Consider the following 45,627-nt stretch of genomic DNA (forward strand, 5'->3'; position numbering starts at 1 on the left):
CGCCTTGACGGCCCCCGACCCCGAGCCGCCCTGGGCCGAACCCTTGCCCCCCGTCGGAGCCTCGAAGGACTCCAACGCCTCCAGCACGTCCTGGACACGGGAGATCTCCGCCTGGATGTCCTCGCGACGCCGCACCAGCACGTCGAGCTCCCGCCGGCCCTCCGCGATCATCTGCTCGGCCTCCTGCTCGGCCTCCGCCTTGACGCGCTCGGCCTCGCGGACCAGCTCGGCCTTCTTGCTGCCGGCCTCCTTCAGGAGCGCCTCCGCCTTCTTCACGGCGGCGATCCGCACCTTGCTCGCCTCGGAATTGGCCTCGGAGATCAGCTCCTTGGCCTTGGCCTCCGCCTCGGCACGCTGCTCCTCGGCGGCCTTGACCAGATGGTCGACGCGCTCACCGGCGGTCTTCATCTGCTCGGCCGTCTCCCGCCGGGCCCGCGTGTGCAGTTCCTCGATCTCGGCCTCGATCCGGGCCCGCAGCTCCTCGCCGCGCTCCCTTATGGCGGTCGCGTCCCGGCGCGCACCGACCAGCAGCTCGTCGGCGTCCGTACGGGCCTTCTCCACCAGCGAGTTGCCCTCGACGGTGGACTCGGCGACCAGCCGCTCGGCCTCCTTGCGGGCCGCGCCCACCATGGTGTCGGCCTGCTCCTCGGCCTGGGTCGCGGCGCGCAGCGCCTCCTCCTGGGCCTTCGCCATCAACTGGTCGGCCTGCTCGGCCGCGTCGGCACGGCGCTTGGCCGCCGCCTCGCGCGCCTCGTCCAGCAGCCGGTCGGCCTCCGCGCGGGCCTCGGAGCGCATCCGCTCGGCGGCCGACTCGCCCTCCGCCTCGACCCGGCGCGCCTCGGCCGCGATCCGCTCGGCGGCCTGCTGCGCCGATCCGACGGTCTCCGACGCCTCCGCGCGCAGCCGCTCGGCCTCGCCGGCCGCCTCGGCGATCAGCTGGTCGGCCTGGGCCGCCGCGTCCGCCCGCCGCTTGTCGGCCGCCCGGCGCGCCTCGTCGAGGACCTGCTCCCGGTCGGCGCGCACCGCGGCGCGCATCTGCTCGACCTCGGTCTCGGCGTCCGCCTTGATCTGCTCGGCCTCGGTGAGCAGCCGGGTGGTCTCCGCGTCGGCCGCCGCCCGCAGTTCGGCCGCCTCCGCGTGCAGCCGCTCCGCCTCGGAGGTCGCCTCACCGATCAGGGCGTCCGCCTGAGCGGCCGCCTCCGAGCGGATCCGGTTGGCGTCGTCGCGGGCGTCGGCACGGGTGCGCGAGGCGTCCTGCTCGGCCGTCGCCACCGCGTCCGACGCCTCGGTGCGCATCCGCTGGGCGTACTCGGCGGTGTCGGCCCGCAGCCGGTCCGCCTCCGTGATGGCCTCCGCCGTGGTGCGCTCGGCGAGCGCCCTCGCGGCGTCCGTCTCCTCCTGCGCCCGCTCCCGCAGCCGGGCCGCGTCCTCGGCGGCACGCTCCCGCTCGGCGTAGGCGTCGGCGCGGACCCGGTCCGCCTCCTCCTGCGCCTCGCCCCGGGTGCGCTCGGCGGCGTGCTCGGCCGCGCTGCGCAGCCCGGCGATCTCCTGCTCGGCCTGCTCCTGGAGGCCGTTGACGGATTCGCGGACCTGCTGGGCGGTCTGCTCGGCCGCCGCGACCATCTCGGTGGCACGGCGGTCGGCCTCCTCGACCAGCCGCTGCGCCTCCGCCTGCGCCTCCTCGACCCGCTTGCGGGCGGACGCCAGCAGCTCCTCGCTCTGCTCCCGGGCCCGCTCGCGCTCCTGGTCGGCCTCGGCGCGCGCCGAGTCGAGCGTCTCCTCCGCGGCCCTGCGGCGCCTGGCGGCCTCCTCCTGGGCGGCGGCGAGCGCCTCGGCCGCCTCGGCACCCACGCGTTCGGCGGCGGCCGCCGCCTCGGTCCGCACCCGGTCCGCGGTCTCCTGCGCCTCGGTCTTGAGCCGCTCGGCCTCCGCCGCCGCGTCGCTGTGCAGACGCACGGCCAGCGCCTCGGCCTCCGCGCGGGAGGCGGACGCGTCGGACGCGGCCTCCGTGCGCAGCCGGTCGGCCTCCCGCTCGGCCTGCTCCTGGAGCGTGCGCAGCCGCTCGGCGGCCTCGGCGCGCAGCCGCTCGGTCTCCTCGGCCGCCTCGCGGCGGATCCGCTCGCCCTCGGCCCGCGCCTCGGCGAGGTTCTCCTCGGCGGCCGCCAGCCGGCTCTCGGCCTCGGTGTGCAGCCGGGCCAGCTCACCGGCGGCCTCCTCCTGCCGTGCCGCGACCGCGCGCTCGGTGTTGGCGCGCAGGTCGGCGGCCGCCGTCTCGGCGGCGGAGCGCACCGACGCGGCCTGCTCCTCGGCCTCGGCGCGCAGCCGGTCGGCCTCCGCGCGGGTGCGCTCCAGGGTCTCCTCGGCCTGCTTGCGCAGGGCGGTGGCCCGCTCGATGGCCTCGGTGCGGACCTTCTCGCTGTCACCGGCGGCCTTGGCGCGCAGCTCGTCGGCGTCCGTACGGGCCTTGGTGAGCAGCTCCTCGGCGGTCCTGGCCGCCTCCTCGATCTGCTGGACGGCCTCGCGCCGCGCCTCGCCCCGGATCCGCTCGCCCTCGGCGACGGCCTCGGCCCGCAGCTGCTCGGCCTCGCCGCGCAGCCTGCGGGCCTCCTCCTGGAGCTCGACCGTCTTGGCGCGATACTCCTTGGTGTCGTCCTTGGCCGCGCCCTTGAGCTGGTCGGCCTGCTCGGCGGCCTCGCCGCGCAGCCGGTCCGCCTCGGCCTCGGCCTCCCGGCGGATGCGCTCGGCCTCCTCGCTCGCGGCCCGGGTGGTGGCCTTGGCGTCCTCGGACGCCTTGGTCAGCACCTCCTCGGCGGTGCGGGCGGCCTTGGCGAGCTGGGCGGCGGAGTCCTCCGCCGCCGCCGTGCGGGCCTTCTCGCCCGCGGCGGCGACCAGCTTCTCGGACTCGGCCCGGGCGTCCGCCAGCGCCGCCTCCGCCTCCGCCTTGAGGGTCTCGGCCTCCTTGGTCGCCTCGGCGACCAGACGGGCGATCTCCGCCTTGGCGGTGCGGGTGCGCTGTTCGTTGACCGACTCGGCCGACGCCAGCTGCCTGGCGGCCGACTCCTTCGCCTCGGAGACGAGCTTCTCCGCCTCGGCCCGGGCCTCGCGGAGCTTCTCCTCGGCCTCCTGGAGGCGGGACCCGGCGGTGCGGCTGAGTTCCGCGGCCTGCTGACGGGCCTGGTCGGACTCGGCGGTCGTCGAGGAACGCAGCTGCTCCGCGTGGGCGGTCGCCTCCTGCGCCTGGCTGGACGCGGCGTTCAGCAGCCGTTCGGCGTCCTTGCGGGCGCGCAGCAGCAGCGCCTCGGCCTCGGCACGGGCGGCCTCCGCCTCGCTGCCGAGCCGCCTGCGGCTCTCCTCCGCGATCCGTGCGGCCTCCGCGCGGGCCGCGGCCAGCGCCTGCTCGGCCTCCGCACGGGACTGCTCGACGAGACGCTGGGCCTGGGACTCGGTGCGGGCGCGCAGCTGTTCGGCCCACGCGACGTTCTCGTTGACGTGCGACTCGACGGTCTGGCGGCGTTCGGCGAGCTCCTGGTCGAGCCGCTGGCGGCGCTGGACCGCCTCGGCGTGCAGCTCCGCCTGGAGCCGGGCCTGGTGCTCGGCGTGCTCCTGGAGGATGCGCTGGGTCTGGGCGCGGGCCTCGCGCAGCTCGCGCTCGGCGTCCGAGCGGAGCTGGTCGGCCTGGATCTGCGCGTTCCGCAGCAACTGCTCGGCCTGGTAACCGAGATCGCCGGTGTCGTAGGAGGGGCGGGAAGCGAGATTGCGGCGTGCCTCGTGGAGCTTGGCACGCAATACCTCGACCTGGTAGCCGAGGTCCTCGGCATGCTGGACGGCCTTCTCCCGCTCGGTCTTCAGCCGGTCCATCTCGGCTTCGAACCGCGAGAGGTGGTCGTCGTCAGCTCGGTGGCTCTCCTGGCGTTCGTAGCCCCGCACTGCGCGGTCCCATCCGTCCCCTGGTCGCAACTGTCTCCAAACGAGCACCGTTCCCCGGCGAACGGCCCCCCGGGGAATGGTGACAGATCGACGACGGAGACGCGGAACGGCCCCGACCCGGCCCCGGCCCGGAACGGCCCACTCTACCGGGCCGGGAAAGGGTCGGTCAGTGCTCCGTCCGGGAGGTGACGAGTTCGGTCAGCACGCCGTGGCAGTCCTTGGGGTGCAGGAAGGTGATCCGCGAGCCCATGGAACCGGTGCGCGGCTCGTCGTAGAGCACGCGGACGCCCTTCTCCCGGATGTCCGCGGAGTCCCCGTCCACGTCCGCGGTGCCGAAGGCGATGTGGTGGACGCCCTCGCCGTTCTTCGCCAGCCACTTGCCCACCGCGGAGTCCTCGCGGGTGGGCTCCAGGAGCTGGAGGTAGGAGGCCCCGCCGTCGGAGGTCTCGTTGATCTTGAGCATGGCCTCGCGGACGCCCTGCTCCTCGTTGACCTCGGAGTGGAACACCTCGAAGCCGTATGTCGCCCGGTAGAACTCGACGGTCTTGTCGAGGTCGAAACAGGCGATCCCGATGTGGTCGATTCGCGTCAGCATCCCCCAAGTGCAGCGCCCGGCGGCCGGTTACGCAACGTGCGCGCGATCACACCCGCGGGCCGGTGACCCGGATGAGCCGCGCTCAGTACATTTGAGTAAACCCTCGTTCACTCCTCAGCTGCGGCTGAAAGGGGATCGTGCACATGTCTGAAACGACCGGTAACACCTCCGTGATCGTCGCGGGCGCCCGTACGCCCATGGGCCGCCTGCTCGGCTCGCTGAAGTCGTTCTCCGGAGCCGACCTCGGCGGCTTCGCGATCAAGGCCGCGCTCGACCGGGCCGGCATCGGCGGCGACCAGGTGCAGTACGTCATCATGGGCCAGGTGCTCCAGGCCGGGGCGGGGCAGATCCCGGCGCGCCAGGCCGCGGTCAAGGGCGGCATCCCGATGAACGTCCCCGCTCTCACCATCAACAAGGTGTGTCTTTCGGGCCTCGACGCCATCGCCCTGGCGGACCAGCTCATCCGCGCCGGCGAATTCGACGTGATCGTCGCCGGCGGCCAGGAGTCCATGACCAACGCGCCGCACCTGCTGCCGAAGTCCCGCGAGGGATACAAGTACGGTGCCATCGAGATGCTCGACTCCATGGCCCACGACGGTCTGACCGACTCCTTCGAGAACGTCGCCATGGGCGAGTCCACCGAGAAGCACAACACCCGCCTCGGCATCCCGCGCGGTGTCCAGGACGAGATCGCCGCCCTCTCCCACCAGCGGGCCGCCGCCGCCCAGAAGAACGGGCTCTTCGAGGCCGAGATCACGCCCGTCGAGATCCCGCAGCGCAAGGGCGACCCGATCCTCTTCTCCAAGGACGAGGGCATCCGCGCGGAGACCACCGCCGAGTCCCTGGGCAAGCTGCGTCCCGCCTTCGCCAAGGACGGCACCATCACCGCGGGCACCTCCTCCCAGATCTCGGACGGCGCGGCGGCCGTCGTCGTCATGAGCAAGGCCAAGGCCGAGGAGCTCGGCCTGGAGTGGATCGCCGAGATCGGCGCGCACGGCAACGTCGCGGGCCCGGACAACTCCCTCCAGTCGCAGCCGTCCAACGCCATCCGGCACGCCCTGACGAAGGAGGGCCTGGAGGTCGGCGACCTCGACCTCATCGAGATCAACGAGGCGTTCGCCGCGGTCGCCCACCAGTCGATGAAGGACCTCGGCGTCACCCCGGAGAAGGTGAACGTGAACGGCGGCGCCATCGCCCTCGGCCACCCCATCGGGATGTCCGGCGCCCGTGTCGTCCTCCACCTGGCGCTGGAGCTCAAGCGCCGCGGCGGAGGCGTCGGCGCGGCCGCGCTGTGCGGGGGCGGCGGGCAGGGCGACGCGCTCATCGTGCGCGTCCCGGCCAAGTAAGTACCGGCTAGTCAAGGAGCGATTGCGTCATGGTGGACGTCCCCCAGCTGGTGGCCCAGGCGAGAGAGGGCAGGCCCCGGGCCGTGGCCCGGCTGATCTCCCTCGTCGAGGGGGCGTCCCCGCAGTTGCGGGAGGTGATGGCGGCGCTGGCGCCGCTCACCGGCGGCGCGTACGTCGTCGGTCTGACGGGGTCGCCCGGCGTCGGCAAGTCCACCTCCACCTCGGCGCTGGTCTCGGCCTACCGCCGGGCGGGCAAGCGGGTCGGCGTGCTCGCCGTCGACCCGTCGTCCCCGTTCTCGGGAGGGGCGCTGCTCGGCGACCGGGTCCGGATGTCGGACCACGCGTCCGACCCGGGCGTCTACATCCGCTCCATGGCCACGCGGGGCCACCTCGGCGGCCTCGCGTGGGCGGCGCCGCAGGCGATCCGCGTCCTGGACGCCGCCGGATGCGACGTGGTCATCGTCGAGACGGTGGGCGTCGGGCAGTCGGAGGTGGAGATCGCCTCCCAGGCCGACACCTCCGTGGTGCTCCTCGCGCCCGGCATGGGCGACGGGATCCAGGCCGCCAAGGCGGGGATCCTGGAGATCGGCGACGTCTACGTCGTCAACAAGGCGGACCGGGACGGCGCGGACGCGACGGCCCGCGAGCTCAACCACATGCTGGGGCTGGGCGAGGCCCGCGGGCCGGGGGACTGGCGTCCGCCGATCGTCAAGACGGTCGCCGCACGGGGCGAGGGCGTGGACGAGGTCGTCCAGGCGCTGGAGAAGCACCGCGCCTGGATGGAGGAGCACGGCGTCCTCGCCGAACGCCGGGTCCGCCGGGCGGCCACGGAGGTCGAGACGATCGCCGTCACCGCCCTGCGCGAACGCATCGGCGACCTGCACGGGGACCGCAGGCTGGGGGCGCTCGCGGGGCGGATCGTGGCGGGGGAGCTGGATCCGTACCGGGCGGCGGACGAACTCGTCTCCGGGCTGACGTCCGCCTGAGAGGGCTTCCGGCCGGGGCCGGGGCGCTTGCACCTCCGGGAGCCTCGCGCCCCGGCGCCCGGGGCCCTCGTGGGTGGGGCGCTTCTCGCGGCGTGGCCTCCGTGCCGGCGCCCTCGTGGGTGGGGCGTCCTGGCGGGGGCGCCGCCCCCTGCCCCCGCGCGTCCATCGCCGGCGGGGACGGGATGTCCTGCGCTTCGATCGCGGGCGGTCGGGGGCTGCTCCCGCACCTCCATCGCCGGCAGGGCTGGGACGGTGCGCGCCCCGCTCGGCGGTGCGCCCGGCTCGTCCCGCCCTCGCACGCCGACGGTGCCGGGCCCGCGGGGTGGGTCAGTCGGTGGTGACGGCGGCCGAGCGGGCGTCGATGCGGAGTTCGCGGTCGTCGTCGAGTTCGACCTCCCAGTGGTCGTCGCCCTCGTCGTCGAAGTCGACCGACGTCACGGTCGCGTCCGGATGCGCCTCGAGGGCCGCCGCGATCGCCTCCCCGGCGTCGATCCGGGCGTCGCGCAGCGCCGTGCGGCCGGCCGCGTCGTCGGAGTCGTCGGAGTCGCCGTCCTTGCCGGTGACGCGCACCGAGCCGTCGGAGGCGGCGACGGTCAGCTCGTGCTCCCGGTCGTCCCTGCCGAGCACGTCGACCTCCCACCGGCCGTCGCCGTCGTCGTCCAGGTCGACGGACTCCACCGCGCCGGGCGTCTTCCCGAGGGCGGCGGCCGCCGCCTGCGCGGCCGTGACGCCGCCGGACGCCGGGGCCCGGTCGTCTTCGCGGCCCTCGCGGTCGTCGCGCGCATCCCGCTCGTCGTCGCGGTCGTCGCGACCGCCGTCCTCGTCCGCCGCCGCCCCCGTGCTCGTCACCCGCGGCGCGTCGTCGTCCGACACGGCCACCGCCGTGTACGTGCCGCCGCCGACCAGGACCGCCGCCGTCAGGGTGGCGATGACCAGCTTGCGCTTCATGAGGATTCCTCCCGGATCGTTCCGTCGTCGTTCCTGGAGACACTGTTGCCCCGGCAGGCTGAAGCGGCCCTGAAGGCGGCTGAAGGGATCTTCAGCCGCGGTTTGCGACCCTGACCTCATGAGGTTGTTGATCGTGGAGGACGAGAAGCGGCTCGCCCTGTCCCTCGCCGCCGGGCTGACCGCCGAGGGTTTCGCCGTGGACGTCGTCCACGACGGGCTGGAGGGACTGCACCGGGCGGCCGCGGGCGTGCACGACCTGGTCGTGCTCGACATCATGCTGCCCGGGATGAACGGCTACCGGGTGTGCGCGGCCCTCCGCGCCGCCGGTCACGACATGCCGATCCTGATGCTGACCGCCAAGGACGGCGAGTACGACGAGGCAGAGGGCCTCGACACCGGCGCCGACGACTATCTGACCAAGCCCTTCTCCTATGTGGTGCTCCTGGCACGGATCCGGGCGCTGCTGCGTCGCAGGGGCCGGGCCGGCGGCTCGCCGGTGCTGGCCGTCGGCGATCTGCGGGTGGACACGGCGGCGCGCCGGGTGCACTGCGGTGAGGCCGAAGTGACGCTGACGGCGAAGGAGTTCGCCGTGCTGGAGCAGCTCGCGCACCGCGCGGGCGAGGTGGTGGGCAAGCCGGAGATCCTGGAACACGTCTGGGACTTCGCCTACGAGGGCGACCCGAACATCGTCGAGGTCTATGTGAGCGCCCTGCGCCGCAAGCTCGGCGCGGGCCGCATCCAGACGGTGCGCGGCGCCGGCTACCGGCTGGTCGAGGCGTCATGAGGTCGGTACGGGCCAGGGCGGCGATCGGCGCCACCGTCGTCGTCGCCGTCGCGCTGATCGCGGCCGGTGCGGCGGTGCTGCTCACCCTGCGTTCCAGCCTCATCGACCGCACGGACCTGGAGGCGGAGGTCGTCGCCCGCGATGTCGCGGCGCAGCTGGCGACCGATGTGCCGCCGGGCCGGCTGGAACTCCCGGACGACGAGAGGCGGCCGGTGCAGGTGGTCGCCGAGGACGGCCGCGTCGTGGCCGTCAGCGAGCAGCTGGAGGCGATCTCGGGGACGTCGAGCACCGAGGTGGTGCCCGGTCCGGCCCCGGGCGGGACCGGCGACGAGGGCGACGATGACGACGACGACCCCGCCCGGGGCGAGGTCTCGGGCGACGAGCCGCGCTTCTCCTCGGGGGCCGCGACGGTCGACGGGGACCGGGCCGACTACCGGTTCGCCTCCGTGGAGGTGACGTCGGGCGAGCGGCAGCAGACCTACACGGTGCACGCCGGGGCGCCCCTGACCACCGAGCAGGACGCGGTGGGCACCGTCCGGGACGCGATGCTCGTCGGCCTGCCGCTCCTGCTGGCCGTCGTCGGCTCGGTGACCTGGCTGGTCACCCGCCGGGCGCTGCGGCCGGTCGAGGGGATCCGGAGCGAGATGGCGGCGATCACGGCATCCGAGGACCTCTCGCGCCGGGTGCCGGAGCCCCCGTCCCGGGACGAGGTCGCCCGGCTGGCCCGTACGACCAACGAGACGCTGGCCGCGCTGGAGGCGTCGGTGGAGCGTCAGCGGCGGTTCGTGGCCGACGCCTCGCACGAGCTGCGCAGCCCGATCGCGTCGCTGCGCACCCAGCTGGAGGTGGGCGCCGCCCATCCCGAGCTGCTGGACGTGCCGGGGGCGGTCGAGGACACCGTACGGCTCCAGCAGCTGGCCGCCGACCTGCTGCTGCTGGCCCGGCTGGACGCGGGGGAGCGGCCGGGCGGAGCCTCGGTGGACATGGGGCGGCTGCTGCGCGAGGAGGTGGCCCAGCGCTCCGGCGACCGGGTCGCGGTCCGCGTCGACGCCGGCGAAGGGCCCGAGGTGAGCGGGGCACGCGGTCAGCTGGCCCGGGTGGTGGGCAATCTGCTCGACAACGCCCAGCGCCACGCTGCGACCGAGGTCACCGCGATCGTGCGGTCCGAGCGCGGCCAGGTCGTGCTGACCGTCGGGGACGACGGCGAGGGCGTGCCGCCTGCGGAGCGGGAGCGCATCTTCGAACGGTTCGTGCGCCTCGACGACGCCCGCACCCGTGACGACGGCGGCGCCGGGCTCGGTCTGGCGATCGCCCGCGACGTGGCCCGCCGGCACGGGGGCACGCTCACCGTGGGCTCCTCGCCCCGGGGCGGAGCCCTCTTCGAGCTGCGTCTGCCGGCGGCGGGCAGGGGCCCGGCGGCACGGTGAGAGCGTGGATGTTTCCGCGGTGTTGCAGTCTTCTGGCCAACTCCGCGGGCGCTCTTCCACCCCGTCCGGACGGTGCCTAAGGTCCGGTGTCGGCCGCCGGGAGCACACACACGCCGGCGGCGCCGTCCGTGCACGCGACCGAGGAGCGACCATGGCCCACCACGCCCTGTCGGAGTCCGCCTACGACCGCAGGCGGCTGCGCCAGTGGTCGCGGGGCGAGGCCCGCGGCGCCGGTCTCCACCGGCGGGAGATGCTGGGGCTGCTGGCCGCGGCCGGGGCGTCCCTCCCGCTCGCGGGAGCCGCGTCCGGCGCCGCGGCCGCGGCCCCCGGCCCGTCCTCCGCGGCGCCGGCCGCCGCCCCCGGGATCGTCAAGCCGCTGCCGCCGGAGCTGTTCACGGTGCGCGGCACCAACGCGGAGACGGTCTTCTCGTCGTTGCGCGGCACGGGGGTGCTCACCCCTGCCGACCGCTTCTTCGTCCGGAACCACACCGTCACCCCTCGGATCGACGCGGCCGGCTGGGAACTGACGGTGTGGGGGAGCGGGCTCGGCGGCGGGCCGGTCCGCTTCTCGTACGACGAGCTGAGGGCCCTGCCGGCCACCACGGCCACGGCCTTCGTCGAGTGCGCGGGCAACGGCCGCAGCTTCTACACCACCCAGCAGGGGCAGCAGGTCAGCGGCACCGCGTGGACGCTGGGCGCGATCGGCGTCGCCCGCTGGCGCGGGGTGCGTCTGGGCGAGGTGCTGCGCCGGGCGGGGGTGACACGGCACGCCGTCGACGTCCTGCCGCGCGGTCTCGACGACGAGGTGGTCAGCGCGGGCGTGAACCTGGGCCGCGTCCGCAGGCCGCTGCCGCTCGCCAAGGCGCTGGACGACGTGCTGCTGGCGTACGAGATGAACGGCGAGCCCCTGCCGCCCGACCACGGCCACCCCGTGCGGCTGATCGTGCCGGGCTGGGTCGGCATCTCCTCGGTGAAGTGGGTCGGCGACATCGAGGTGAGCGACGAGCCGCTCTACACGCCGTGGAACACCGACATGTACCGGCTGTTCGGCCCGGAGCACCCGCCGCAGGGCAGTGCTCCGCTGACCCGGCAGACACTGAAGAGCGCGTTCGAGCTGGATCGGGACGCGACCCTGCCGGCACGGCGGCCGGTGCGGCTCACCGGGCGCTCGTGGTCCGGCGCCGCGCCGGTGCGCGAGGTGGAGATCAGCACGGACGGCGGAGCGCACTGGCGCCGCGCCCGGCTGCACGACGTGCCCCGTCCGGGCAGCTGGGTGCGCTGGTCCGCGACCTGGGTGCCGACGGCGCCGGGGCCCGCGGTGCTGCTGGCACGGGCGACGGACCGGGCCGGGCGGACCCAGCCGGACGTCTCGGTGCACAACACCCAGGGCTATCTCTTCGACGCGGTCGTACGGCACCCGGTGACCGTGGTCTGACCGGGTGCCGGCGGCCGCACCGGTCAGAGCTTGCCGCGCCTGCCCCGCAGGTGCTCGGCGACGGGGGTGAGCGAGGCGCGCAGTTCGGCGAGCGCCTCGGGCGACATCATGTCGATGAAGTGCTTGCGCACGGAGGCGACGTGGTGCGGTGCGACCTTGCGCATGGTGTCGACGCCGTCGTCGGTGAGCACCGCGTACAGGCCACGGCGGTCGGACTCGCAGTTCTCGCGCCGGACGAGTCCGGCGCTCTCCATACGGGTGATCTGGTGGGAGAGGCGGCTCTTCGACTGGAGGGTGGCCGCGGCGAGGTCGCTCATCCGCATGCGCCGCTCGGGCGACTCGGAGAGGTTGACCAGGATCTCGTAGTCGTTGTTGGTCAGGCCGAACGGCTGGAGGTCTTTCTCGAGCTGGTGCATGAGCAGCTTGTTGACTTCCAGGTGCGTGCGCCAGGTGCACTGCTCTTCGTCGGTCAGCCAGCGCGTGGCCGTCTCGGTCTCCATATAGAGATACTATCCTAAGAAGTTGAAATATGGACGAAGTCGGGGAGTGTGACGTCTCCTGCCCCGCGCGCAAGCGTGCGCGCCAGGGGTGCAGGCGTTCGACGTCACACTCCGCAGACTACCGCTCACAGGCCGAAGCGACGCTGGAGGTCGCCGAGCTGGCCGGGAAGACGCGGTGCGGATCCGTGCTGACCGCCGCCCGGCGCCCCCGGGTGCCCGCCGGGAACGCCCGGCCCGCCGCCCACGACGCCGGTCGCCCGCTCCGGCATCAGCACCTCGCTCGACTGCAGCAGCACCGTGCCCGCGCCGACGAACTCGAACTGGTGCTCCTCGCCGGACGCCCCGCCCACGCCGGTGAGCGCGCGCAGTCCGCCCATGACCCCGGACATGTACCCGTGGTCGTAGTGGTGGCACGGCGAGGGGCAGTCCGCCCAGCCCACCAGCGCCTGCGGGTCCACCCGCACGGGAGGCTCCATGAACACCACCGGCCCGTTGGACGCGGCCACGAACGTGCCGGTGCCGATCAGGGTCAGGAAGCCCGGCACGATCGACTGCTTCAGGGCCAGCGTCGGCTGGTAGGCGAGCAGGTTGCCGGCCCGGATGGTGAGGTTTCCGTCGTCGAGGTCGAAGGAGTTCACGTCGAAGGCACGGTCCGCGAGCAGCATCTTGCCGCTGCCCTCGGCGACCACCCAGTCGCTCGCGTGCAGCGGCGAGTGGAAGGAGGTCCGCATCAGGCGGTCGAGCCGCCCGTGGCCGATTCCGTTGAAGTCGATGCGCCCGTAGTAGGCGATCATCTTGCCCTTCTGCAGGAACCACGGACTGCCCTTGAGCTCCACGCAGAAGGTGTACGCGTCGACGTTGTCGTCGCTCGGCAGGGTCGAGGGGTCGTGGATGACGGGCGTGCTCACAGCTTCTCCTCCGACGCCTGGACGTAGACCGCACCGCTGCCGCTCAGCTCCAGCTGGAACGCCTCGCCCGAGCCGCGCCCCACCATGTCACGCCAGCCGAGGGCGGTGGAGAGCTTGTTGCGCACGTCGCCGTGGTGGGCGACGTACGCCTGCGGGTCGACGTGGACGGCCCGCCCCGGGGTCACGGGCAGTTCGATCACCCCGCCGTGGGCCATCACCGCGACCGCGCCGTGGCCCTTCAGCGTCGTGGTGAACAGACCCTGGCCGGTGACCTGTCCGCGCACCATGCCCATGACCCCGCCCTGCGAGCCCATGAACATCGTGCCCTGCGTCAGGGTGCCGTCGAAGGCCAGCAGCCGGTCGGCCTCGACGTAGAGGGTGTCGCCGGAGAGCTGGATCACCTGGATGTGGTGCCCGCCGTGGCCGAACATGACCGTGCCGTTGCCCTCCACGGTCATCAGGGGCGTCGCCTCGTTCGCCACCCGGCGCCCGATCATGGACATCACGCCGCCCTGGCCGCCCTGGACGTTGGGCGTGAACGACACCTCGCCGCGGTAGGCGAGCATCGCGCCCCGCTGGGAGAACATCTTCTGCCCCGGTGCGATCGTGGCCTCGACCACCCGGGAGTTCACCTCTCGGAACGGCATCAGACGTCGCCCCCCACCGTGTTGCGCTCGCTGGGCTGCACGTACACCAGGCCGTCGCCCTCGAAGCGGATCTGGAACGCCTCGCCGCCGCCCTCGCCGAGGAACGTGCGGAAGGTCACGCCCGACTGGAAGTCCTGGCGCAGGCTGCCCTGGTGGGCGATGTACGCGCCGGGGTCGACGGAGAGCGGGTACTGGGGCGTGACCCGCAGCACGACCGCGGGCCCGTCGGACATGATCGCGGCCTGTCCGGTGCCCTCCACCGTCGTGGTGAACAGACCGTTGCCCTGGGACGCGCCCCGCAGGCCCGTGAACGTGGTGCCGGTGCGCAGCCCCCCGTCGGTGCACAGCAGATTGCTGGACTCGACGTACAGGGTGTCGCCGGTGAGCCGTACGACGCTGATCTCGCTCGCCCGGTCGGCGAACCAGCAGGTCCCCTCCCCCTTCACCTCCATCACGGTCATCTGCTCGCCGGTGAGCCGGCGGGTGACCATCCCGCGCAGGCCCTCGCCGCCGCCGGACAGCTTCTTGAAGGTCATCCGGCCGTCGTAGGCGACCATCGAGCCGTTCTTCGCGTTGACGGTGTCGCCGGTCATGTCGACGGCGAGCACCTTGCTTCCCTGGAGTCGGAACGTTGCCACGGACAGGACGGTAACGGGTCGACCCGGCCCCGGACAGGGCCCTTGAGGAGGATCCGGACCCTGACAAAGGCTTGGCAAAGAAGGCTGCCACAATGGGTCCGGCGCTTGTGCACCGATTCACAAGATCGCCTCGCCCCGCCATGCCCACTTCGACGTCGAAGGTGCCTCACGTGGACATCAAGACCGCATCCTCCCTCCACCGCCTCCGCCTGGTCTCGGCGCCCGAGGCCGTGTCGTTCCTCCTGCTGCTCGTCTGCTCGGTGCTCAAGCGCACCACGGACTTCAACGCGGTCCCGGTCATGGGTGCGATCCACGGCTTCCTCTTCGTCGTCTACGTCCTCTTCTGGCTGGACGCCTGGAACCGGACCAAGTGGAGCCTCGGCACCGCCGCCTTCTACTTCGCGATGTCCGTCCTGCCCTTCGGCGGCTTCTTCGCCGAGCGCCGGCTGAAGCGCGAGGCCGCCGACGCCGTCATCGCCTCCCGCGCCCGCGCCGAGGGCACGGTGAACGCATGATCGTCGCGTTCTCCGTCACACCGCTCGGTGTCGGCGAGGACGTCGGCGCCCATGTGGCCGAGGCCGTGCGCGTGGTCCGCGAGTCCGGGCTGCCGAACCGCACCGACGCGATGTTCACCACCCTGGAGGGGGACTGGGAGGAGGTCATGGACGTCGTCCGGCGCGCCGTCGCCGCCGTCGAGGCCCGTGCGCCGCGTGTCTCCCTCGTGCTGAAGGCGGACATCCGTCCCGGCGTCACGGACGGTCTCACCTCCAAGGTGGAGACGGTGGAGCGGTACCTCGGCGGCTGACCCCGCTCCGAAGCTCCCCGAGCCCCCGGCCCTGGGCCGGGGGCTTGCGCGTGCCCGGCAGCGGAGGCGGGGGCACTCCCGGACCGGTCGCCCGGCGCGCCGTCCGCCCCCCCCGGGAGGCCGCCGCCTCCTGTCCGCTTCCGCGTGCCCGGTGCGCAGGTCAGCTCTCGGGGGAGGCGGCAAGGGTGGTCCCGAGCGGGGTGCGCTCGTACAGCACCTGGTGGCCGTAGCGGCGGGAGGTGAGCAGACCCGCCTCCCGCAGCACCGCCAGATGCGCCGACACCGTCGACGGCGCCAGGGACAGCCGCCGGGCCAGCACCGAGGTCCCGGCCGGCTCGTCCAGCGCGCACAGCACATCGGCGCGCACCCGGCCCAGCAGCGCGCCCAGCGCCGCCGGGGTCCGGCCCGTCGGGCGGGTCCACAGCCCGCCGATCCCGCGCACCGGGTAGATCACGGCCGGCTGCCAGGGCGGCTCGTACCCGCTGATCACATCGGGCCAGCAGAACACGCTCGGCATCAGCACCAGGCCGCTGCCGCCGAGGACCCGGGTGTGGTCACCCCGCATGCCGGCGATCGTGAGCGTGGACTCCTCCCAGATCAGCCGCGGGCTCAGCTCGCCCACCAGCCGTTCGAAGCCGCCCTCCGCGAGCCGCCGCGAGTGGTGGGCCACGTCCGCCTCCAGCAGCGCGCGCAGCCGGGGCCACTCCGGTTCGACCAGGGTGTGCCACGCCTGCTCGACGAGGTCCGCCAGCCGCGCGACCGTGCGGGCGGGATCGGCGAGCAGCGCCCGCCCGGCCGGGCTGTCGCGGCGGCCGGGGACGGAGTCCAGCGCCGCCCGGATGTCCGTCAGCGCGACCTCGGGGGGCGTCGCCCGCACCCGGACGATCTCCTCCTCGAACGAGGCCGCTGACCCCTGCGGCACCGGGCAGATGAAGTCCGGGTTGTGGCCGCCCGCCGGCATCAGCATCCACAGCGGGCGCAGATCGAGCGCGGCGGCCGCCTCCCTGATGCGGCGCAGCCACGGCAGGTGGTATCCGTGCCGCTCGGGCCGGTCCAGGGTGCGCACCGCCTCCTGCGTCTCCCACAGCGGGGACACCGCGAACCGGCAGCGCAGCAGGTCCTCTTCGTCGAGCAGCAACTGGAACGGCATCCGCCCTCCGGCGTGGATTCGGCTGGGGACGAAAGTCTAGGGAGCGGCCGCCCGTCTCGGCACCCTGTCCCCATGTCGAGCCCCGTTCACCCGGAGGAGCCGGTCCGCCCCGGCTACCGCGCCGTTTTCCGTGTCCGCGAGTTCCGCGCCGTGTTCGCCGCCCATCTGCTCTCCCTGCTGGGTGTCGTCGTCGCGGAGATCTCGCTCACCGTCCTCGTCTACGGACTCACCGGCTCCCCGCTGCTCGGTGCGCTGACCTTCGCGCTCGGATTCCTCCCCTATGTGGTCGGCGGGACGCTGCTCGCCTCGGTGGCCGACCGTCACCCCGCCCGGCGGGTGCTGGTCGTCTGCGACCTGGTCTGCGGGGGCTGCGCCCTGCTGATGGCGCTCCCCGGCACCCCGGTCGCGGTCCTGCTGGCGCTGCGCTGCGCGCTCGCCGCCGTCGCGCCCGTCTTCACCGGGACGCGGGCCGCGGCCCTCACCGACATCCTCGGCGAGGGCGAGCTCTACGTCCTCGGGCGTTCCCTGTTGCGGATCGTCTCCCAGAGCGCGATGTTCGCCGGTTTCGGTGCGGGCGGCCTGCTGCTCGCCTTCGTGTCACCGCGCCGGGCGATCTGCCTGACCGTGCTGACGTTCCTGTGCTCGGCGCTGCTGCTGCGCTTCGGCACCCGGGCCAGGCCGGCGCGGGCCGGGCAGGCCCCGAGGACCCCGGCCGCGGCCGATTCGCTCGCCGCCGCCCGGCGGCTGCTCGCCGACCGGCGGGTCCGGGCGCTGATGCTGCTCTTCTGGATCCCCGCGCTGTTCGTCGTCGCGCCCGAGGCGCTGGCCGCCCCCTATGCCGACGCGCTCGGCGCGGGCCCCGGTGCCGTCGGGCTGATGATGAGCGCCATGGCCGTCGGCCATGTGGGCGCCGAGCTGTACGCCGGGTCCAGGCTGAGCCCCCGCAGCCGCGACCGGATCGTGCTCCCGCTCGCCGCGCTCGGCACGGTGCCGCTCGCCGGGTACGCGTTCCTCCCCGACCTGGGCTGGGCGCTGCTGCTGCTGGTGCTGAGCGGGGCGAGTGCGGCCTACCTCATCGGGCTCGACCGCTGGTTCGTCGGCGCGGTGCCCGAGGAGCTGCGCGGGCGGGCGATGACCCTGATGACCGCGGGGCTGATGACGGCGCAGGGCGTGGGCATGGCGCTCGCGGGGCTCGCGGCCGAGTTCTGGCCGGTGCACCACGTGGTGGCGGGCTCCGGGGTGCTCGGTGCCCTGTGCTGCCTGGTGCTGGTGGCCCGGGCCCGGCGGCACGGCGTGGGCGCCACGGCACTCGCGGCACCCGTGCCGACCGAGGTGCGAGACGGGGCTGACCACGATGTGACCAATGGGTAAGGTCGTGCCGTGCCGAAGCCGCTCAGTCTCTCCTTCGATCCCATCGCCCGGGCCGACGAGCTCTGGAAGCAGCGCTGGGGTCCCGTGCCCTCGATGGCGGCGATCACCTCGATCATGCGGGCGCACCAGATCCTGCTCTCCGAGGTGGACGCGGTCGTCAAGCCGTACGGCCTGACCTTCGCCCGCTACGAGGCGCTGGTGCTGCTCACCTTCTCCAAGGCGGGTGAGCTGCCGATGTCCAAGATCGGCGAGCGGCTGATGGTGCACCCGACCTCGGTGACCAACACCGTGGACCGGCTGGTCCGCTCCGGGCTGGTCGCCAAGCGTCCCAACCCGAACGACGGGCGCGGCACCCTCGCCTCCATCACGGACAAGGGCCGCGAGGTGGTCGAGGCGGCCACCCGCGACCTGATGGACATGGACTTCGGCCTCGGCACCTACGACTCCGACGAGTGCGCCGAGATCTTCGCGATGCTGCGGCCGCTGCGGGTGGCCGCGCACGACTTCGACGAGGCGTAGGGCCTTCGTCCGGATCGGGGCACGCGCGCCCGCCGCGATCCGGAGGAGGGGCCCCGGCCCCCGGCAACCCCCTCGAAGATCGCCCTGTCGGGCCCGGTTACGCTCGATGCCATGAAAGCGAATGTGCTGACCCGTTACCGGGTGATGGCGTACATCACCGCCGTCTGGCTGCTCGTGTTCACGGGCGCCATCGTCCTGAAGTACGGGTTCGACACCGGCGACACCATGCTGATCTCGCAGATCCACGGTGTGCTGTTCATCGTCTACGTGATCTTCGCCTTCGATCTGGGGTCGAAGGCGAAGTGGCCGTTCGGGAAGCTGCTGTGGGTGCTGGCCGCGGGCTGCATCCCGTTCGCCTCCTTCTTCGTGGAGCCGAAGGTCACCCGCGAGGCCCGCGCCCTGATCGACGGCGGCACCGCGGCACCGGCCCGGGCCGAGGCGTAGCACTCCGGGCTGCACGGGTCCTCCGAAGCGCCGCGGGCACGGCTCGCGGCGCTTTGCCGTCGACAGATAGTAGGACGTCCTAGTAAATTCGAAGCATGGACGCTGACGCCATCGAGGAAGGCCGCCGTCGCTGGCAGGCCCGTTACGACAAGGCCCGCAAGCGGGACGCGGACTTCACCACGCTCTCCGGGGACGAGGTGCAGCCGGTCTACGGCCCGCGCCCCGGGGACCACTACGAGGGCTTCGAGCGCATCGGCTGGCCCGGCGAGTACCCCTTCACCCGGGGTCTGCACGCCACCGGCTACCGGGGCAGGACCTGGACCATCCGCCAGTTCGCCGGCTTCGGCAACGCCGAGCAGACCAACGAGCGCTACAAGATGATCCTCGCCGCCGGCGGCGGCGGACTCTCGGTCGCCTTCGACATGCCCACGCTCATGGGCCGCGACTCGGACGACCCGCGTTCGCTCGGCGAGGTCGGCCACTGCGGTGTCGCCATCGACTCCGCGGCCGACATGGAGGTCCTGTTCAAGGACATCCCTCTCGGCGACGTCACGACGTCCATGACCATCTCGGGTCCGGCCGTCCCGGTCTTCTGCATGTACCTGGTCGCGGCCGAGCGCCAGGGCGTCGACCCCGCCGTGCTCAACGGCACCCTGCAGACCGACATCTTCAAGGAGTACATCGCGCAGAAGGAGTGGCTCTTCCAGCCCGAGCCGCATCTGCGTCTGATCGGCGACCTGATGGAGCACTGCGCGCAGGGCATCCCCGCGTACAAGCCGCTCTCGGTCTCCGGCTACCACATCCGCGAGGCCGGCGCGACGGCCGCGCAGGAGCTCGCGTACACCCTCGCCGACGGCTTCGGCTACGTGGAGCTCGGCCTCTCCCGCGGCCTGGACGTCGACACCTTCGCCCCCGGCCTCTCCTTCTTCTTCGACGCCCACCTCGACTTCTTCGAGGAGATCGCCAAGTTCCGCGCCGCGCGCCGGATCTGGGCGCGCTGGATGAAGGAGGTCTACGGCGCGAAGACCGACAAGGCCCAGTGGCTGCGCTTCCACACCCAGACCGCCGGTGTCTCCCTCACCGCACAGCAGCCCTACAACAACGTGGTGCGCACCGCGGTCGAGGCGCTGTCCGCCGTCCTCGGCGGCACCAACTCCCTCCACACCAACGCCCTGGACGAGACCCTCGCGCTCCCCTCCGAGCAGGCCGCGGAGATCGCCCTGCGCACCCAGCAGGTGCTGATGGAGGAGACGGGCGTCGCCAACGTGGCGGACCCGCTCGGCGGTTCCTGGTACGTGGAGCAGCTGACCGACCGCATCGAGGCGGACGCCGAGAAGATCTTCGACCGGATCAAGGAGCGGGGGCTGCGGGCGCACCCCGACGGCAGGCACCCGATCGGCCCGATCACCTCGGGCATCCTGCGCGGCATCGAGGACGGCTGGTTCACCGGCGAGATCGCCGAGTCCGCCTTCCGCTACCAGCAGGCCCTGGAGAAGGGCGAGAAGAAGGTCGTCGGCGTCAACACGGCCACCGGCTCCGTCACCGGCGACCTGGAGATCCTCCGGGTCAGCCACGAGGTCGAGCGGGAGCAGGTGCGGGTGCTCGGCGACCGCAGGGACGGGCGCGACGAGGCGCGTGTGCGGTCCACCCTGGACGCGATGCTGGCCGCCGCCCGCGACGGCTCCAACATGATCGGGCCGATGCTGGAGGCGGTCCGCGCCGAGGCGACGCTCGGCGAGATCTGCGGCGTCCTGCGCGACGAGTGGGGCGTCTACACGGAGCCCCCGGGCTTCTGACCCCGGCCGATCCGAGCGGCCTCCCGTCCGTGCACCGGCACGGACGGGAGGCCGTTTCCGCGCTGCCGCACCGGTCTCCTCGGCGTCAGCCGGAGAGCGCGCCGAGGCCGGAGAGCAGCAGGAGCGTGAAACGGCGGGCCCACTCCTCGTCCACCGGCTCCGCGCTCACCAGCGTCCGGTGCACCACGGCACCCGCGACGACGTCGAACACCAGGTCCGTGTTGCGGGCCGCGGCCAGGGGGTCGTCCTCGGAGGGCAGCTCGCCGCGTTCCTGGGCGCGCCTGCGCCCGTCCACCACCAGCCGCTTCTGCCGCTCGACGATCGCCGACCGGATCCGCGCGCGCAGCGCGTCGTCGCACGTGGACTCCGCGACGACCCCCATCAGCGCCGTCTTGGTCTCCGGATGCCCGAGCAGTTCGGCGAACTGGAGGACCACGCCCTCCACGTCGGCGGCCAGGCTGCCCCGGTCGGGGAGTTCGAGTGCGTCGAAGAGGACCGCGACCGCGTCGACGACCAGTTCGTTCTTGTTCGCCCAGCGGCGGTACAGCGTGGTCTTGGCGACGCCCGCACGGGCCGCCACATCGGCCATGGTCAGCTTCGACCAGCCCAGTTCCACCAGTGACGCCCGGGTGGCACGGAGGATCGCCTCGTCCGCCTCGGTGCTCCGGGGGCGGCCGGTACGTCCCCTACGTGGTGGTTCGGGGCAGGTTCTGCTGGGCATGCCCGAGACCATACCGGCCGGTAGACGGATCCCTGTGAGGCAGTTCACCGGGTAAATCTCACACGCCGCGCGCCCCGGACAGATACGCTACGACCCGTAGCGAAAGCCCGGCCGCACCGGCCGGACCGAGCGACGACCACAAGGCGCCGAGGTGGGGACCCGGTGCCGTCCCGCCGGATCCTGCGTCCGGCTTTTCACTTGTGCGCGCGGAAGGGGGAGGATGTACGCATGCAGCCAAGGAACATGTCCATGAGCGGCGTCGTCGACCTCGCCGCGGTGAAGGCGGCCGGTGAGGCCAAGGCGAAGGCCGAGCAGGCCCGCGCCGAGTCCGCCCGGCAGGGCGGCGGCGGTGCCGTGTCGCCCGCCAGTCTGGTGATCGACACCGACGAGGCGGGCTTCGAGCGCGATGTCCTGCAGCGCTCCACCGAAGTCCCGGTCGTCATCGACTTCTGGGCCGAGTGGTGCGAGCCGTGCAAGCAGCTCAGCCCGCTGCTCGACCGCCTGGCCCACGAGTACAACGGCCGCTTCGTCCTCGCCAAGATCGACGTGGACGCCAACCAGATGCTGATGCAGCAGTTCGGTGTGCAGGGCATTCCGGCCGTGTTCGCCGTGGTGGCCGGCCAGGCGCTCCCGCTCTTCCAGGGTGCCGCCCCCGAGGCGCAGATCCGCCAGACCCTCGACCAGCTGGTCCAGGTGGCCGAGGAGCGTTTCGGGCTGACCGGGCTCACGGTCGACGCGGACGGCGCACCGCCGGAGGCCGCCGCCCCGGTCGCGGGCCCGCACGACGGCCTGCTGGGCGCGGCCATGGACGCGCTGGACGCCGGTGACTTCGGCGGCGCGGTCCAGGCCTACCGGAACGTCCTCGCGGACGATCCGGGCAACACGGAGGCCAGGCTCGGCCTCGCCCAGGCCGAACTGCTGGGCCGGGTGGCGGGCATGGACGCGCAGGTGGTGCGCAAGGCCGCCGCGGACGGCCCGGCGGACGTCCCGGCGCAGATCGCCGCCGCGGACCTGGACCTCGTCGGAGGCCACGTCGAGGACGCCTTCGGCCGGCTGGTGGAGACCGTCCGGCGGACGGCCGGCGACGACCGGGACGCGGCGCGGGTGCGGCTGCTCGAACTCTTCGAGGTCGTCGGCCCCGACGACCCGCGGGTGACGGCCGCACGCCAGGCGCTGGCGAGAGTGCTCTTCTGAGACACCGCCCGTCCGGACCGCGGACACCCTGTTGGCGTCACGTTGACAGCGCTTCTGACAACGGCGTCCCGTACGGGTGGTTCTGACGGTTTTACGGCGGTGGCACCGGCTCGGTGTCACCGCCGTTTTGGCGACACGGTGACAAATCGCGCGGTTGCTTTACCAAAACTTGGCAATCGGGGTGCCTGTTACTGCGAGTACTCCAACTCGGCGCATCTGTCCGGTTATCGCCACCTTTTCTCCTTTGTGGTTCGTCACAAAGCGGCACCCTCTGTGCACGCTCGGCGTCAGCCAGTCGTGGCGTGGTTATCAGGCCGTTACTAGCGAGTAACGAACCCCCTTGTGCCGGGGCGGGTAATGGACAACGATCGGCGACGCTCGGTCCAATACCGCACCAGCCCGGCTCCCAGTCGTGCCGCGGTCCGTTGGGTCCCCACCGGGCCGGTCGGCGGCAGTGGCGCCGGCCGCGGACAGGGGGGTTCCTGCCGAACGGCAGGGCCTGTCCGACCGGTTGCGCGAGAGTGCGGCCAGTGGTTGTCGCTCGGGGGTGATCGCCGGTGTCTCGGACGCGTTGCGGCCGATGTGTACGGGCGCTCTCCTTCCCGAGGACGTAGCACTTCTCCCATCCCAGGACGGGCCGACGGTCCGGACCGGAGATGTACGTCCGAGAAGGAGGAAAGTCATGGAGTCTGTGGCTCGTGGCGGAACCAGATGGAAGCGGTTCGCCCTTGTCATGGTGCCGAGTGTGGCCGCAACGGCCGCGATAGGCATCGGTCTGGCCCAGGGCGCGCTCGCCGCGTCGTTCAGCATTTCCGGCCAGGAGTTCAAGGTCAAGGCGGACAGCCTGGCCGGTACCAACTTCGTGCAGTACGGCAGCGTCGCGTCCGGCAAGACCCTGGACGGCAAGGACTTCGCCGCTCCGGTGGCCGTGTCCGGGTTCAAGAGCGCGACCATCACGAACATGTGCCAGTCGGTCGTCACGCCCGACGTCCCGTTCATCGGCAGCGTCAGCCTTGAGCTGCGTGCCGGTACGGACCCGAAGAAGCCGGTCGAGGCGTCCAACCTCTACCTGGACGTCTCCGAACTCAAGGCCGACGCCGAGTTCGGCAACATCGACATCGGTGTGGCCGCCGGCTCGCTGGCCAAGAAGGACGGCGACCCGGGCATCCAGCCCGGTACCAGGGCCAACCCGTACGGCTTCGGCCAGCGCGCCGACACGGCCAAGCTGACCGGCGTCGAGCAGAAGGCGTGGGCGACCACGGCCGGGACGTTCAAGCTCAGCGGCCTGAAGCTGAAGCTGCACAAGGGCGTCAAGGAGTGCTTTTAAGGGCTGACGCCCCTGGGAACGGGCGGGTGGGCCCCCGTGGTTCCGCCCGCCCGTCCCATTTCACATCGCACCACCAGCATCAGGGAGCTTTTTCCATGAGCGCCGAGACTTCAGCAGCACAGGGGCGGGACGAGCACTTCCTCCGCGTATTCCGGCGGGGCTTCCGCACCTGGCGGGGGCAGCGGCCGTTCTGGGCGGGTCTGTTCACCATGCTGGGCGGGCTGCCGATCGCGTACCTGCCGTACGCGGACCTCCGCCTCGGCAACATCACCCTCGCGATGGCCACCACGGCCGGCGCCGGGTCCCTCATCATCGGTGTCCTCCTGGTGACGCTCGGCCTCACCATGTGGTTCCAGGCCCCCGTCCGGGTCTTCTCGGGCATCGCCGCGATCGTGCTGGCCCTGATCTCCATCCCGGTGGCCAACATCGGCGGCTTTCTGATCGGTTTCCTGTGCGCTCTGCTGGGCGGGGCCCTCGCCATCTCCTGGGCACCGGGTACGCCCGCCTCCGAAGCGGCCGCGCACGCGGCCAAGGCGGACCTGATGGACGACCCGCACCCCCTGGACGACCCGCACCGCATGGACGAGCCGACCGTGCCGGCGCCGCGTGCCGACGAGGTGTACGACCCGAACGTGACCGAAACGACTGCCCACGCCGACGGCGGGAGGAACAGTGCGGGGTGACGAACTGCAGCCGAGCGCGGCTGACGGCGACGAGGTCCGCGAGAGAACAGGACCGCGCCACGCCGCTCCCCGGAAGTCGCTGCTGACCAAGCTTCACCTGCCCGCGACGAAGGCCATGGCCCTGGCCGCGATGCCGACCGCCGTGTTCGTGGGCATGGGACTCACTCCCAAACTGGCCCTGGCCGACGACAAGGAGATCCCCTTCGCCCCCGGTCCGTGCGTGACCCGCTCGGACGAGCCGGTGGAGGAGGAGTCGCCGAAGCCCGCCGGGAGCGCGAAGCCGACGCCGTCCCCGACCCCGTCGGACACCGCCGACCCCGAGCCCTCGCCGAGCGGGACGCCCGGCACCGGCACCGGCGCCGACGAGCCGAAGCCCGCCGAGAGCCCCGCCGCGGACACCGCCGAACAGCAGAAGGCACCGGAGCCCGAGCCGTCCCCGAGCGAGACCAGGAACCCGCTGGACCCGCTGGGCATCGGCGACGCCCTCAAGGACCTGCTGGACGGCACCGTGAAGGAGCCCGAGGCGACCCCGACGCCGTCGGCGAGCACCACGCCCGCCGACGAGCCGTCCCAGCCCGCCGAGCAGCCCGCCGAGCAGCCCTCGGAGAAGCCGACCGCGAAGCCCGAGGAGCCGACGGACGCGGCCAAGCAGGCGATCAAGGACGCCGCCGACCAGGCCGGCGCCGAGGTCGAGGAACTGGACGAGGACGCCAAGGGCCTGGAGCCCAAGAAGGACGAGGACATACCGGAGGGCGCGAAGCCCCGCTTCCCCTGCCCCACCGCCGATCCCGAGGCGCTCGCGGCCGCCGACCTGGAGCCGGGCATCCCGCTGCTCCCGGACGACCCGTGGACGCTCAAGAGCTCGATGCTCACCCTCACCGGGCTCGACTACCACGGCATCGTCGAGGTGAAGACGGGCAGCGGGAAGATCAAGAAGGCCCTGAAGTTCACCGCCGACGGCGTGGACATCAAGGACCTGCACCAGATCGTCAAGGGCCCCGACGGCACCACCATGCACGTGGAGGCACGTGCCGGGTCCACCTCGACCATCAGGAACGGCACGGTCACGATGTACACGGAGGAGCTGAAGGGGAACCTCTTCGGCATCATCCCGATCACCTTCAGCCCGGACACCCCGCCGCCGCTGAACGTCCCGTTCGCGATGTTCACGAACGTCACGGTGACCCAGGCCGGGCAGTTCGGCGGCACGCTGACGGTTCCGGGCCTGCACAACTACATCGAGAGGGGCCCGGGCGTCGGCTGAACCGCCGACCGACCCCGAGCCGTTCGCACCGGGACCACCGGGAGCCGCGAGAAAGGGCCGTGGGCCGCACCCGTTCAGGGGGGTGCGGCCCACGGCCTCGTCCGTGCCCGGGGAGCGTTCGCGGCGCCCGGGCGGGATCCGACCGAGGGACGCGCGACGGCACCCGCCCCGGGCGCGGTGCGCGGCCGGGGCGGGTGCCGTGATCGGACGTCGGGGCCGTCGGGCCCGTCAGGCCTTCTCGCCGCCGAGGTGGTGGACCCGGACCATGTTGGTGGTACCGGGGACGCCCGGAGGGGAGCCGGCCGTGATGATCATGGTGTCGCCCTCGTTGTAGCGCTGGAGCTTCAGCAGCTCCGCGTCGACCAGGTCGACCATCGCGTCGGTGTTGTCGACGTGGGGGACCACGAAGGACTCCACGCCCCAGCTCAGCGCGAGCTGGCTGCGCGTGGCGGCGTCCGTGGTGAAGGCCAGGATCGGCTGCTGGGCGCGGTAGCGCGACAGCCGGCGGGCCGTGTCGCCGGACTTGGTGAAGGCGATCAGCGCCTTGCCGTCGAGGAAGTCGGCGATCTCCGCGGCCGCGCGGGCGACCGAACCGCCCTGGGTGCGCGGCTTCTTGCCCGGGACCAGCGGCTGCAGGCCCTTGGCGAGCAGCTCCTCCTCGGCCGCGACGACGATCTTCGACATCGTCTTGACCGTCTCGATCGGGTACGCGCCGACCGAGGACTCCGCGGAGAGCATGACCGCGTCCGCGCCGTCCAGGATCGCGTTGGCGACGTCGGACGCCTCGGCGCGCGTGGGGCGGGAGTTGGTGATCATCGACTCCATCATCTGGGTGGCGACGATCACCGGCTTGGCATTGCGGCGGCACATCTCGATGAGGCGCTTCTGCACCATCGGGACCTTCTCCAGCGGGTACTCGACCGCCAGGTCGCCGCGGGCCACCATCACGCCGTCGAAGGCCATCACGACGGCCTCCATGTTCTCGACGGCCTGCGGCTTCTCCACCTTGGCGACGACGGGGACCCGGCGGCCCACCTCGTCCATCACCTTGTGCACGTCCTTGACGTCGTCGGCGTCACGGACGAAGGAGAGGGCCACCAGGTCGCAGCCCATGCGGAGCGCGAAGCGGAGGTCCTCGACGTCCTTCTCGGACAGTGCGGGGACGTTGACCGCCGCACCGGGCAGGTTGATGCCCTTGTGGTCGGAGATGACACCGCCCTCGACCACGATGGTCCTGACCCGCGGGCCCTCGACCTCGACGACCCGCAGCTCGACGTTGCCGTCGTTGATGAGGATCTGGTCGCCCTTGGAGACGTCCCCGGGAAGGCCCTTGTACGTCGTCCCGCAGATCGACTTGTCGCCGGGCACGTCCTCGGTCGTGATGACGAACTCGTCGCCGCGGACCAGCTCGACCGGTCCTTCGGCGAAGGTCTCGAGACGGATCTTGGGGCCCTGGAGGTCGGCCAGGACGCCCACGGCGCGGCCGGTGTCCTCGGACGCCTGGCGCACGCGGTGGTACCGCTCCTCGTGCTCCGAGTGGGATCCGTGGCTCATGTTGAATCGGGCCACGTTCATGCCGGCCTCGATGAGCGCTTTCAGCTGCTCGTACGAGTCGACGGCGGGGCCCAGTGTGCAAACGATTTTGGAACGGCGCATAAGGCGGATCCTATCGGTTTGTTTCCCTGCGGAATATTCCGTCTGGTGGAATGTACAAATGGGCGCCCGCCCGCTCAGGCGTACACCGTCAGGCGTTCACCCTTTTCACCAATTCATGGGTCTGGCGGGCGATCTCCAGTTCCTCGTCGGTGGGCACGACGGCCACCGCGACCCTGGCGTGCCCGGGCGAGATCAGCCGGGCCTCACCGGACCGCACGGCGTTGCGTTCCGCGTCGACGGCGAGCCCCAGCTGTTCGAGACCGGCGATCGCCGCCTCCCGCACCGGCGCCGCGTTCTCGCCGACCCCCGCCGTGAACGCCACCGCGTCGACCCGGCCGAGGACCGCGTAGTACGCCCCGATGTATTTCCGCAACCGGTGGACGTAGATGTCGAAGGCCAGCCTCGCCCGCTCGTCGCCCTCGTCGATCCGCCGGCGGATCTCCCGCATGTCGTTGTCCCCGCACAGCCCCACCAGCCCGCTCCGCTTGTTCAGCAGTTCGTCGATCTCGTCGGCCGACATGCCCGCGACCCGCTTGAGGTGGAAGGTGACGGCCGGATCGATGTCGCCGGAGCGGGTACCCATCACCAGCCCCTCCAAGGGGGTGAGGCCCATGGAGGTCTCCACGCACCGCCCGCCCGACACCGCGGACGCGGACGCCCCGTTGCCGAGGTGCAGCACGATGACGTTCACCTCGGACGGGTCCTTGCCGAGCAGCCGGGCCGTCGCCCGCGACACGTAGGCGTGCGAGGTGCCGTGGAATCCGTAGCGGCGGATGCGGTGCGCGTCGGCGGTCTCCACGTCGATGGCGTAGCGGGCCGCCGCCTCCGGCATCGTGGTGTGGAAGGCGGTGTCGAAGACGGCGACCTGCGGGAGCTCCGGACGCAGCGCCTGTGCCGTCCGGATGCCCGTGAGGTTCGCCGGATTGTGCAGCGGCGCGACCGGCACCAGCCGCTCGATCTCGGTCAGCACCTCCTGCGTGATCACCGTCGGCTCGGTGAAGCGCAGCCCGCCGTGCACCACCCGGTGGCCGATCGCGGCCAGTTCGGGGGAGTCCAGGCCGAGCCCGTCACGGGCCAGCTCGTCGGCCACCGCCTTCAGCGCGGCGTCGTGGTCGGCGATCGGCCCGGTCCGCTCGCGCGGCCCGGCCGCGCCGGCGTCCCCGCCGGCGAGCGGCGTGTGGACCAGACGCGACGTCGACTCGCCGATCCGCTCGACCAGCCCGGTCGCCAGCCGCGTCGCGTCGCGCATGTCCAGCAGCTGGTACTTCAGCGACGACGAACCGGAGTTGAGGACGAGGACGCGGGTGGCCGTCATACGGAGAACTCCTGAGCCTTGGACGGGTCCTGGGACTGGATCGCGGTGATGGCGACGGTGTTGACGATGTCGCCCACGAGAGCTCCGCGGGACAGATCGTTCACCGGCTTGCGCAGGCCCTGCAGCACCGGGCCGACGGCCACCGCGCCCGCCGAACGCTGCACGGCCTTGTACGTGTTGTTGCCCGTGTTGAGGTCGGGGAAGATCAGCACCGTGGCCCGGCCGGCGACCTCCGAGCCGGGCAGCTTGGTCGCCGCCACCGACGGGTCGACGGCCGCGTCGTACTGGATCGGGCCCTCGATCAGCAGGTCCGGCCGGGACGCCCGGACCAGCTTGGTGGCCTCGCGCACCTTGTCGACGTCCGCACCGGAGCCGGAGGTGCCGGTGGAGTACGACAGCATCGCGATGCGCGGCTCGACGCCGAAGCGGGCCGCGGTCGCCGCCGACTGGATCGCGATGTCCGCGAGCTGCTCGGCGTTCGGGTCCGGGTTGACCGCGCAGTCCCCGTAGACCAGCACCCGGTCGGCCAGGCACATGAAGAAGACGGACGACACGATCGCCGCCGCGCCCGCGCCGCCCTGCTCGCCGGGAGGCGCGCCCATCGACCCGGTCTTGATGATCTCGAACGCGGGCCGGATGGTCGCGGCCGTGGAGTGGACCGCCCCCGACACCATGCCGTCGGCCAGGCCCTGGGCCACCATCAGCGTGCCGAAGTAGTTGACGTCCGTCACCACGTCGTGGGCCAGCTCCACGGAGACGCCCTTGTGGGCGCGGAGCGTCGCGTACCGCTCGGCGAAGTCCTGGCGCAGCTCGGAGGAGGCGGGGTCGATCAGCTGCGCCGACGACAGGTCCACGCCGAGGTCCGCCGCCTTCTTGCGGATCAGGTCCACGTCCCCGAGGAGGGTCAGGTCGCACACGTCGCGGCGGATGAGCACGTCGGCGGCGCGCAGCACGCGCTCCTCGGTGCCCTCCGGCAGGACCACCCGGCGCCGCTCGGCACGGGCCTGCTCCAGCAGCTCGTGCTCGAACATCATCGGCGTCACCCGGCCGCTGCGGGCCACCGCGAGCCGGTCCAGCAGGTCGGCGGTGTCCACATGGCGCTCGAACAGGCCCAGTGCCGTCTCCGCCTTGCGGGGGGTGGCGGCGTTCAGCTTGCCTTCCAGGCCGAAGAGTTCGGCGGCGGTGGGGAAGCTGTTGCCCTCGACCGAGATCACCGGCGTGCCCGGGGCGAGCCGGGCGGCGAGGGTGAGGATCTCCCGGCTCGGCCGCTCGTTCAGGGTGAGCAGCACCCCCGCGATGGGCGGTGTGCCCGCGGAGTGCGCGGCGAGCGAGCCGACGACCAGGTCGGCCCGGTCGCCCGGGGTGACCACCATGCAGCCGGGCGTCAGCGCCGGCAGGAAGTTCGGGAGCATCGCGCCGCCGAAGACGAAGTCCAGCGCGTCGCGCGCGAGGCCCGAGTCGTCGCCGAGCAGCACCGTGCCGCCGAGGGCGTGGGTGATCTGGGCGACCGTGGGCGCGGCGAGCGCGGGCTCGTCGGGCAGCACGTAGCAGGGGACCGGGAGGCGGGCGGAGAGGCGCTCGGCGATGCGGTCGCGCTCCTCGGGCGCCACCCGGTTGGCGACCATCGCGAGGACGTTGCAGCCGAGGGCCTCGTACGCGCGGTGGGCGTTGCGCGTCTCGGCCCGCACGGACTCCGCCGTCTGCCCCCGCCCGCCGACCACGGCGATCAGCGAGGCGCCGAACTCGTTCGCCAGCCGGGCGTTGAGCGCCAGTTCGTCGGGGAGCTGGGTGGCGGCGTAGTCGGTGCCCAGGACCAGCACGACCTCGTACTCCCGTGCCACCGGCAGGAAGCGTTCGACGAGCCGGGACACCAGCTCGTCGGTGCCCCGTTCGGCCTGGAGGGTGGCCGCCTCGTGGTAGTCCATGCCGTACACGGCCGACGGGTCCTGGGAGAGGCGGTAGCGGGCCCGGAGCAGCTCGAAGAGACGGTCGGGTCCCTCGTGGACGAGCGGCCGGAAGACGCCCACCCGGTCCACCTGCCGGGTCAGCAGTTCCATGACCCCCAGCTCGACCACCTGCCGGCCGTCGCCGCGGTCGATCCCGGTCACGTACACGCTCCGCGTCACGCGTGCTCTCCCGTCCCTGTGTCGTCGTCCGTCGTGTTCCGACGGTGCCCGCCACCGCCGGACGGCGGGGCCGGACGCGCGGAAACCGCCCCGGGGCGGCCTCGCCCTCTTGACAATACCCTCGCGTGTAGATAGGGCGCCCGCCGGGCAGAAGCGCACCCGGGCCGCCCCGGGAGCTTCGCCGGCCGGTCCGGGGAAAGGGCCCCGGATCAGCCGGAGGGGCGGCGCACCGCGGGCCCGTGGGACAATCGGACCGGCTCACACGTTCGGCGAGGAGCAGGAGAGACAGCACGATGCGCATCGGCATTCTCACCGCAGGCGGCGACTGCCCGGGGCTGAACGCAGTGATCCGCTCGGTCGTGCACCGCGCCCTGACCGGGCACGGCGACGAGGTCATCGGCTTCGAGGACGGGTTCCGCGGTCTGCTCGACGGCCACTACCGGCCCCTCGACCTCAACGCGGTGGGCGGCATCCTCGCCCGCGGCGGCACCATCCTCGGCTCCACCCGCCTGGAGCGCGACCGGCTGCGCGAAGCGGCCGAGAACGCGCCGGAGTTGGCGAAGCGCTACGGCATCGACGCGCTCATCCCGATCGGCGGCGAGGGCACGCTCACCGCGTCCCGGATGCTCGCCGACGCCGGGATGCCCGTGGTCGGCGTCCCCAAGACGATCGACAACGACATCTTCGCCACCGACCGCACCTTCGGCTTCGACACCGCCGTGATGGTGGCCACCGAGGCCATCGACCGGCTGAAGACCACCGCCGAGTCGCACCAGCGGGTGATGGTCGTCGAGGTCATGGGGCGGCACGCCGGCTGGATCGCCCTGGAGTCCGGCATGGCCGGCGGCGCCCACGGCATCTGCCTGCCCGAGCGGCCCTTCCAGGTCGACGACCTGGTCAAGATGGTCGAGGAGCGGTTCGCCCGGGGCAAGAAGTTCGCCGTCGTCTGCGTCGCCGAGGGCGCGCACCCCGCCGAGGGCTCGATGGCCTACGAGAAGGGCGAGATCGACCAGTTCGGCCACGAGCGCTTCCAGGGCATCGGCAACCGGCTCGCCGCCGAGCTGGAGAGGCGGCTGGGCAAGGAGGCCAAGCCCGTCATCCTCGGCCATGTGCAGCGCGGTGGCACGCCGACCGCGTACGACCGCGTCCTCGCCACCCGCTTCGGCTGGTACGCCGTCGAGGCCGCGCACCGGGGCGAGTTCGGCATGATGACCGCGCTGCGCGGCACCCGGATCGTCATGGTGCCGCTCGCCGAGGCGGTGACCCGGCTGAAGACCGTGCCCGCGGACCGGATGTCCGAGGCGGAGTCCGTCTTCTGACGGCCCCCGGGGCGTGCGCCCCGCGCTCCGCCCGCCCGCGGGTCCCGTGCATCCGGCGCGGGGGCGCGGCCCTCAGTCGCGGGCCAGGGCCCAGAAGTGGTCGAGGATGCGGTCCAGGAAGTCCCGCCCCGACGCGCCCGTGTCCTCCGACGCGTCCCCCCAGCTCAGCGACGCCACCGTCCGGGACTGGTAGTCGGAGTGCAGCCGCTGGAGCACGGCCTCCAGCCGGCCGCGTTCCATCGGCAGCATCCGGGCGACCGGGCGGACGTACGCCTGCCACCGCGCACCGACCGCGCCGCGCAGCAGTTCGGCCAGGTCCTGGTCCCGGCCGGTCACCGCCAGCAGATCGCGGGGCGACAGCGCCAGCGCCTCGGCGAGGGCGGCGGTCTGCCGCTCGTTGCCGCGCCAGCGGCGCGCCTCCTCCATCCGCGCGTACGCCCCGGCGTCCAGGCCCACCCTGCGCGCCAGGTCCTGGGACGTCCAGCCGCGGGCGATGCGGTGCTCGCGCAAGGTGGTCGCGCCGGTGAGGAGTTCGGCGGGCGAGCACCACAGCACGCCCGCCAGGGCCGTCAGTTCACGGGTGCCGGGTTTCGCGGTGCCCCGCTCCCAGGCCACCACCGTGTCGGGTGTGGCCGCGAGGCCGTACTGGGCGCGCAGACCGTAGGCGACATGACCGGGAGCCATGCCCAGGGCCTCGCGGAGACGGCGCGCGGCGAGGGAGTCGAAGGGCGGGGAAGGGGGCTGGTGCACGCGCACACCGTACGGTCGGGCCACCGGCGCCGACTACGGTGCGTTCGCCTCAAGCTCCACCTCGTAGAAAGGTCCGACGCGGGCGCCGGGTGTTCCGGCTACCCGGGGGTAGGGCCGTGTCCGGCGGTCCGCCGCGCCGGGTGCGGCGTCAGCGGCGGGAGCTCAGCCAGCGGTACTGGAGCTCCGGCCGGCCGACCTGCCCGTACTGCGGCACCCGGTCCGCCCGTCCCGCGGTGACCAGATGCTCGAGGTAGCGCCTGGCCGTGATGCGCGAGATGCCGACCGCCGCGGCGGCCTCCGTCGCGGTCAGCCCGGCGGACGACTCGCGCAGCGTCCGCGTGACCGCCTCCAGCGTGGGCCCGCTCAGTCCCTTGGGCAGCGTCGTCCCCGTGCGCGGGGCGCGCAGCGCCCCGAGCGCACGGTCGACCTCGTCCTGGCCGCTGGCCTCTCCCGCCGCCGCCCGGAACTCGGCGTAGCGGTCGAGCCGGTCACGGAGCGTGGCGAAGGTGAAGGGCTTCAGCACGTACTGCACCACGCCGAGGGAGACGCCCTCCCGGACGATCGCCAGATCACGGGCGGACGTCACCGCGATCACGTCGGCCGCGTGCCCCGCGGCGCGCAGCGACCGCACCAGCTGGAGACCGTGCCCGTCGGGCAGGTACAGATCGAGCAGGAGCAGGTCCACCTCCGTGCGCTCCAGCGCCCGGACGGCCTCGGCCCGCGAATGGGCGACGCCGACGACGGTGAACCCGGCGACCCGGCCCACGTAGAGGGCGTGGGCGTCGGCGGCGACGGGGTCGTCCTCGACGACCAGAACCCTGATGGTCATGCGCGCGTCTCCGTCGGCCGGTCCGGGGCCGGTCTCCCGGCGGTGATCAGCGGCAGGCGGACCGTGAACTCGGCCCCGCCGTCCGCGCCGCGGCCCACCGCGACCGTGCCCTGCCCGCGGCGCACGGCCTGCTGCACCAGGGCCAGGCCGATGCCGCGACCGGGGCCGTGCGTGGACCAGCCGCGCCGGAACACGTCCTCGGCCCGGTCGGGGGACACGCCGGGACCGCTGTCGGCCACCCGCACGAGGAGCTCGTCCCGCTCGGCCAGCAGCGTCACGGTGACCCGCGCCCGCACCCCGCCGGGCGCCGCCACCGCGGGGGCGGCCCCGCCCGGGGGACCCGCCTGCGCGGGGAGCAGCGCCGCGGCGGACGGGGCGCTGCTCCCGGCGTCGGCCCTCCCGCGGCCGTCGGCCGCCTCGGGGCCGCCGCCCGGCACGGGGACGTGGTGGTGTCCGGGGCCTGCCGCGCCGTGTGCGGCTCCGGCCTCCGCCGCGCCCGCACCGGGACGGGCGGCCGGCCCGTCGCCGGCCGCCTCGGGGGAACCGTGGCGCCCGGCGCCCGCCGGGCAGCCGTGTGCGGCTCCGGCCTCCGCCGCGCCCGCCGGGGCGGCGAAGCCCACTCCGGCGGGCGCGGGGAGCGGGGCCGTTGCGAGGGCGGGCCCCGTGGTGGCCGGGCCGGGCCCCGGGAGACCGGCCGCCGCGTCGACCGCGTTGTCGATCAGGTTGCCGAGGACGGTCACCAGGTCCCGGGGCGGCAGGGTGTCCGGCAGGACGTGGTCGTCGATGCGGCTGTCCTCGGTCAGCACCAGCTCCACGCCCCGTTCATTGGCCTGCGCCGTCTTGCCGAGCAGCAGCGCCGCGAGGACGGGTTCCCCCACCGCCCCGACCACGCGGTCCGTCAGCACCTGCGCCAGCTCCAGCTCCGCCGTCGCGAAGTCGACCGCCTCGTCCGCGCGGCCGAGCTCGATCAGCGAGACCACGGTGTGCAGACGGTTCGCCGCCTCGTGGGCCTGCGAGCGCAGGGCCTGGGTGAAGCCGCGCTCCGAGTCCAGCTCGCCGGAGAGCGCCTGGAGCTCCGTGTGGTCGCGCAGGGTGACGACGGTGCCGCGCTGCTCGCCGCCGACGACCGGCCGGGTGTTGACCACCACGATCCGGTCGGCGGTCAGATGCACCTCGTCCACCCGCGGCTCGGAGGCGAGCAGCGCCCCCGTGAGCGGCGCGGGCAGCCCGAGTTCCGCCACGGGGCGGCCCACCGCGTCGTCGCCGAGCCCCAGCAGTTCCCGCGCGCCGTCGTTGGCCAGCGCGATCCGCCGGCCGCCGTCGAGCATGACCAGCCCCTCGCGCACGGCGTGCAGCGCCGCCTGGTGGTAGTCGTGCATCCGGCCCAGCTCCGCGGAGTTCATCCCATGGGTGTGGCGGCGCAGCCTGGCGTTGATGACGTACGTACCGGCGCCGCCGAGGGCGAGCGCCGCCCCCGCGGCGACCAGGAGGGCGGTGACCTGCTCCCGCACCTGCTGGGTGATCTCCTCGACCGTGATGCCGGCGCTCACGATGGCGACGACCCGCCCGCCGGCGTCGCGCACGGGCGCCACGGTGCGCACGGAGAGGCCGAGCGTGCCCTCGAACTGCTCGCTGAGGACGCCGCCGCGCTGGGCGGGCCCGATGTGGCCGAGATACGTCTCCCCTATCCGCTCCGGAGTCGGATGGGTCCAGCGCCTGCCGTGCGGGTCCATGATCACGACGAAGTCCATGCCCGCGTCCTTGCGCAGGGCCTCGGCGTAGGGCTGGAGCACCGCCGACGGGTCCCCGGAGCGCGCCGCCTCGGCGACCGAGGGCGAGCGGGCGGCGGCGGCCGCGGTGGCCGTGGTCCGGTGCCGGGCGGACTCCTCGGCCTGGGCCTGGTCCGTGACGTACGCGAAGAGCGCGCAGCCCGCCACGATCGCCGCGACCAGCACGACCTGCATGGCGAAGAGCTGGCCCGCGAGACTGCGGGGACGGGGGAGGCGCATGCCCGTAAGTCTGCCTGGCCGGAATTGTGTGAACGAAACGAACGCAACGGTGACCGGGGTCACAGCGCTGGTGGATAGTCGCGGGGATCCATCGGGACATGGACGCGCACACTCGACGAGGAGGACCCCGTGGCCACAGCCAACGGCAGGCGGGACCGTACGCACTATCTCTACATCGCGGTCATCGCCGCGGTCGCTCTCGGTATCGCCGTGGGGTTCGCCGCCCCCGGGGTGGCCGTCGAACTGAAGCCCATCGGCACCGGCTTCGTGAACCTCATCAAGATGATGATCTCGCCGGTGATCTTCTGCACGATCGTGCTGGGCATCGGCTCGGTGCGCAAGGCCGCCAAGGTCGGTGCCGTCGGCGGTCTCGCCCTCGGCTACTTCCTGGTGATGTCGACCGTTGCCCTGGCCATCGGCCTGCTCGTCGGCAACCTGCTGGAGCCCGGCTCCAGCCTGCACATCACGGAGGCGACCCGTGAGGCGGGCGCCGCGCAGGCCGAGGGCACGGGGGAGAGCACCGCGGACTTCCTCCTCGGCATCATCCCGACGACCCTGGTCTCCGCGTTCACCGAGGGCGAGGTGCTCCAGACCCTGCTGGTGGCCCTGCTCGCCGGCTTCGCGCTCCAGGCGATGGGCTCGGCGGGCGAGCCCGTCCTGCGCGGCATCGGCCACATCCAGCGCCTCGTCTTCCGCATCCTCGCGATGATCATGTGGGCGGCGCCCGTGGGCGCCTTCGGCGCCATCGCGGCGGTCGTCGGCGAGACCGGCCTCGACGCACTGAAGTCGCTGGCGGTCATCATGATCGGCTTCTACGTCACCTGTGCGCTGTTCGTCTTCGTGGTCCTCGGCCTGTTGCTGCGGCTCGTCGCCGGCGTGAACCTCTTCTCGCTGCTGAAGTACCTGGGCCGCGAGTTCCTGCTGATCGTCTCCACCTCCTCGTCCGAGTCCGCCCTGCCGCGGCTGATCGCGAAGATGGAGCACCTGGGCGTCAGCAAGCCCGTGGTCGGCATCACCGTGCCCACCGGTTACTCCTTCAACCTGGACGGCACCGCCATCTACCTGACGATGGCCTCGCTGTTCATCGCCAACGCCACCGGCGACCCGCTGAGCGCGGGGGAGCAGATCTCCCTCCTGGTCTTCATGATCATCGCCTCGAAGGGTGCGGCCGGGGTCACGGGCGCCGGTCTGGCGACGCTGGCCGGCGGACTGCAGTCGCACCGCCCCGAACTCGTCGACGGCGTCGGCCTGATCGTCGGCATCGACCGCTTCATGAGCGAGGCGCGCGCCCTGACGAACTTCGCGGGCAACGCCGTCGCCACCGTCCTCGTCGGCACCTGGACCAAGGAGATCGACAAGGGCCGGGTCGAACTCGTCCTGGCGGGCAGGGCGCCCTTCGACGAGGCCACCCTGCTCGACGACCACGCGCCGCACGAGACCGCCGCTCTTCCGGAGCCGAGGGACGACGAGCGGGAGCCGGCCAAGGTCTGACCCTTCGCCGCCGCTTCGCGAGGCCCCCGGTGTCCGCACGCCGGGGGCCTTAGCGCGCCCGGCCGGCCGCCGGGACGCGTCGGAGCGATGCGTGGCACCCTCCTCGCGCGGGGCCCCGGCAGGGGGGGACCCGGTCGTCCGCGAACGGTCACTGCTCGTCGACGCGCCGGCACTGCTGGAGTCCGGGCTCGATCTCCTCGCACTCGAAAACGGGCTGGGTGAAGGCCACCGTCGCCGCCGTGCCCGGCTCCTGCGGTGCCGCACCGACACCGTCGGGGTGGTAGGCGAGCGCGAAGAACCCGGCCGCACCGGGGTGTCTGTCGAGCAGGCCGCGGAACTCCGTCACCAGTCCGCCGAACTCCTCGGGGATCGTCCCCGCCCTCTCGCGGTACTCCGTCATGGCCGCCTCCGTGTCCGGGAATCGCCGTGAGGCCGCCGGGCCGCGCTCACTTCGGCCGGTGCCCGGCCACCGCCCGGGTGCGCCACGCCCTCGGCCCGCCCCTGTTCCCAGTCTCGCGCGGCGGGCGCGTGCGCGCAGGACAGGGCCGCCCGGGACCCCTTGCCTTGACGCGGACGTCAAGGAATACCGTCGCGGCATGCGAATCGGCGAGCTTGCGGAGCGGGCCGGGACCACGACCCGCACCTTGCGCTACTACGAGTCCCGGGGGCTGCTCCCCGCACGGCGTGCGGTCAACGGCTACCGCACGTACGACGAGGACGACCTGCGGCTGCTGCACCAGATCCGGACGCTGCAGGACTTCGGCTTCGGCCTGGAGGAGACCAGGCCGTTCGTCGAGTGCCTGCGGGCCGGGCATCCGGCGGGCGACTCCTGCCCCGCGTCGCTCGCCGTCTACCGGGCCAAGCTCGCCGAGCTGGACACCCTGATCGAGCAGCTCGCCTCCGTGCGGGCGCAGGTCTCGGCGTCGCTGCTGCGGGCCGAGGCACAGATGCCCGAGGGCCCGGAACCCCTGTGCGCATTCTCGGAGGTCGACAGATGATCGGTACGGAAGGCGTCGCCATGGTGACGGACACGGATTTCGAGGCCCGGGTGCTCGCGGCCGAGGGCCCGGTCCTGGTGGAGTTCTCCGCCGGGTGGTGCGGGCCGTGCCGCCAGCTCGCCCCGGTGCTGAAGGCCGTGGCGGCCGAACAGGCGGACCGGCTGGAGGTGGTGGAGATCGACGCGGACAGCAACCCCGAGACGGTGACCCGCTACGGCGTGCTGTCGCTGCCGACCCTGCTGGTGTTCCGAGGGGCGAGCCGGTGAAGTCGATCGTCGGCGCCCGTCCCAAGCGCCGGCTGCTCCAGGAACTGGAGGACGTCCTCCCGTCCTGACCGGCCCGGCAGGCGCGCCGTGCGGGCCCGGTTGCCCGGATCCGCACGGCGCGCGCGCCCGCGCCGGCCGTCCGGCCGCGGGCGCCCCGGCGCCCGCAGGACCGCTCAGACCAGGCGCCTGATCTCGCCGCGCACCCGGTAGAACCCGGACTGCGCGGGGTGCAGCGCGTCCACCACGTACCGGGCGCCCACCTCGCGTATGCCGCGCGGGAACTGGACGTACCAGGAGGGGTCGTAGCCCTCGGACACCACGTGCACCCGCAGCCGGCTGCCGGTGCCGACGCACTCGACCACCACGCCGCCCGCCGGCGGCGCCGAGACCGTCGCCACCGAGGCCGCCGAGAGGGCCGGGGTGTACGTCGGCAGGGCGGCGGCCGACTTGACGTCCCTCGCCACGGGGACGGAGCCCTGCTGGGCCGCGGTCACCGCGGCCTCGCTCGCGTCCACGCACACCAGGGAGCCGTCCGTGGTGACCATGTACAGCTTCTCGTCGTGGTACTGCATGGACAGCGCCGAGCCCCCGCCCGTGCGCAGCTTCCACAGCCGGGTGCCGTCGGTGTCGAAGCAGTACACGGAGGACGACGAGTCGCCGGCGAAGACATGGCGCCCGTCGGGCGAGGTGGCGCACGAGTAGACGGCGGTGTCGCAGCGGTACGTCGCCTCCACCGCGCCCGTCGCCTTGGAGAGCCGCTGCACCACGTGGCGCGCGGTGCCCGCGTAGACGGCGTCGTCCTCCTGCCAGCCGAAGAGCACTCCGCCCGAGGTGCGGGTGTGCCACAACTCGCCGCTGCCGTCGGGCGCGTAGGCCGTCACCCCGCTCTGGTGGCCGTGGTAGACGCCCCGGTCGTCGGCGCGCACCATCCAGGCCTGGCCGCCGGCGGAGCGGCGGGCCCACTGGTACTCGTCCTCGTGGTCGATGACGGTCAGACCGCCGTCGGCGTCCGAGACGTTGAGCACGCCCTCGCGGATGTCGAGCCAGAAGATGTCGACGTCGGCGGCGATGTCGTAGGCGGCGAAGGGCAGTTTGGACGAGAGGTCGTACACCGTGCCGTCGTCGCAGCCGGCGTAGATCCAGAAGTCGTCCGCCACCAGGCACTTGACGCCCTCGGGCAGCGAGTACCGGGCGAGGACGTCGCCGCCGTGGCTGAGGGTGAAGACGTCGCCCGCCTGGTTGCCCATCCAGCAGCGGTCCTCGTCGATGTGGATGCCGAAGGCCGCGGAGCCGGTGCGGAACCGCCACAGCACCGGCGCGGTGGAACGCGCGGTGGACGGCGCGGACGTCACCTGACGGCGGGTCACCGGACGCGCCGCGCGCTGTCCGCGCACGGCCGGGGCGTACCCCTTGCGCACCTTCTCGCCGATCTTCCGTGCGGCTGCCGCCTGCGCCTTCTCCGCCGTCGGGAACGACGACGTCTGGAGCTGCCCGGCGGCGCCGATGCGCCCGTAGCGCACCGAGACGGCCGTCCCCTCCACGGTCACCTCGTAGAACTTGTGCGCTCCGCCGTCGTCCTGCGACAGCTCCAGATACGTCGTCGTGCCAGACATGACAGACCCCTCCCCGGGACGGAACAGCCGTCCGTCTCCGGCTCGTTCCCACTGACGAGAACGCTACGGGGCGCCACTGACAGCGCCGGTGGGCGGGCGGGGCCGGCTGGTGAGCGCCCCCCGCCGGTGGAGAACGTCGCGGGGAACACAAAAATCCCCCGGAACCGAATTGACGGCCGGGGGTAATACCTGCGTATATTTGATGGTTCCCTGCCCGTGGATTCCGCGGACATTGCTTGCGGAGAATTCACGGAGGGAAGTTCACTGGATGAATCATATCGCGTCAGGAGCTGAATTGTCAACCGAGGAATTGCGGAACGAACAGCAATTCGTCGCCCGGCTCTACGAGCGCCTCGACGCGCTCCGGGAGCAGGCCGAGAACGCCGTCGCGGCGACCGCGGCCCAGGTCACCACCGGTCGCCAGGCCCGGGTCGAGCGCGACATCGGCGTCGCGGAGCACCTCGCCCATCTCAACGCCCTCGACGCGGTCGACGACGGACTGTGCTTCGGCCGTATCGACGAGAAGGACGGCACGACCCGCCACATCGGCCGGGTCGGAATGCGCAGGGACGACGCCCGGCGCACTCCTCTGCTCATCGACTGGCGCGCTCCCGTCGCCCGCCCCTTTTACCTCGCCACCGGATTCGAGCCGATGGGCCTCGTGCGGCGCCGGCACATCAGAACCAAGGGCCGGACGGTCACCGCGCTCCACGACGAGATCCTCGACCTGACGGACCCGACGCGCACGGGCCACGAGTCCCGCGACGCCGACGAAGTGCTCCTGGCCGCGCTCGCGACGGCCCGCACCGGCCGCATGGCCGACATCGTGCAGACGATCCAGGCCGAGCAGGACCGCATCATCCGCGCGCCCCGGCACGGCGTCCTCGTCGTCGAGGGCGGCCCCGGCACGGGCAAGACGGCCGTCGCGCTGCACCGCGCCGCGTACCTGCTCTACGAGCACCGCGAACAGCTCGCCCGCCGGGCCGTGCTGATCGTCGGCCCCAACCCGGCCTTCCTCGGCTACATCGGCGAGGTGCTGCCGTCGCTCGGCGAGACCGGCGTCCTGCTGTCGACCATGGGCGAGCTCTTCCCCGGCGTGCACGCCACCGGCACCGACACGCCCCGCGCCGCCGCGGTCAAGGGGCGCGCCTCGATGGCCGCCGTCCTCGCCCGCGCGGTGGCCGCCCGGCAGACCCTGCCGGAGACGGTGCCCGCCGCCAGCGGCGAGGACCACGGCGAAGTCCCCGAACCCGCGCTGGAGATCGACCACGAGGGCTACGGAACACTGCTGCTGCACCGCGAGATGGCGTACGAGGCCCGCGACCGGGCCCGTTCCACCGGGCTGCCCCACAACCTGGCCCGCCCGCACTTCGCCTTCCGGATCATCGACGCCCTGACCGCCCAGCTCGCCGACCGGCTCGGCGCCGACCCCTACGGCGGGGAGAACCTCCTGGGCCCCGACGACCTCGCCCAGCTCGGCAAGGAGATCGCCACCAGCGCCGAGGTGCACGCCGCGATCGACACGCTGTGGCCCCCGCTCACCCCGGAGCGGCTCGTCGCCGACCTGCTGGCCGAACCGGAGGCCCACCTGGACGCCGGGGACGCCGACGCCGTGCGGCGCGACCGGGGCCCGTGGACCCCCGCAGACGTCCCGCTGCTCGACGAGGCGGCCGAACTCCTCGGCACGGACGACAGCGCGGCCCGTGCCGCCGCCGAGGCGGAACGCCAGGACCGCATCGCCTACGCCCAGGGCGTGCTGGAGCTGTCGCACGGCTCCGAGACGTTCGAGTTCGAGGACGAGGAGTCCGAGGTGCTCGCGGCGCACGACGTGATCGACGCCGAGCGGATGGCCGAACGCCACGAGGAGGCGGACCACCGCACCGCCGCCGAACGTGCCGCGGCCGACCGGACCTGGGCCTTCGGGCACATCATCGTCGACGAGGCGCAGGAGCTGTCCGCGATGGCGTGGCGGCTGCTGATGCGCCGCTGCCCGACCCGGTCGATGACCCTGGTCGGCGACCCGGCCCAGACCGGCGACGAGGCGGGCTGCGGATCGTGGCGGGAGATCCTCGAACCGTACGTCGGCGACCGCTACGAGCACACCCGGCTGGGCGTCAACTACCGCACTCCCGCGGAGATCATGGAGCTGGCCGCAGGCGTGCGCCGCGCCGCCGACCCCTCCTTCGAGCCGCCCCGCTCGGTGCGCTCCACCGGTGTGGAGCCCTGGGAGGTGTCCGTCGCCCCGGAGGAACGCGCCGCCGCCGTGGCCGGCCGGGTGGCCGAGGCGCCGCGCGAGGGCCGGACCGCCGTCATCGCCCCCGCGTCGCTGCACCGCGAGCTCGCCGCCCGGCTGCCGGACGCGGGGACGGGGCCGGACCCCGACCTGACCCGCCCCGTGGTGCTGATCGACCCGAAGGCGGCGAAGGGGCTGGAGTTCGACACCGTGATCGTGGTGGAGCCGGAGGCCATCCGGGACGCCTCCCCGTACGGCGTCAACGACCTCTACGTGGCGTACACCAGGGCGACGCAACGCCTGGGCGTCGTCCGCGGCCGGGCAGCCGGGCGGTGACCCGGGCGGCGGGGGCGCGGCCACCGTCACGGTGACCACGCCCCCGCGGGCCGCCGGAGCCCTTCGTCCGGACCGGCGCGCGCGAGGCGCCCGGGAGCCGCACGCCGGACGCCGGGTCAGGCGGGCCGCAGCCAGACCGTCGCCAGCGGCGGCAGCGTCAGCGTGACGGACGTCCGGCGGCCGTGCGACTCGGCCTGCTCCGTCTTGATCGGATCCGGGTTGACCACCCCCGAGCCGCCGAACCGCTCCTCGTCGGTGTTGAGCACCTCCGACCACACCGGCACGGAAGAGGGCACGCCGAGCCGGAAGCCGTGGCGGACGACGGGGGAGAAGTTGCTGACCGCCAGCAGCGGGACGCCCTCGCGGTCGAACCGCAGGAAGGCGAGGACGTTGTCCTCGGCCGCGCCGCCGTCCACCCAGTCGAACCCGTCCGGCACGGTGTCCTGCTGCCACAGCGCGGGCGTGCTCGCGTAGACCGTGTTCAGCCGGCGCACCAGGTCGCGCACGCCGCGGTGGTCGGGCTCGGCCGCGTACGACGGGTCGAGCAGCCACCAGTCCGGGCCATGGCCCTCGGACCATTCGGCCCCCTGTGCGAACTCCTGCCCCATGAACAGCAGTTGCTTGCCCGGATGCGCCCACATGAAGCCGAGGTAGGCGCGGTGGTTGGCGCGCTGCTGCCACCAGTCGCCGGGCATCTTGCTGACCAGCGCCCGCTTGCCGTGCACCACCTCGTCGTGCGAGATCGGCAGCACGTAGTTCTCGCTGTAGGCGTACACCATCGAGAAGGTCATCTCGTTGTGGTGGAACTTGCGGTGCACCGGCTCGTGCTCGATGTACCCGAGCGAGTCGTGCATCCAGCCCATGTTCCACTTCAGGCCGAAGCCGAGGCCGCCGAAGCCGCCGTGGCCCACGTGGTGGGTGGCGCGGGTGACACCGTCCCAGGCGGTGGACTCCTCGGCGATGGTGACCACGCCCGGGCAGCGCCGGTAGACGGTGGCGTTCATCTCCTGGAGGAAGGCCACCGCGTCCAGGTTCTCCCGGCCGCCGTGCTCGTTAGGCGACCACTGGCCGTCCTCGCGCGAGTAGTCGAGGTAGAGCATCGAGGCGACGGCGTCCACCCGCAGGCCGTCGATGTGGAACTCCTCGCACCAGTACACCGCGTTGGCGACGAGGAAGTTGCGCACTTCCTTGCGCCCGTAGTCGAACTCCAGCGTCCCCCAGTCGGGGTGGGCGGCCCGCGACGGGTCGCTGTGCTCGTACAGCGGGCGGCCGTCGAACTCGGCCAGCGCCCAGTCGTCGCGCGGGAAGTGCGCCGGCACCCAGTCGACCAGGACGCCGATGCCCGCCCGGTGCAGGCTGTCGACGAGGAAGCGGAAGTCGTCCGGGGTGCCCATCCGGGAGGTCGGCGCGTAGAAGCCGGTGACCTGGTAGCCCCAGGAACCGCCGAACGGATGCTCGGCCACCGGCATGAACTCGACATGGGTGAAGCCGAGGTCCCGCACGTACCGGGGGAGCTGCTCCGCGAGCTGACGGTACGTGAGTCCGGGCCGCCACGAGGCGAGATGGACCTCGTACACGGACAGCGGCGCCTCGTGGACGGGCCGGTCGCCGCGGTGGGCCATCCACTCCTGGTCCGTCCACTCGTGCCGCGAGCGCGTCACCACGGAGGCGTTGGCCGGCGGCACCTCGGTACGCCGCGCCATCGGGTCGGCCCGCAGGGTGTGCGAGCCGTCGGGTCGCATGATCTCGAACTTGTAGAGGGCGCCCTCGCCGACGCCGGGGAGGAACAGCTCCCAGACACCCGTCGAGCCGAGCGAGCGCATCGGGCAGCCCGTGCCGTCCCAGTAGTTGAAGTCGCCCACGACCCGCACACCGCGGGCGTTCGGCGCCCACACGGTGAACCGGGTGCCGGTGACCCCCTGGTGGGTCAGGGGGTGCGCGCCGAGCGCGTTCCACAGCTCCTCGTGCCGGCCCTCCCCGATCAGGTGCAGATCGAGGTCGCCGAGTGCGGGCAGGAAGCGGTAGGCGTCGTCGGTCTCGTAGCCCTCGGGGTGGTCGGGGTAGGCGACCAGCAGGCGGTACTCGGGCATCGTGCGCAACGGCAGCACACCGGAGAACAGGCCGTCGCCGTCGTCGTGGAGCTCGGTGCGCAGGCCCTTGGCCAGGATGGTGACCGCGGTGGCGTGGGGACGCAGCACCCGCAGCTGGACGCCCCCGCGGACCGGGTGGGCGCCGAGCAGGGAGTGCGGGTCGTGGTGTCCGCCGCTCAGCAGACGCCCGCGGTCCTCGTCGCTCAGGTCCGCCGCGGGGCGCAGGCCGCCGGGGCGGGGTGCGGGGGCGGCCGTGTTCCGGGGCCCGGAGGCGGAGCCGGAGTCGCCCGCCGCCGTGGCGCGCGGGGTGCGGCCGGTGCCGGAGCCCGCCGGGCGGGCCGCTCCCCGGCCGCCGCCCCCGGCGGCCCGGCGTCCGCCGCCCGCCGGTGTCCCGGCCGTCCCGGCGGCCTCGGCCGCGGGCCGAGGCGCCGTGCGGGCGGTGCCGGTGCCCGTGCCGGCGCTCGCCATCGCCGCGGGCACGGGCTCGTCGTGGCGCCCCTGGACCGGCAGCCCGGCCGCCGGTTCGGGTGCCTCCTCCCCGGCCGGTGCCTCCGGCGCGGGAGCGGCCTCGGCGTCCGTCCCGGCCCGCCGCCCGCKCGGCYCCCGGCCCGCGGCCTTGCGGCGTCCCCGGGCGCGGGGCGCGGTTCCGGCGCCGTCCGCCGCCGGGTCGGCGCCGGCGGCCTCCTCGCCCGTGGTCTCCGCGGCGGCGGCTCCGCCGGAACCCGACCGGCCCGCGGCGCCACCCGCCTTCCCGGCCCCGAGCACCCCGGACGTCGCACCGGTCCCGCCGCTCGCCCCGGACGTCGCACTGGTCCCGGACGTCCCGCCGGTCGCCTCGGACCCGGGCGTCGCGCCGGACTTCGTACGGCCCTTGCGGGCAGGGCGCCGCGTCCCGGCGGCGGCGGCCGCCGCGCCGTCGGCTCCGGCTGCGGCCTGTGCGGTGCTCGGCGCGTCCGCCGTGTCCCGCCCGGTGCCGCTCGCGGGTGTGTCCGAGGGCGCCGCCCCTGCAGCGGCATCCGAAGGTTCCGCGGCGCCCGGCGTGCCCTCTTCCGTGCCGGTGTGGTCGGAGGTGCTCAACACCGACGAGGAGCGGTTCGGCGGCTCGGGGGTGGTCAACCCGGATCCGATCAAGACGGAGCAGGCCGAGTCGCACGGCCGCCGGACGTCCGTCACGCTGACGC

Annotated in this window: 38 protein-coding genes and 1 pseudogene; 21 read left to right on the plus strand and 18 right to left on the minus strand. The window is 73.2% G+C overall.

Going from position 1 to position 45,627, the window contains the following annotated elements:
- Together scy and mce are read right to left on the minus strand one after the other, a co-directional pair.
- The coding region (gene scy, locus EAO77_RS13115; protein WP_261993882.1) for a polarized growth protein Scy at positions 1 to 3,927 on the minus strand (3,927 nt) is incomplete at its 3' end.
- 166 nt (positions 3,928 to 4,093) lie between these two features.
- Positions 4,094 to 4,522, minus strand: coding sequence for a methylmalonyl-CoA epimerase (mce, locus tag EAO77_RS13120; RefSeq protein ID WP_147988172.1), 429 nt, complete (start codon positions 4,520 to 4,522; stop codon positions 4,094 to 4,096).
- 143 nt (positions 4,523 to 4,665) lie between these two features.
- Between mce and EAO77_RS13125 the strand changes: the two genes are divergently transcribed.
- Positions 4,666 to 5,868 carry an acetyl-CoA C-acetyltransferase gene (locus EAO77_RS13125; protein ID WP_147988173.1) on the plus strand — a complete coding sequence of 401 codons (1,203 nt, stop codon included), beginning with the start codon at positions 4,666 to 4,668 and terminating at the stop codon, positions 5,866 to 5,868.
- A gap of 29 nt (positions 5,869 to 5,897) precedes the next feature.
- A complete protein-coding gene (meaB, locus tag EAO77_RS13130; protein ID WP_147988174.1) occupies positions 5,898 to 6,854 on the plus strand; it encodes a methylmalonyl Co-A mutase-associated GTPase MeaB in 957 nt (318 codons plus the stop codon).
- A gap of 327 nt (positions 6,855 to 7,181) precedes the next feature.
- Here meaB and EAO77_RS13135 read toward each other — a convergent pair whose 3' ends face one another.
- On the minus strand, positions 7,182 to 7,802 hold the full coding sequence (locus EAO77_RS13135; protein ID WP_147988175.1) for a PepSY domain-containing protein: 621 nt from the start codon (positions 7,800 to 7,802) through the stop codon (positions 7,182 to 7,184).
- A 118-nt stretch (positions 7,803 to 7,920) separates the two neighbouring features.
- On the opposite strand from EAO77_RS13135, the gene EAO77_RS13140 reads away from it, so the two are divergent.
- From EAO77_RS13140 to EAO77_RS13150, 3 genes are all read left to right on the plus strand, one after another.
- Positions 7,921 to 8,586 carry a response regulator transcription factor gene (locus EAO77_RS13140; RefSeq protein WP_147988176.1) on the plus strand — a complete coding sequence of 222 codons (666 nt, stop codon included), beginning with the start codon at positions 7,921 to 7,923 and terminating at the stop codon, positions 8,584 to 8,586.
- Positions 8,583 to 10,013: a sensor histidine kinase gene (locus EAO77_RS13145; protein WP_147988177.1), complete on the plus strand. Its 1,431-nt coding sequence runs from the start codon at positions 8,583 to 8,585 to the stop codon at positions 10,011 to 10,013. Before EAO77_RS13140 ends, EAO77_RS13145 begins: the two co-directional genes overlap by 4 nt.
- A 151-nt stretch (positions 10,014 to 10,164) precedes the next feature.
- A complete protein-coding gene (locus EAO77_RS13150; RefSeq protein WP_147988178.1) occupies positions 10,165 to 11,448 on the plus strand; it encodes a sulfite oxidase in 1,284 nt (427 codons plus the stop codon).
- A gap of 23 nt (positions 11,449 to 11,471) precedes the next feature.
- Here EAO77_RS13150 and EAO77_RS13155 read toward each other — a convergent pair whose 3' ends face one another.
- From EAO77_RS13155 to EAO77_RS13170, 4 genes are all read right to left on the minus strand, one after another.
- Positions 11,472 to 11,948 carry a MarR family winged helix-turn-helix transcriptional regulator gene (locus EAO77_RS13155; RefSeq protein ID WP_147988179.1) on the minus strand — a complete coding sequence of 159 codons (477 nt, stop codon included), beginning with the start codon at positions 11,946 to 11,948 and terminating at the stop codon, positions 11,472 to 11,474.
- Between the two features lie 125 nt (positions 11,949 to 12,073).
- Positions 12,074 to 12,856 carry an AIM24 family protein gene (locus EAO77_RS13160; protein ID WP_147988180.1) on the minus strand — a complete coding sequence of 261 codons (783 nt, stop codon included), beginning with the start codon at positions 12,854 to 12,856 and terminating at the stop codon, positions 12,074 to 12,076.
- Positions 12,853 to 13,503, minus strand: a complete 651-nt coding sequence (locus tag EAO77_RS13165; RefSeq protein ID WP_147988181.1) for an AIM24 family protein — start codon at positions 13,501 to 13,503, stop codon at positions 12,853 to 12,855. The genes EAO77_RS13160 and EAO77_RS13165 overlap by 4 nt, the downstream gene beginning before the upstream one ends.
- Positions 13,503 to 14,141: an AIM24 family protein gene (locus tag EAO77_RS13170; protein ID WP_147988182.1), complete on the minus strand. Its 639-nt coding sequence runs from the start codon at positions 14,139 to 14,141 to the stop codon at positions 13,503 to 13,505. The genes EAO77_RS13165 and EAO77_RS13170 overlap by 1 nt, the downstream gene beginning before the upstream one ends.
- 170 nt (positions 14,142 to 14,311) lie before the next feature.
- Here EAO77_RS13170 and EAO77_RS13175 point away from each other — a divergent pair, with 170 nt between their 5' ends.
- Positions 14,312 to 14,656: a DUF3817 domain-containing protein gene (locus EAO77_RS13175; protein ID WP_147988183.1), complete on the plus strand. Its 345-nt coding sequence runs from the start codon at positions 14,312 to 14,314 to the stop codon at positions 14,654 to 14,656.
- Complete coding sequence (locus EAO77_RS13180; protein WP_147988184.1) at positions 14,653 to 14,946, plus strand: MTH1187 family thiamine-binding protein; 294 nt, start codon at positions 14,653 to 14,655, stop codon at positions 14,944 to 14,946. Before EAO77_RS13175 ends, EAO77_RS13180 begins: the two co-directional genes overlap by 4 nt.
- A gap of 160 nt (positions 14,947 to 15,106) precedes the next feature.
- Here EAO77_RS13180 and EAO77_RS13185 read toward each other — a convergent pair whose 3' ends face one another.
- A complete protein-coding gene (locus tag EAO77_RS13185; protein ID WP_147988185.1) occupies positions 15,107 to 16,096 on the minus strand; it encodes an ArsR/SmtB family transcription factor in 990 nt (329 codons plus the stop codon).
- Positions 16,097 to 16,168: 72 nt separating this feature from the next.
- On the opposite strand from EAO77_RS13185, the gene EAO77_RS13190 reads away from it, so the two are divergent.
- The 4 genes from EAO77_RS13190 (at position 16,169) to EAO77_RS13205 (ending at position 20,226) form a co-directional block, all read left to right on the plus strand.
- On the plus strand, positions 16,169 to 17,467 hold the full coding sequence (locus EAO77_RS13190; protein ID WP_147988186.1) for an MFS transporter: 1,299 nt from the start codon (positions 16,169 to 16,171) through the stop codon (positions 17,465 to 17,467).
- Between the two features lie 9 nt (positions 17,468 to 17,476).
- Complete coding sequence (locus tag EAO77_RS13195; protein ID WP_147988187.1) at positions 17,477 to 17,986, plus strand: MarR family winged helix-turn-helix transcriptional regulator; 510 nt, start codon at positions 17,477 to 17,479, stop codon at positions 17,984 to 17,986.
- A 111-nt stretch (positions 17,987 to 18,097) separates the two neighbouring features.
- On the plus strand, positions 18,098 to 18,430 hold the full coding sequence (locus tag EAO77_RS13200; RefSeq protein WP_147988188.1) for a DUF3817 domain-containing protein: 333 nt from the start codon (positions 18,098 to 18,100) through the stop codon (positions 18,428 to 18,430).
- A 95-nt stretch (positions 18,431 to 18,525) separates the two neighbouring features.
- Positions 18,526 to 20,226 carry a methylmalonyl-CoA mutase gene (locus EAO77_RS13205; RefSeq protein WP_147988189.1) on the plus strand — a complete coding sequence of 567 codons (1,701 nt, stop codon included), beginning with the start codon at positions 18,526 to 18,528 and terminating at the stop codon, positions 20,224 to 20,226.
- Positions 20,227 to 20,311: 85 nt separating this feature from the next.
- On the opposite strand, the gene EAO77_RS13210 is transcribed toward EAO77_RS13205, so the two are convergent.
- Positions 20,312 to 20,947: a TetR/AcrR family transcriptional regulator gene (locus EAO77_RS13210; RefSeq protein WP_147988190.1), complete on the minus strand. Its 636-nt coding sequence runs from the start codon at positions 20,945 to 20,947 to the stop codon at positions 20,312 to 20,314.
- Between the two features lie 228 nt (positions 20,948 to 21,175).
- Here EAO77_RS13210 and EAO77_RS13215 point away from each other — a divergent pair, with 228 nt between their 5' ends.
- The 4 genes from EAO77_RS13215 to EAO77_RS13235 all read left to right on the plus strand — a co-directional run bounded on the left by EAO77_RS13215 (position 21,176) and on the right by EAO77_RS13235 (position 25,415).
- Complete coding sequence (locus EAO77_RS13215; protein ID WP_147988191.1) at positions 21,176 to 22,141, plus strand: tetratricopeptide repeat protein; 966 nt, start codon at positions 21,176 to 21,178, stop codon at positions 22,139 to 22,141.
- A gap of 682 nt (positions 22,142 to 22,823) precedes the next feature.
- Entirely contained in the window at positions 22,824 to 23,468 is a 645-nt protein-coding gene (locus EAO77_RS13225) for a DUF6230 family protein (RefSeq protein ID WP_147988192.1), read from the plus strand.
- Between the two features lie 95 nt (positions 23,469 to 23,563).
- Entirely contained in the window at positions 23,564 to 24,151 is a 588-nt protein-coding gene (locus EAO77_RS13230; protein ID WP_147988193.1) for a DUF6114 domain-containing protein, read from the plus strand.
- Positions 24,141 to 25,415: a hypothetical protein gene (locus EAO77_RS13235; protein WP_147988194.1), complete on the plus strand. Its 1,275-nt coding sequence runs from the start codon at positions 24,141 to 24,143 to the stop codon at positions 25,413 to 25,415. The genes EAO77_RS13230 and EAO77_RS13235 overlap by 11 nt, the downstream gene beginning before the upstream one ends.
- Positions 25,416 to 25,643: 228 nt before the next feature.
- Here the strand turns inward: EAO77_RS13235 and pyk are convergent, their stop codons facing one another.
- The 3 genes from pyk to pta form a co-directional block, all read right to left on the minus strand.
- Positions 25,644 to 27,071, minus strand: coding sequence for a pyruvate kinase (pyk, locus tag EAO77_RS13240; RefSeq protein ID WP_147988195.1), 1,428 nt, complete (start codon positions 27,069 to 27,071; stop codon positions 25,644 to 25,646).
- Between the two features lie 88 nt (positions 27,072 to 27,159).
- Positions 27,160 to 28,386 carry an acetate kinase gene (locus tag EAO77_RS13245; protein WP_147988196.1) on the minus strand — a complete coding sequence of 409 codons (1,227 nt, stop codon included), beginning with the start codon at positions 28,384 to 28,386 and terminating at the stop codon, positions 27,160 to 27,162.
- Positions 28,383 to 30,512 carry a phosphate acetyltransferase gene (gene pta / locus EAO77_RS13250; RefSeq protein WP_147988197.1) on the minus strand — a complete coding sequence of 710 codons (2,130 nt, stop codon included), beginning with the start codon at positions 30,510 to 30,512 and terminating at the stop codon, positions 28,383 to 28,385. The genes EAO77_RS13245 and pta overlap by 4 nt, the downstream gene beginning before the upstream one ends.
- A gap of 293 nt (positions 30,513 to 30,805) precedes the next feature.
- On the opposite strand from pta, the gene EAO77_RS13255 reads away from it, so the two are divergent.
- A complete protein-coding gene (locus EAO77_RS13255; RefSeq protein WP_147988198.1) occupies positions 30,806 to 31,831 on the plus strand; it encodes an ATP-dependent 6-phosphofructokinase in 1,026 nt (341 codons plus the stop codon).
- A gap of 72 nt (positions 31,832 to 31,903) precedes the next feature.
- On the opposite strand, the gene EAO77_RS13260 is transcribed toward EAO77_RS13255, so the two are convergent.
- From EAO77_RS13260 to EAO77_RS13270, 3 genes are all read right to left on the minus strand, one after another.
- On the minus strand, positions 31,904 to 32,581 hold the full coding sequence (locus tag EAO77_RS13260) for a helix-turn-helix transcriptional regulator (RefSeq protein ID WP_261993883.1): 678 nt from the start codon (positions 32,579 to 32,581) through the stop codon (positions 31,904 to 31,906).
- Between the two features lie 148 nt (positions 32,582 to 32,729).
- Positions 32,730 to 33,410, minus strand: a complete 681-nt coding sequence (locus tag EAO77_RS13265; RefSeq protein WP_147988199.1) for a response regulator — start codon at positions 33,408 to 33,410, stop codon at positions 32,730 to 32,732.
- Complete coding sequence (locus EAO77_RS13270) at positions 33,407 to 35,419, minus strand: ATP-binding protein (RefSeq protein ID WP_147988200.1); 2,013 nt, start codon at positions 35,417 to 35,419, stop codon at positions 33,407 to 33,409. Before EAO77_RS13270 ends, EAO77_RS13265 begins: the two co-directional genes overlap by 4 nt.
- Before the next feature lie 129 nt (positions 35,420 to 35,548).
- Here EAO77_RS13270 and EAO77_RS13275 point away from each other — a divergent pair, with 129 nt between their 5' ends.
- Positions 35,549 to 36,910, plus strand: a complete 1,362-nt coding sequence (locus EAO77_RS13275) for a cation:dicarboxylate symporter family transporter (RefSeq protein WP_147988201.1) — start codon at positions 35,549 to 35,551, stop codon at positions 36,908 to 36,910.
- A gap of 148 nt (positions 36,911 to 37,058) precedes the next feature.
- Here EAO77_RS13275 and EAO77_RS13280 read toward each other — a convergent pair whose 3' ends face one another.
- On the minus strand, positions 37,059 to 37,310 hold the full coding sequence (locus EAO77_RS13280) for a hypothetical protein (RefSeq protein ID WP_147988202.1): 252 nt from the start codon (positions 37,308 to 37,310) through the stop codon (positions 37,059 to 37,061).
- A gap of 196 nt (positions 37,311 to 37,506) precedes the next feature.
- Between EAO77_RS13280 and EAO77_RS13285 the strand changes: the two genes are divergently transcribed.
- Together EAO77_RS13285 and trxA are read left to right on the plus strand one after the other, a co-directional pair.
- Complete coding sequence (locus tag EAO77_RS13285) at positions 37,507 to 37,908, plus strand: MerR family transcriptional regulator (protein WP_147988203.1); 402 nt, start codon at positions 37,507 to 37,509, stop codon at positions 37,906 to 37,908.
- Positions 37,905 to 38,242 (plus strand): annotated as a pseudogene (trxA, locus tag EAO77_RS13290) (thioredoxin). Before EAO77_RS13285 ends, trxA begins: the two are co-directional and overlap by 4 nt.
- A gap of 105 nt (positions 38,243 to 38,347) precedes the next feature.
- On the opposite strand, the gene EAO77_RS13295 reads toward trxA, so the two are convergent.
- Positions 38,348 to 39,787 carry a WGR domain-containing protein gene (locus tag EAO77_RS13295; protein ID WP_147988204.1) on the minus strand — a complete coding sequence of 480 codons (1,440 nt, stop codon included), beginning with the start codon at positions 39,785 to 39,787 and terminating at the stop codon, positions 38,348 to 38,350.
- 268 nt (positions 39,788 to 40,055) lie between these two features.
- Between EAO77_RS13295 and EAO77_RS13300 the strand changes: the two genes are divergently transcribed.
- Positions 40,056 to 42,356: a HelD family protein gene (locus EAO77_RS13300; RefSeq protein ID WP_261993884.1), complete on the plus strand. Its 2,301-nt coding sequence runs from the start codon at positions 40,056 to 40,058 to the stop codon at positions 42,354 to 42,356.
- Between the two features lie 116 nt (positions 42,357 to 42,472).
- Here EAO77_RS13300 and glgB read toward each other — a convergent pair whose 3' ends face one another.
- Positions 42,473 to 45,211 carry a 1,4-alpha-glucan branching enzyme gene (glgB, locus tag EAO77_RS13305; RefSeq protein ID WP_261993885.1) on the minus strand — a complete coding sequence of 913 codons (2,739 nt, stop codon included), beginning with the start codon at positions 45,209 to 45,211 and terminating at the stop codon, positions 42,473 to 42,475.
- A gap of 304 nt (positions 45,212 to 45,515) precedes the next feature.
- Here glgB and EAO77_RS41315 point away from each other — a divergent pair.
- The coding region (locus EAO77_RS41315; protein WP_410088541.1) for a hypothetical protein at positions 45,516 to 45,627 on the plus strand (112 nt) is incomplete at its 3' end.

The sequence above is a fragment of the Streptomyces sp. T39 genome, from assembly GCF_008042045.1.
GTDB lineage: Bacteria > Actinomycetota > Actinomycetes > Streptomycetales > Streptomycetaceae > Streptomyces.

Coding starts and splice junctions, on each gene's coding strand:
- EAO77_RS13145 (WP_147988177.1), top strand. CDS start 8,583: ATGAGGTCGGTACGGGCCAGGGCGGCGATCGGCGCCACCGTCGTCGTC.
- EAO77_RS13225 (WP_147988192.1), top strand. CDS start 22,824: ATGGAGTCTGTGGCTCGTGGCGGAACCAGATGGAAGCGGTTCGCCCTT.
- EAO77_RS13165 (WP_147988181.1), bottom strand. CDS start 13,503: ATGCCGTTCCGAGAGGTGAACTCCCGGGTGGTCGAGGCCACGATCGCA.
- EAO77_RS13280 (WP_147988202.1), bottom strand. CDS start 37,310: ATGACGGAGTACCGCGAGAGGGCGGGGACGATCCCCGAGGAGTTCGGC.
- EAO77_RS13135 (WP_147988175.1), bottom strand. CDS start 7,802: ATGAAGCGCAAGCTGGTCATCGCCACCCTGACGGCGGCGGTCCTGGTC.
- EAO77_RS13150 (WP_147988178.1), top strand. CDS start 10,165: ATGGCCCACCACGCCCTGTCGGAGTCCGCCTACGACCGCAGGCGGCTG.
- EAO77_RS13210 (WP_147988190.1), bottom strand. CDS start 20,947: ATGCCCAGCAGAACCTGCCCCGAACCACCACGTAGGGGACGTACCGGC.
- EAO77_RS13285 (WP_147988203.1), top strand. CDS start 37,507: ATGCGAATCGGCGAGCTTGCGGAGCGGGCCGGGACCACGACCCGCACC.
- EAO77_RS13255 (WP_147988198.1), top strand. CDS start 30,806: ATGCGCATCGGCATTCTCACCGCAGGCGGCGACTGCCCGGGGCTGAAC.
- EAO77_RS13190 (WP_147988186.1), top strand. CDS start 16,169: ATGTCGAGCCCCGTTCACCCGGAGGAGCCGGTCCGCCCCGGCTACCGC.
- EAO77_RS13180 (WP_147988184.1), top strand. CDS start 14,653: ATGATCGTCGCGTTCTCCGTCACACCGCTCGGTGTCGGCGAGGACGTC.
- EAO77_RS13270 (WP_147988200.1), bottom strand. CDS start 35,419: ATGCGCCTCCCCCGTCCCCGCAGTCTCGCGGGCCAGCTCTTCGCCATG.
- meaB (WP_147988174.1), top strand. CDS start 5,898: ATGGTGGACGTCCCCCAGCTGGTGGCCCAGGCGAGAGAGGGCAGGCCC.
- EAO77_RS13200 (WP_147988188.1), top strand. CDS start 18,098: ATGAAAGCGAATGTGCTGACCCGTTACCGGGTGATGGCGTACATCACC.
- pyk (WP_147988195.1), bottom strand. CDS start 27,071: ATGCGCCGTTCCAAAATCGTTTGCACACTGGGCCCCGCCGTCGACTCG.
- EAO77_RS13155 (WP_147988179.1), bottom strand. CDS start 11,948: ATGGAGACCGAGACGGCCACGCGCTGGCTGACCGACGAAGAGCAGTGC.
- EAO77_RS13125 (WP_147988173.1), top strand. CDS start 4,666: ATGTCTGAAACGACCGGTAACACCTCCGTGATCGTCGCGGGCGCCCGT.
- EAO77_RS13245 (WP_147988196.1), bottom strand. CDS start 28,386: ATGACGGCCACCCGCGTCCTCGTCCTCAACTCCGGTTCGTCGTCGCTG.
- EAO77_RS13295 (WP_147988204.1), bottom strand. CDS start 39,787: ATGTCTGGCACGACGACGTATCTGGAGCTGTCGCAGGACGACGGCGGA.
- EAO77_RS13300 (WP_261993884.1), top strand. CDS start 40,056: ATGAATCATATCGCGTCAGGAGCTGAATTGTCAACCGAGGAATTGCGG.
- mce (WP_147988172.1), bottom strand. CDS start 4,522: ATGCTGACGCGAATCGACCACATCGGGATCGCCTGTTTCGACCTCGAC.
- EAO77_RS13205 (WP_147988189.1), top strand. CDS start 18,526: ATGGACGCTGACGCCATCGAGGAAGGCCGCCGTCGCTGGCAGGCCCGT.
- EAO77_RS13215 (WP_147988191.1), top strand. CDS start 21,176: ATGCAGCCAAGGAACATGTCCATGAGCGGCGTCGTCGACCTCGCCGCG.
- EAO77_RS13230 (WP_147988193.1), top strand. CDS start 23,564: ATGAGCGCCGAGACTTCAGCAGCACAGGGGCGGGACGAGCACTTCCTC.
- EAO77_RS13265 (WP_147988199.1), bottom strand. CDS start 33,410: ATGACCATCAGGGTTCTGGTCGTCGAGGACGACCCCGTCGCCGCCGAC.
- EAO77_RS13185 (WP_147988185.1), bottom strand. CDS start 16,096: ATGCCGTTCCAGTTGCTGCTCGACGAAGAGGACCTGCTGCGCTGCCGG.
- EAO77_RS13140 (WP_147988176.1), top strand. CDS start 7,921: ATGAGGTTGTTGATCGTGGAGGACGAGAAGCGGCTCGCCCTGTCCCTC.